Raw genomic sequence first — 57,671 nt, forward strand, 5'->3', positions numbered from 1 at the left:
GGAACGAGCGGCCCCGCTCGACGAGGGAAGGAGCCGGACAAGAGCGGCCGAGCCGCGACGCGCCGGCGTCGCCGGCAACTCGTGAGGAACGAGCGGCCCCGCTCGACGAGGGAAGGAGCCGGACAAGAGCGGCCGAGCCGCGACGCGCCGGCGTCGCCGGCAACTCGTGAGGAACGAGCGACCTCCCTCGACGAGGGAAGGAGCCGGATTCCAGCGGCCTCACCGCGACGCGTTAGCGTCGCCGGCAACTCGTGAGGTACGAGCGGCCCCGGTCGACGAGGGAAGGAGCCGGGTAAGAGCGGCCTCACCGCGACGCGCAGTGTCGCCAGGGGCAGGCCCGAACCGCGACGCGCAGCGTCGCCAGCAGTCCGTGATTGATCGGTTACGCTTTGCTTGCGATTGGCCGTCTCGCCCTCCTGATCTGGCTCGCTTCTGTAGCCTGAGTGCGAAATCGACGTGGAGGCAGCGCATGTTGAAGGAAACGGTCGACCCGGCCCACCCCGGGATCTCCTGGACCTGAACGCGCGCCCTTTGGAACCCTAGGGTGGCCGCTTTGCGTGGACTGCCGTGGTTTGCCAAGGTCTATCTGATCCTTGTCATCGGAGCCGCCTTCGTGCTGCTCGGATACAGCGTGGCGGCGGACGGTCGCCTGGATCGGCTCGACTGGTCCAACCTCATGGTGCTTGCCCTGCTGTTCCTGGTGTGCGAGTCGGTGCCCACCCTGCTGAGCGTCAGGCAGGCGGCGGTGTCGGTCAGCTTCTCCGCCGTGCTCGCCGCGGTGGTGCTGCTCGGTCCCGAGGGGGCGGCGCTGGTCGGCATGACGGCCATGTTCAGCGTGCGGCCCGGCCTGCCGCTGGTGAAGCGGCTGTTCAACAGCGCCCAGTTCGCCATCTGCGGCTACGTCGCGGGCCGGGTCTACGTGGCGCTCGGTGGCAGAGCCGAGGTGCCCACCATCGCCGGATTCGACGAGATCATCGTGCCGTTCGCGGGCGCGGCGGCCGTCTTCGTGCCCCTCAACTTCGTCCTGATCGCGTTGGTGCTGGCGGTCACGGGCCAGGCCGATCAGGTGCCGCTGCGGGGCGTGGCCCAGTTCATGGTCTCCTACTTCGGTTACGCCACCTTCGGCCTGCTGATCGCGGGGCTGTGGGCCACGGTCAACTCGATCTCCGCGGTGCTCGTGCTGCTCCCGCTCTTCGTGGCCCGCTGGGCCTTCGGCCAGTACCTCGCGCAGCAGCGCTCCTACGACGCCACGATCGCCGCACTCTGCCAGGCGGTGGAGACCAAGGACTACTACACGCGCGGCCACTGCACCCGCGTCTCCCTGGCCGCGGGAATGATCGCTGAGGAGATCGGCATGGGGTCCGAGCGGTTGCGCGCGATCCGCTACGCCGGGATGCTCCACGACGTGGGCAAGCTGGGCGTGCCGACCAAGGTGCTGCAGAAGGACGGCCCGCTCAGCGAGGAGGAGTTCGCGGCCATCCAACTCCATCCGATGCGCGGGCTGGAGATCGTGCGCGGCATCGACTTCCTGGACGAGGCGTTCGCCGGGATCATGCACCATCACGAGCGGCAGGACGGCAAGGGCTACCCGATGGGGCTGGCGGGGGACGAGATCCCGGAGTTCGCCAGGATCATCGCGGTGGCCGACGCCTTCGACTCGATGACCTCGGACCGTTCCTACCGCAACGCCCGTCCGCGCGAGGTGGCCATGACCGAGCTGCGCAAGGGCGCCGGCACCCAGTTCGACCCGGTGATGGTCGTGGCGTTCATCAAGGCGGTCGACCGTGACGGCTGGGAGCCGCCGCGCACCGTCGTCACGCCCCCGGCCGACGTGGCGGAGACCACCACGAAGGACCACGACGACCCGACCATGCCCATTCAGGTGGTGTCCGAGCGATGAACGGATCCGGCGCCAACCGGGCTTTCCAGGCGCTCGACTCGGGTCAGCTGCTGCTGATCTGCGCGGCGGGCCTGCTGGCGGTGGCCGGGGTGGCCCACACGGCCGCGACCGGGCTGCTCGATCCCCAGATCGCCGTCGCCTTCGGCGCGTTGATCGCGGCGGGGGAACTGGCCAGGCTGACCATGCCCGGCAACAGGGAGGTGGCGCCGATCGGCGCGGCGGCCGCGCTCGGTTACACGCTTCTGCTGGACATGGGTGGTGTTCCCGCCCGACACTCGGCGCTCCAGGTCGTCGCGGTGCTCTCGGTCGGCATGGTCGCCGGGGCGCTGCCGCACCTCGCGGTGGGCCGCCCACCCCGCCTGGACGCGATGGCGCGCAGGCTGCTCACCGGCGCCCTGCTCGCACTGGCCTACCGGCCGCTGGCAGGCCCGCTGTTCGACCTGGCCAGGGGCGATGAGAGCGGCTGGTGGCCCGCGCTCGGAGTGATGGCCCTGTTCATCCTGCTCATGGTGGTGGCGGACGTGCTGCTGGCCGCCGCGCTCCGGGCCGAGCAGGTGCGTGCCGCCTTCAAGGTGGCCGTTCACGACGAGCTGTGGATGGCCGCGCCGTTGGGGGTCGCCGTCGCGGCCTCGGGCATCCTGCTCGCGCTCGCCTCGCACAGCATGGACATGGCCGCGCTGCTGGTCTTCGCGGCGCCGCTGCTGGTCACCCAGGTCGCCTTCCGCAAGTACGCCGGGATCAGGGCCACCTATCTGCAGACCGTACGAGCGTTGTCGCGGGTCACCGAGGTCGGCGGCTATGTCGAGCCGGGGCATTCCCGCCGGGTGAGCCGCCTGGCGGTGGCGGTCGGGCGGGAGCTCGGCACGGCCGAGCCCGAGTTGCTGGAGCTCGAATACGCCGCGCTCATGCACGACATCGGTCAGCTGTCGCTGCGCGACCCGATTCCCGGCGGTGCCACGGTTCTCACCGACCCCGAGCAGGCGCGGCGCATCGCCGAGCTGGGCGCGGAGGTGATCAAGCAGACCGGGGTGCTGGACCGGGTGGCCGAGATCGTCCGTCGTCAGTGTGACACCTGTGCCGAGACGCCGCCCACGGCCAGTCGCATCATCAAGGCGGCCAACGCCTACGACGATCTCGTGGGTGGTTCCAGTGACCGCGATCGGGCAGGCGCCGCGCTGGAGCGTCTCCGGCTCGGCGCGGGCAAGGAGTACGATCCGACGGTCGTCGAGGCGATGGCCAGAGTGATCGACAGGCTGGCCCCGATTCATCGGCTTTAGGGTTCCCCTACAGTTGAACGCCGGTTCCCTGCGGTTTCCGCCCGCTCACATCTGCGGGGTTCCTACGGTCTGCCTGGAGCTGCTGGAACGGCCGGAGTCCGTCGACGGAAAGTACGACACAGGACTGGTATCTCGCATGCGAGCGTGATCAGCTCTGTCTGGCACAGTTGAAGAACGTTGAACGATGGGAGTTTCCGGTGGCTGAGATCCGCGCTGAGATGGTGGCGAATGTCTGGAAGGTCCTCGTGGCCGAGGGGGACACCGTAGAGGACGGCGACACCCTGCTCATTCTTGAGTCGATGAAGATGGAGATCCCGGTCCTCACCGAGGACGACGGCGTGATCGCCAAGTTGCAGGTCGCCGAGGGCGACGTCATCCAGGAGGGCGACCTGATCGCCGTCATCGAGTAGTTCCGCTCCCGGGAGTGAGGCGCGCGAGGAAGCGCTCGCGGTCGACGACGACGCGCTCGATGGTTCCGCTCGCGACGACGGACTTCCGATCGCGGGCGGTGAAGCCGAAGACCAGGCGGCGGCCGTCGACCTCGGTGAGTTCGACGGCGACCTCGATGTGCGTGCCGATCGGGCTGGCCGCCAGGTGCTCCAGAGAGACCCGTGTGCCCACGGAGGTCTGGCCGGGGGCCAGAGCTCCAGCGACCGCCTGGAGGGTCGCCTGTTCCGCGAGGGCCAGCACGCGGGGGGTGGCCAGCACGGGGACGTCCCCGCTGCCGACCTTCGTCGCGGTGTCCTCCTTCTCCACCATGGTGAGAAGCCGTGCCTGCAGACCGGGAGCGAGCGTCATGCGCGCCAGCATAGGCTCTGGTCCCGTGACCCCGTACTGCGACCACTGCGGCCGCCCGGAGGGCGAGGCCGACCACGCCGGGTGCCAGGCCGCGCGCGTGATGGAGCCGCCCCGTTACTGTGCCCGCTGCCGCCGCCGGATGGTGGTGCAGGTGACCCCCGGTGGCTGGTCCGCGCGCTGCGCCGAGCACGGTGTGACAAGCGGCTGATGGTGAGCACCATGTGCCGGCTTTTTCACCCGAATGCGGTTCGGTGGAGATGGGTCGCTTTCGCCCCGACTTACGTCTTATCTGCGTAGTCTTGTAGGGTTTTACGGACTTTGCTGATGTGCTGTGGGTTGCCGTTGCGGTACCCGGGCCGGCTGTTTCGGGTATGACGCCCGAGTTGTCCCGGGCGCAAGGGCCTGCAAGGTGTACAAGTACGCCCAAAATTGCCGGGGTTTGTGCGATGCTACGGCACGCGTCTTGTTTGCGAGCCATACGGCATGCAGGGTTTCGTTACAGCGCCGTGATGGTGCCGCGATGCGAATCCGCTTTGTTGGAGAGCCCTGGCGTAGGAGTGGAGAGGGTTACGGGGGAGTAATGGTGGCCCAAGGCACGACGCTGGCGGGGCGGTATCGCCTGGATACCCGCATCGGCGCCGGTGGTATGGGCGAGGTGTGGAAGGGCGAGGACATGGTCCTGGCCCGCACCGTCGCCGTCAAGGTGCTGCTCCCGGGCCGTACCGACGATCCGGGCTTCCTGGTTCGCTTCCAGGGCGAGGCCAGGGCGATGGCGACGATCAACCATCCCGGGGTCGTCGACGTGTACGACTACGGGGTTCACGAGGTACCCGGCGCGGGGGCTACGGCGTACCTGGTGATGAAGTTCGTCGACGGCGAGCCGCTCGACCGCCTGCTCGGGCGGCTGCGACGCATCGCCCCCGGGGCCGCGATGGACCTCATCTCCCAGGCGGCCTCGGCGCTGCAGGCGGTCCACGACCAGGGCATCGTCCACCGGGACATCAAGCCGGGCAACCTGCTGGTGCGCTCGGACGGCACCCTGGTGCTCACCGACTTCGGCATCGCCAGATCCGACACCGCCAGCCGGCTGACGGACGCGGGCATGGTGCTCGGCACCGCCGCCTACTGCGCGCCGGAGCAGGCGGAGGGCGCACCCGTCACGCCCGCCGTGGACATCTACGCGCTGGGCGTGGTGGCGTACGAGTGCCTGGCCGGGCAGCGCCCGTTCGACGGTGACACGCCGGTCACCATCGCGCTCAAGCACATTCGCGAGGCGCCGCCGCCGCTGCCGCAGGATGTCCCGCCCGCGATCCGGGCGCTTGTGGAGCGCTCCCTCGCCAAGGATCCGGCCCGGCGCTTCCCCAGTGCCGCCGCCATGAGCGCCGCCGCCAGGCAGGCGGCCTTCGGCTCGGAGGGTGCCACCGCGCTGTCGCCGCAGGCAGGAAACGTCCCGGAGACCGGATGGCAGGTGCAGGCACCCCAGCAGGGTCCGCAGGGACAGACCGGCTGGCAGGGCCAGGGACCGGCCATGCCGCAGACGGGCGGCTGGCAGGACGCGGTGCAACACCCCACCACGTCGGCGCACGGGGTGGGACCGGCCACCGAGACGGTCTCGCAGCACCGCGGCCGTCGCGCCGCGCGGAAACAGGGGCGCAAGGGAGGGGTGATCGCGGCGTCGGTGGCGGCGGGCGCGATATGCGTCGGCCTCGTCACGGTGGCGATCAACGGGTTGGCGGACTCAGGCTCGGCCCCTGACCCCGACCTCATGGGAGGGCAGACGGTGCCCACCGTCAGCGCGTCGCCGACGCCGCCGAAGAAGGGACCCCGCAAGCCGCCGTCCCCCACTCCCACGGTGACCCGCCTGACCCCGAACGATCGGCCCACGCCGACGGCGACCCAGGAGGACAAGGAGCCGTCTCCCACCGCGGAGGCCACGAAGACGCGGACCCCCACTCCTACTCCCACCCCCACTCCCACCCCGACCCTGCTGCCGAAGAAGAGTGTTCCTGGCGTCATCGGGATGACGCCGGAGGCGGCGGCCGCGACGCTCAAGCAGGCGGGCTTCACGCCGAAGCTCTCCTACAGCGCCGACGTCGATCGTTCGGGGTGTGTCGAGGTGGTCGAGTCCCGCCCCGGCGCGGGAACGATGTGGAGCCCTTCCAAGCCGGTGGAGATCATCGCCGTCAACGTCGACTGCCCGCCCACGCCCACCCCGACGCCCACCCCGACCCCCAAGCTCTAGGCAGGCAAGGTAACGGCGGCTCTCCCGCAGGGACCTTCTTCCCCTTCGGGGGCGGGCGGTGCCTCGCCGCGTCGTCGGTCACCGCGGCACGCCGCGGCTCCCTCCTCCGCCTCGCGAGGCACCAGCCGGCCGATCCCCGTCACGGCGAGATCCGCCGGGCAGGGCCTAGATGCCCGTGGTCTGGCGAGGGTAGGCCACCGAGGGGTCGGTGGCGATGTTGACCATGTAGGGCACACCGGAGTCGAACGCGCGGCGCAGGGCCGGGCCGATCTGCGAGGGGTCGGTGACGAGCTCACCGCCACCGCCGAGGGCGGTCACCACCTGGTCGTAGCGGCACTGCGGCTGGAGGTCCGCGGCCACGTCGTAGCCGTAGAGCATCTGCATGGGGTGCTTCTCCAGGCCCCACATGCCGTTGTTGCCGCAGATCATCACGACCGGCAGGCGGTGCCGCACGAGCGTGTCGACGTCCATCAGCGAGAAGCCGGCCGCACCGTCGCCGAGCAGCAGCACCACCTGCGAGGAGGGACGGGCCACCCTGGCGGCGATGGCGTAACCCAGGCCCGTGCCCAGGCAGCCGTACGGGCCCGGGTCGAGCCAGTTTCCCGGCTGCTTCGGCTCGACGTACTTGCCCGCGTACGAGACGAAGTCACCGCCGTCGCCGATCACCACGGCGTCGTCGGCGAGGAGCTTGCCCAGCTCGCCGTAGATCCGCATCGGGTGGATCGGGTCGGCCGCGGACTCGAGCAGGGCGGCGTCGGCGGCGATGGCGGCCGAGGCCGCCTCGGAGAGCCGGGTCACCCAGGGCGCGTAGGCCTTGGGGGACACGCCCGCTTCGGCACAGGCCGTGCCAAGCCCCCAGAACAGCAGCGAGAGGTCACCGGCGGCGGTGCCCGCGGGCTCCATGTGCGTGGTCAGCTGCGACGGCGCGTCGGCCAGGTGCACGACCTTGGCGAGCGGGGTGCCGTCCTTGCCGCCGAACCAGCCGTAGCCGAGGCGGAAGTCGATCGGGGTGCCGGCCACGATCACCAGGTCGGCCTGGGAGAACGCCGTTCCCCTGGCCCGGGTGACCAGCAGTTCGTGACCGGCGGGCAGGATGCCGCGGCCCTGGCCGTTGGGGATGACCGGCAGGCGGTATTCCTCGGCGAAGCTCCTGGCGACCTCCTCGGCGCGGTCCATCCACACGTCGGAGCCGAGCACCAGCACCGGGCGCTGGGCCTCGGCGATCAGGCGGGCGATCGCGGCCAGCGCGTCGGGGTCGGGCTCCAGCGGCGACGGGGTCAGCGTCTCGGGGGCCTCTTCGAGCGCAGGCGCGGCCGAGAAGAGGTGGTCCATGTGGAAGTCGAGGAAGACGGGACCGCGGTGCGGGGCGAGGGCGGTGCGGAAGGCCATCTCCACGTCCTGCGCGATGGAGTCGGCGCCCGAGCCGGTGAAGGCCAGCTTGGTGATCGGTGCGAACAGCGGCGGGTGGTCGATCTCCTGCAGCGCGCCCGAACCCCACCGGGACTGGGGGGCCCGGCCTCCCATGACCACGACGGGCGAGCCGTTGAAGTGCGCGGTGGCCACTCCGCTGACGCCGTTGGTGATGCCGGGTCCCGCGGTGAGCACGGCCAGCCCGGGTTTACGGGTGAGCCGCGCGGTCGCCTCGGCGGCGAAGACCGCGCTCTGCTCGTGGCGGACGTCCAGGATGGGCATCCCCTCGTGGACCGCGCCGTCGTAGAGCGGGAAGACATGTCCACCGGACAGGGTGAACATGGTCTCGATGCCGTATGCCTTGGAGATGGCGACCGCGATGTCACCTGCGTGCTTCGGAGACTCCATATCGCGCAACCTACCAGTCAGTCACTTAGCCGAACAGGGATTGTTCTCCCTGCCCAGATCCCCTCGCCTAATGCGGGCAGCACATATGGCATCCGGCTGGAGATAAGGGACCGGCATTCGTCGGCGGGAGGCTCAGAGCGTGTCGGAGAGCGCCTTGATGGGCATCTTCAGGTCCGCCAGCAGGCCGAGGTCGGCCTCGGCCGCGCGGCCCAGGGTGGTCAGGTAGTTCCCCACGATGATCGCGTTGATGCCGCCGAGCATGCCGTCGCGGGTGCCCAGGTCGCCCAGGGTCAGCTCGCGACCGCCCGCGTAGCGCAGGATCGTGCGGGGCAGCGCGAGCCTGAAGGTGGCGATCGTCCGGAGCGCCTCGGACCCCTCCAGCAGCGGGAAGGACTCGAAGGGCGTGCCGGGGCGCGGGTTGAGGAAGTTCAGCGGGACCTCGTCGGGCGCCAGCTCGCCCAGTTGCCCGGCGAACTCGGCCCGCTGCTCCCGCGTCTCGCCCATGCCCACGATGCCGCCGCAGCACAGTTCCATGCCGGCCTCGCGCACCATCAGGCAGGTGTCCCAGCGCTCCTCCCAGGTGTGGGTGGTGACGACCTTCCCGAAGTGCGACCTCGCGGTCTCCAGGTTGTGGTTGTAGCGGTGCACGCCCATCTCGGCCAGCTCGTCGACCTGTGCCTGGGTGAGCATGCCCAGCGAGCACGCGACGTTGATGTCGACCGCCTCGCGGATCGCCTTCACGCCCTGGCGGACCTGGTCCATCAGGCGCTGGTCGGGTCCCCGTACGGCGGCCACGATGCAGAACTCGGTCGCCCCGGTCGCGGCGGTCTCCCTGGCGGCCTCGACCAGAGAGGGGATGTCCAGCCAGAGGGAGCGGACCGGGGAGGAGAACTGCCCCGACTGCGAGCAGAAGTGGCAGTCCTCGGGGCAGCCGCCGGTCTTGAGGGAGACGATCCCCTCGACCTCCACCTCGGGACCACACCACTTCATCCGCACCTCGTGGGCCAGGGCCAGCAGCTCGGCCAGGCGGTCGTCCGGCAACTCCAGGCAGCGCAGGGCCTGCGCGGCGTCGAGACCACGGCCTTCCGCCAGCACCTGCGTCCTGGCGATCTCGAGGATGTCGCTCATCAAATACCTCCAGCGTGGAGATCCCGGGTGCGGCCCCGGGAAGGGGCGGGATTCCCGGCTTCCACCGGGGAGGACGTCGAGCGGTTCGGATCCGCGGTCGTGGCTACGGGGAAAGCCTAAGGGTGGTACGGAAGGCGGCGGGGTCGAAACCACCGCCCAGCGCCGGTCCCAGCCCGGAGTGGGCGGCGCGGGCGAAGGCGTCGCGCTCCAGCAGCCCGGCGCCCTCGGGAAGGGCGCCCGCCAGCGGCCGGGCGGCCAGCATCTCCAGATCCGCGACGTTGCTCCGCTCGGCGAGACCGGGCGCGACCGGCCAGGAGCCGATCACCACCCCGGCCGGCTCCAGCCCTCGGTGGGCCATCGCCTCCAGTGTCAGCGCGGTGTGGTTGAGCGTGCCCAGCCCGGCCCTGGTCACCAGGAGCACCGGCGCCGAGAGCGTCCTGGCCAGGTCGGCCAGGGTCGCGCCCTCCTCGTCGAAGCGGACGAGGAGCCCGCCCGCCCCCTCGACGATCACCAGTCGGTGTGAGTCGGCCAGCTCGCCGACCCGGTCCGCCACCCGGGCGAGGGAGACCGGCGGCAGACCGGCCAGGCGCGCCGCCGCCGCGGGGGACAGCGCGGCGGGGTACCTGGCCGACTCGAAGGTCGTCCGTACCCCGGACAGCCGGATGACGTCGTCCACGTCGCCGGGTTCGGTGTCCGACACCCCGGTCTGCGCGGGTTTCACCACGGCCACGGAGGAGCCCCGCTCCCTGGCGAGCGAGGCCACCGCCGCGGTGACGACGGTCTTTCCCACCCCGGTGTCGGTCCCGGTGACCACGAGAATGCTCATCCGTCCCAGCTTAGGTGGGTCAGGGGCGGCGCAGGCGGGTGACGAACTTGTAGCGGTCGCCCCGGTACAGGGACTGGGCCCACTCGACCGGGTTGCCGTCCGCGTCGAAGGCGTGCCTGGTGAGCAGGAGCAGCGGCAGGCCCGCGTCGACGCCGAGCACCTGCGCGTCGTACGGGGTGGCCAGCACGGTCTCGATGATCTCCTCGGCGTCGGTCAGTCGCACGTTGTACGCGTTGTACAGCGTCTCGTACAGCGAGGAGTGCATCTCCAGCTCCCGTCGCAGGCGGGGGAAACGCCGGGCCGACAGGTGGGTGGTGTCGATCGACATCGGCTCGCCGCTGGCCAGGCGTAGCCGGTGGATGCGCAGCACGCGGCCGCCGGCGTTGATGGCCAGGCGGCGGGCCAGCTGCTCGTCGGCGGTGACGTAGCTGATGTCAAGGATCTTGGTGTCGGGTTCGAGGCCGACGGTCCGCAGATCCCCGGTGTAGGAGGTCAGCTGGAGGACCTGAGCGACCTTGGGCTGTGCGACGAACGTCCCCTTGCCCTGGATGCGCACCAGGCGACCCTCGACCACGAGCTCGGACAGGGCCTGGCGCACCGTGGTGCGCGACGTCTCGAAGCGGACCGCGAGGGCTCGCTCGGGGGGCAGGGCGCTGCCTGCGGGCAGGCTCTTGGTGAGGGTGAGCAGGCTGCGCTTGACGTCGTAGTATTTCGGGATTCTCGGGGAGTCGTCGCTCACATGGTCACCTTCATCTCGGCCACGGCGGTGAGTGCACCCCTGATCACCGCTAGATCGTCGGAACTCAGATTGGCCCGTGCCGTCAACCGCAGGCAAGAGCGGCCGACCGGCACCGAGGGCGGCCGGAAGCATCCGGCGCGCACCCCGTGTTCCGCACAGATGAGGGCGGCCCGAAGTGCGATCTCGGGTGGGCCGAGCACGACGGGGACGACCGCACCCGCCGGATCGCCGCTCTCCAGGCCGAGATCGCGGGCCATAGCGGCCAGCTTCCTCGCCATGGTTCGCACGCGTCCGGGCAGTTCGGGCTGATGGTGAAGGATATCGACAGCGGCGAGTGCCGCGGCCACACTGCCGGGTGCCAGCCCGGTGTCGAAGATGAACGGCCGGCCCGTGTCCACAAGGGTTTGGATGACCTCGGACGCGCCCAGTACGGCTCCGCCCTGGGCCCCCAGGGACTTGGACAGTGTGATCGTTCTCACAATTCCCGGCTCGGCCGCCAGCCCCGCGGCGTGCACAGCGCCCTGTCCGCGCGGCCCGATGACCCCGATCGCGTGGGCCTCGTCGACGACCAGCAACGCCCCCTGCCGCACCGTCGCCGCGTGCAGTTCCGCGAGCGGGGCCAGATCGCCGTCCACGGAGAAGACCGCGTCCGTGACCACGATCGCGTGCTCCTCGTCCCGGCAGGCCAGTGCCCTCTCCACGGCGGCGACGTCCCGGTGCGGGGTGACCACGACCCGCGAGCGCGACAGCCGGCAGGCGTCCACTATCGACGCGTGGTTGCCCGCCTCGGAGACCACCAGGGCGCCCCTGCCCAGAGCCGCGACGGCGGCCAGGTTGGCCAGGTAGCCGGAGGAGAACACCAGGGCGCCCTCCGCGCCGGTGAAGGCGCACAGTCGTGCCTCCAGGCGCGCGTGCAGGGCCGTGGAGCCGGTGACCAGGCGGGAACCCGTGGAGCCGGTACCCCAGGTGCGTGTCGCCGTCACGGCCGCCTCGGCCAGCCGCTCGTCCCTGGCCAGGCCGAGGTAGTCGTTGGAGGCCAGATCGACGAGGCCGTCGTCGTCCGGTGTGCGGGCGCGCAGGGTCCGCCGCAGCCCCGCGGCGTCCCTCGTGGCCGCCGCCGTACGGAACCGGGCCAGCGGATCAGGGATCTGCTCCATAAGCGGCATCTTTTCAGCAGGACTCACCCGATTCGCGTTCGGGCCTGGAAAGAACGCATGATGCACGAGTGCCGACTCTAAGCGACCTGGCGGTTCGTCACACCGCGCTCGACGATGCGGACCTTGAGTGGATGCACTCGCTGGTCTCCGACTGGCAGCTCCTCGCGGACCTGTCCTTTGCCGACCTGATCTTGTGGATCCCGCTGAAGGACGGCTCCGGCTGGGTCGCGATCGCGCAGATGCGGCCCACCACCGGGCCGACCGTCTATCACGACGACATCGTGGGCATGATCGCGGCGAAGGGCGAACGGCCGCTGCTGGAGACCGCCTGGAACGAGCGGCGTATCTGCCGCGAGGGCGATCCGGACTGGTCGAGCGGGGTGCCGGTGCGCGAGGAGACCATTCCCGTGCGGCGGGCCGACCACTTCCTGGGCGTCATCCAGCGCTCGACGAACCTGTCCTCCGCGCGGACCCCCTCCAGGCTGGAGCTGACGTACCTGCAGAGCGCCTCCGACCTGGCCCAGATGGTGGCCGAGGGCCGCTTCCCGTTCTCCGGTGCGGAGCCGATCCTGGTCCGCTCCCCGCGGGTGGGCGACGGGCTGCTCCGGCTCGACCGGGCGGGCCGTGTCACGTACGCCTCGCCGAACGCGCTGTCGGCCTACCGGCGGCTGGGCCTCACCGCCGACCTGGTCGGTGCGGAGCTGGGCCGTACGACCGCCACGCTCTGTTATTCCGACGAGCCCATCAACGAGAACCTGATGATCGTCGCGAGCGGGCGAGAGCCCAGGGAGACGGAGGTGGAGTCGGGGGGCACCGTGGTGCAGCTGCGGGCGATCCCGCTGATCGTCGGTGGCGGAAGGATCGGCGCTCTGGTGCTCATCAGGGATGTGACCGAGCTGCGCCGCCGCGAGCGAGAGCTGATGACCAAGGACGCCACCATCAGGGAGATCCACCACCGGGTGAAGAACAACCTGCAGACGGTGGCCGCGCTGCTGCGGCTCCAGGCCAGGCGGCTGCGGCTGCCGGAGGGCAGGGAGGCGCTGGAGGAGGCGGTACGCAGGGTCGGGTCGATCGCGATCGTGCACGAGACGCTCTCCCACACGCCCGAGGAGCAGGTGGACTTCGACGACATCGCCGACAGGGTGATCGCGATGACGGGAGAGGTCGCGGCCCCGGAGACCCAGGTCGTGCCGCGCCGGGTGGGGAGCTTCGGGGTGCTGCGCTCGGAGATCGCGACGCCGCTGGCGATGGTCCTCACGGAGTTGCTGCAGAACGCGGTCCAGCACGGGCTGGCGCAGCGTCAGGGTAAGCTCCAGGTGATCGTGTCGCGCGGGGCCGAGCGGTTGGACGTGATCGTGTCCGACAACGGCAGCGGGCTGCCGGAGGACTTCGACCTGGACCAGACCACCAGTCTGGGATTGCAGATCGTACGGACCCTGGTGGTGGGCGAGTTGTCCGGGCGGCTGGCCATCGAACCGCGACAGGGCGGCGGCACCGAGGTGAGCCTGAGCATCCCCCTCCCCGCGGCCTGAGCGGCGGGGCAGGGAAACCGCGTCAGATCGAACCTCACAGCGAGGCCGTATCGTCGACCGGACCAAGGAGCGGAACATCCTTACCGCAACGCGTGGCGTCGCCGTTGACGCAACGCGAAACGGAACAAACGAAGAGGTAGGAAACCAGGTCAGAGCGCTTCACCACAACGCCACACCGGTGACCGGTCAGATGCCACCTTGGGGACGTGCCCATGCCCTACCCCAAGGGACTACCCGCGAGGCCGCGTCGGCGACTTGACTGAGGAGTGCCTGTGAGGCCGCGCCGGGGACTGGACTGAGGAGTGAAGGAGCGAAGCGGATGAACGACGAGGGAAGAAGCCGGGTCTGAGCGGCCGAACCGCGACGCGCCAGCGTCGCCATCGGCACGCGGCCGAACCGCGGCGCGTTAGCGTCGCAGTTAAACGCAATCAAACGCTACTGCGGGCGCGGGCTCGGGCCGTACGGCGCTTGAAGGCGCGTCGCTCGTCCTCGCTCAGGCCGCCCCAGACACCGGCGTCCTGCCCGGACTCCAGCGCCCACTTCAGGCATGCTTCACTGATGGTGCAAGTACGGCAGACCTGCTTCGCTTCTTCGATCTGCATCAGGGCGGGGCCGGTGTTGCCGATCGGGAAGAACAGCTCGGGGTCCACGTCACGGCAGGCAGCTCGGTGGCGCCAGTCCATGCGTCCACTCCTTAGTAAAGAGGAGCCCTTACGCGCTCCAACGGCTCACTTTGTGAAGAGTTTCACTAACCAGCGCGAACAACTCCCCGATCCGTGGTTCGGCTCGGGGCGCGTCCGCTTGATCGCCGATGGCCTGGGAGCGGGGTGCCGCTCAAAGGTCCTACGTTCCGACGTCAATATTGAGATTGTCAGCCACGCTCAGTACACGCAAGAGGTTTGGAAGAAGGTTTTGCCTGAAATGGATGTCGGATGCGTCACACAATGACGGGATGTAACGGGTTAGACCAAGACTCGTAACGCGTTAGGGATAGAGCGGAACGTTATCCTCTCAACCTCCCCCAGGTAGTCCCCGTCCAGCTGAAACGCCACGGGCCGCCCGGCACTCAGCGTGAACTCTCGCTCGTCGTGGAGCTGCACCAGATGACGGCCGGTGGGCAGAGTGTCGCGGGCGCCGATGATCTGAGGTATCAGCTGGAGCATGCTCGGCAGGCCCAGGCGCCGCAGGCCCAGCAGGTCAAGGCCGGTCTCGAAGCTCGCCCACGGGGTCGGTGAGACCGGCCGCGGGCCGATGTACGTCCAAGGTGAGGTGTTGGAGACGACGGCCATGTAGACGCCGCCGGTCGGCGGCACCTCCGGCCCCTCGACGGTCATCGCGGGGTGACGCTTGTCCGTCGACAGGTAGTGGTGTAACGCGGTGTTCACATAGCGCGCGGGCGTGGCCTTGCGGCCGGTGCCTCGCATCCCCTCGACCGCCCTGACCACCTCGGCGTCGTACCCCAGGCCACTACAGAACGTGAAATATCTAGTCTGGTCATCCCAGATCGCCTGACCGAGGCCGACGATCCGCTGCCGGCCGTCACGGATCGCCTCCAGGATCGCCCCCACCGCCTCGACCGGGCTGTTCGGCAGGCCGAGGGCCCTGACGAAGACGTTGGCGCTGCCGCCGGGAATGGCCAGCAGTGCCGGCCGGTCGACCGAACTGCCCTCGTCGCCGCCCTTTCCGTCCACCGGGTCGAGCAACCCGTTCACTGCCTCGTTGATGGTGCCGTCACCGCCCAGTACGGCCAGCACGTCGTAACCGGAGGCGTGGGCCTTGCGGGAGAGCTGTGTCGCGTGTCCCCGGTAGCCGGTCTCCTCGACGGTCAGGTTCATCGTCGCGCTCAGCGCCCTGATGAGCACATCCCTGGTCCGCTGGTTGGTCGTCGTCGCCTTCGGATTCACCAGGAGCATCGCGCGCATAATCTCAGCGTATCCGCCGGAACCCGAACTTCCGTCGAAACCCGATCTTCCGTCAAGACCTGAGCCGAGACGGCAAAGAACGGTGTGGCGCCCCCCGGCGATAGGGTTGACACCGTGTCGAACCGTCCGATGACCCTCACCGTCGCCGCCGCCGTCATGGCGGTGGAAGGTGCCACCGCTCTGCTCCTCGGCGGCTACGTCGGCGTGGAGACCGTGATCGGCCGGCCGTCCGACCTGATGACCTCGATCGCCGTCGCGGTGTCCGGGATCATCATCGGCGCGGCCCTGCTCTGGGTCGGATGGGGCATGATCCTCGCCGAGCGGTGGGCCCGGAGTCCGGGCGTGCTGACGCAGATCTTCGCCATCCCGATCTCGGTCACGCTGATCCAGTCCGACCAACTGGTGATCGGCATCTCGCTGATCACCCTGGTGGTGATCGGACTGGTCACGCTACTGTCTCCGCCGACGACGCACGCCCTCTACGGGGACCAGGACTAGGCACGTGCCCACCGGGGCCGGTCAGACGGGGCCTCGCCGCGTTGTCACAGGTCACCGCGGCACACCGCGGTTCCCTCCGCCGCCTTATACGAGGCACCACCTGACCGATCCTCGCAGGCAGGCCCTAGTCGTCCACGGTCAGGCCCTCGCGGAGCTGGGCGAGTGTCCTGGCGAGCAGCCGGGACACGTGCATCTGCGAGATGCCGAGCTCGGTGGCGATCTGGGACTGTGTCATGTTGCCGAAGAAACGCAGCAGCAGGATTCGCTTCTCGCGCGGAGGCAGCCGCTCCAGCAGGGGCTTGAGCGACTCGCGGTACTCGACGCCCTCCAGGGAGTCGTCCACGATGCCGAGGGAGTCGGCCACCGCCGGCGCGTCGTCGTCGCCGGAGTCGGGCGCGTCGAGGGAGACCGTGGAGTAGGCGTTGGCCGACTCCAGCCCTTCGAGCACCTCCTCCTCGCTCATCTTCAGGAACGTGGCCAGCTCGGCCACGGTCGGCGCGCGTCCCTCCCGCTGGGAGAGCTCGCTGATCGCCTTGGTGAGCGAGAGCTTCAGCTCCTGCAGCCGGCGCGGCACACGGACCGCCCAGCCCTTGTCACGGAAGTGACGTTTGATCTCGCCGACGATCGTCGGGGTGGCGTAGGTGGAGAACTCCACGCCGCGGCCGAGATCGAAACGGTCGATCGACTTGATCAGACCGATGGTCGCGACCTGTGTGAGGTCGTCCAGCCACTCGCCCCGGTTGCGGAACCGGCGGGCGAGATATTCGACGAGGGGCAGGTGGAGCTCGACGAGCTCGTCACGGATGCGCTGGCGCCGGGGGTCGTCGGAGGTCAACTCCACCAGCTCTGCGAAGAGCAGGCGCGCACGCACCCGGTCGGGCACCGCGTGGTCGCTGGCGGCCATGGCACGAGTCCTTTCCGTCACGCCGGCCTCGCCGCGCCTCGGCGCTTGCGGAGGACGATCGCCATACGGTCGGGGGAGTCGGTTACGGCATCCACATCATCAGCCAGGGCGGTGAGCACCATCCACGCGAAATCGTCGCGCTTCGGGGGGGTGCTTCCCACCGTGCTGACCTCGACCCGCACCTTCATCAACTGCCCGGTGAGTTCGAACTCGGCGGTCAGATCGGTGCCGGGGACGGCCTGGGTCAGCAGCATCGCACACGCCTCATCGACCGCGATCCGTAGATCCTCGATCTCGTCCAGCGTGAAGTCCAGCCGTACGGCAAGTGCGGCTGTCGCCGTACGCAGCACGGACAGATAAGCACTCGTTGCCGGCAGCCGGACGCTCACCACGTCACGGATCCCGCCCATGCCGACCGCGGGCGCCTCGGTGTGTTCGGTCACGTTCCTCCTCGCAGAGTCGCTGACTGCAACCTACAGCCCTGAGACGGTGGTTGGCCCATTTGGACTCGCGATCGGGGCGATTTGACTGTATTGATTACGAAGCTAGCGCGTGTCGTGTAGATGGCGACGCCGGCGCGTCGCGGTTCGGGCCTGCCTATGGCGACGCTGGCGCGTCGCGGTGAGGCCGCTCTTGTCCGGCTCCTTCCCTCGTCGAGGGAGGTCGTTCGTTCCTCACGAGTTGCCGGCGACGCTGCGCGTCGCGGTTCGGCCGCTGGGATCCGGCTCCTTCCCTCGTCGATCGGGGCCGCTCGTTCCTCACGGCCCCGCTCTCCTCAGTCCAGTCCCCGGCGCGGCCTCACGGCCACGCTCTCCTCAGTCCAGTCGCCGGCGCGGCCTCACGGGTAGTCCCTCAGGGGAGGGCATGGGGCACGTCCCAAGGATGCTGCTTGGGGCGGGTTGACGGCACGTCTGCGCGGAGGTTCCTGGGGCTCTCCGGTCCGGATCAAGGGGGGTCCGGGAACTCCTTGATCCGGATTGCCGGCGCTTCCTCATGAGTTGCCGGTGATGCTGGCGCGTCGCGGTGAGGCCGCTGGGATCCGGCTCCTTCCCTCGTCGAGCGGGGTCGCTCGTTCCTCGCGAGTTGCCGGCGACGTCGGCGCGTCGCGGTGAGGCCGCTGGGATCCGGCTCCTTCCCTCGTCGAGGGAGGTCGCTCGTTCCTCGCAACCTCCCTCTCCTCAGTCCAGTCCCCGGCGCGGCCTCACGGCCCGTTCTCCTCGGTCCAGTCGTCGGCGCTTCCTCACGGGTTGGTCGTGAGGATTTTAGGCGGCCTTGGTCTCCCAGAAGATCTTGGAGATCTCGTCGATCTTGCCCAGCAGCTCGTCGGCCTTGGCGACGTCGACGGTGCCCTTGCCGCCGGCCGCGCCCGCGAGCTTGGTGGCCTCCCAGAACAGCTGGTGCAGCTGCGGGTAGGTCTCCAGGTGCGGGGGCTTGAAGTAGTCGGTCCACAGCACCCACAGGTGGTGCTTGACCAGCTCGGCCCGCTCCTCCTTGATGGAGAGCGCACGGGAGCGGAACACCGGGTCCTCGTTTCCGGCGTACTTCTCCATGATGGCCTTGACGGACTCGGCCTCAATGCGGGCCTGGGCCGGGTCGTAAACGCCGCAGGGCAGGTCGCAGTGCGCCGACGCGATGTGCCTGGGGCGCAGAAGTCGTGCGAGCATCGGAAATCCTTCCTTGATGCCATGTTCAGAATGGTCCGGTTAACGACCTTACTCGTCTCCGAATGCCCGTGTGGGAGGGGGTTACGCTCGATGAGAGTACGTGTCGCAGGGGACTCGATGCTGCCCGCGCTGCGGTCCGGTGACTGGCTCTGGGTACGGCGCGGAGCGGTGGTGAGGCCCGGGGATCTGGTCGTCGCCCGGCTGCCCTCCGACCCCGCCGTGCTCATCGTCAAACGTGCGGTCTGGGAGGCGGACGGCGGCTGGTGGCTGGAGAGCGACAACCAGCGCGCTTCAGGCAGGCGCGACAGCTGGGACTTCGGCGCGCTGCCTCCGTCGTCGATCGTCGGCCGGGTGGTGCTGCGCTACTGGCCGACCTTCTGGCGGGCCCGGTAGGCGGCGACGTTGGCACGGCTGGCGCACCGCTCCGAGCAGTACCGGCGCGACCGGTTGGAGGAGGTGTCGAGGTAGGCCCTGCGGCAGGGCGGCGCCTGGCAGAGGCCGAGCCGGTCGACGCCGAGATCGGTGATCATGGTGGCGAGTCCCATCACCGCTCCCACGGCGTACTGGTCGGCCATCCGGCCACCCTCGGTGAGGTGCAGATGCCAGCGCTCGCCGTCGTGCCCGGAGATCTGTGGCTGGACCGGGTGGTGGATCAGTAGCGAGTTGAGCCGGTCGACCACCGCCTCCTCGTCGCCCGCCTCGGCGGTCTCGAACACGACCATCAGCTCTTCGCGCAGGTCGCGCAGGGCTTCCAGGTCGCTTCTGGTGATGCGGCAGCCGGGCCGGTAGCGACCGCCCTCTTCCAGGAGCGCGCGCAGCCCTTCGAGACCGGTCAGTCGGTCGGGGCTGTTGATCAGTAGTACGGCCAGCTCCGCGTAGGAGGTCAGGTCCATCTGGGGATCCGTCAATGTAAGAGGTGGCATGGACTTCGAGTATTACACGGTGTGGTGAGGTTAACACCGGGACGACGAAAGTATGAGGTACCTGCCCGTGGTGACAGTCTCAACATGTGGCACAATCGAGCGACGGGTGACCCCCGAACCCTCCAGGCGACCGTGCTCAGTGAAGTAGGCCCCGAGCGGCTACAGAAGCCGGGGACAGGCTTCCCGCGGCCGTCTCAGAAGGAACTATCCGTCTGCCTGACTGAACTACAGGGGTCGCTGTGGCCACCATGCCATCTTCCATCTCTCTCGAAGCTCTCGAAGCCCTGGATCTGGATCCGGCCTTCGCCCTGCACCGCGGGGGCAAGCTGGAGGTCCGCTCCACGGTCCCGGTCCGCAACGCCGACGACCTGGCACTCGCCTACACACCTGGCGTGGCCAGAGTCTGCAGCGCGATCGCCGAGAAGCCCGAGCTCGCCAAGGACTACACCTGGATCTCCAACGTGGTCGCCGTCGTCTCCGACGGCACCGCGGTGCTCGGTCTCGGAGACATCGGGCCTGCCGCCGCCATGCCGGTCATGGAGGGCAAGGCCCTGCTGTTCAAGCAGTTCGCGAATGTCGACGCGGTGCCCATCTGCCTGGACTGCACCGACGTGGACGAACTGGTCGAGACGGTCGTCCGGCTCGCCCCCTCCTTCGGGGGGATCAACCTTGAGGACATCAGCGCCCCCCGCTGTTTCGAGGTCGAGGCGCGTCTCCGCGAGATCCTCGACATCCCCGTCTTCCACGACGACCAGCACGGCACCGCGATCGTCGCGCTGGCCGCGCTGAAGAACGCGGCGCGGCTGACCGGTCGCTCGCTGGGCGATCTGCGGGCCGTGGTCGCCGGTGCCGGTGCCTCCGGGATCGCGGTCAGCCGGATCCTGCTCAACGCGGGCATCGGTGACATCGCGGTGGCCGACTCCAAGGGCGTCATCCACCAGGGCCGCGACGGGCTCAACCCGGTGAAGGAGGCCCTGGCGCGCGACAGCAACAGGGCGGGCCTGCACGGTTCCACCGAGCAGGCGCTGGCCGGGGCCGACGTGTTCATCGGGCTGTCCGGCTCGACGGTCTCGGAGGAGGCCATCGCGTCGATGGCCTCCGGTTCGATCGTCTTCGCGCTGTCCAACCCGACGCCCGAGGTGCGGCCGGAGGTCGCGCGCAAGTACGCGCAGGTGGTCGCGACCGGCCGTTCCGACTTCCCCAACCAGATCAACAACGTGCTGGCCTTCCCCGGCGTCTTCCGCGGGGCGCTCGACGTCCGCGCCACCACGATCACCGAGAACATGAAGGTCGCCGCCGCCGAGGCGCTGGCCGGGGTGGTCGGGGACGACGATCTGTCGGCCGACTACGTGATCCCCAGCCCGTTCGACGAGCGCGTCGCCCCGGCGGTCGTCGCCGCCGTCTCCGAGCAGGCCCGTGCCGACGGGGTCGCCCGTCTCTAGATCGCGACAGCCCAGGCGGCGCGGCAGGCGAACTCGCCATCCGGCCGAAGTACGATCACGCCCACCAGGCGCACGACCGAACGCCCCTCGCCCGACCGGCGGGGGGCGTTCCTGGTCTCCAGGGACGCCGGTATCCGTCGCGCGTCGCGTTACGGAAAGTACCTGTGCTCACAGGGCCGGTACGCGTGTACGAGTGGATCACGCACGCTGTCGGCCTGCCCGGCCTTGGAAAGGGAGCGGCGCTGCCGCCAGGACTCGCTCTCACGGCCCTGCGGCGGAGGCCGGGGTCTTCATCGCGGGGGAAAACGGGGCGAGGAGCCTGCACCGGTGAGAATCCGGTGGGAATGGCCGAAGGGGCCCGGCTGGTGCCGGACCCCTTCGGGTGAAGCTGGTGGAGCAGGTGAGCCTTGAGGTTTGGACGCTCAGGCTCGGGTGATCTCAAGCAGCTACTACTACTTGTAGATCGAGCCGGACCACACGTTGGCGGCCTTGCTGTAGACCGTCTGGGTCTCACCGTCGAAGTACGGCGAGGTGATCAGGTCGTAGCGGCCGTTGTTGTCCTGGTCACCGAAGAGGCTGGTGACACCGTTGACGTAGCCGAGACGCTTGGCGTTGCTGTACTTGGCGAGCCAGGGGCCACCGTCGGCGCCGGGGGTGAAGGAGCTCTTCAGGCCGATGTGCTCCTCGACCTTGTGAGCGGCCGACACGTAGGTCTTGCCGGAGGTCTTGCCGTAGGTCCACTTCGGCGTAACGCCGGTGTAGGCCTTGTTGCCGTCGGGGTGCGCGTCGGCCGGGTAGCCGAACACGAACACCGTCTGCTGCGGCTTCTGGTTCCAGGTGAAGCCCTGGCCACCGACGTTGTCGCCCAGGCGGCCGACGTCCTTGATGAAGCCGTCGACGATGAAGTAGGTCTCGACCCAGTACTTGGTCTGAGCGGTCGCCTTGACCCACTTCTTCAGGAAGAAGCGCTGCTTGGTCCAGCCGATGACCTGGCCGTCCTTCTTGACCTCGAGCAGCTCGCCGAGGAACTTGCCCTCGGCCTTGTCAGCCTGGAGCTGCTTGTACTCCTCGAGGCTGATGTCGACGACCTGGCTCAGGCCAAGGAACTTCGCGTTGTTGTCGTAGTTGTCAGGCGCGGCCGCGTAGACCGACTTGGTGACCTCGGCGCCGACCAGCTTGACGCCGCCCTTGCCCTCGTCGGTCAGGTACGGCTTCACGGTCTCGACCGAGTTGACCTCGGCCGGCTTGGCAACCGTCTCGACCTTGGGGTCGACAGCCTTGGACTTGAACGGGCCGTTCTCACCGTACTTCTCAACGCCGGCGGTGTACTCGTCGGCGGTGATGGCCTTCTCCTGGACGAACTTGGCACCCTCGTGAGCGGCGTACTCCTTGCCGGTCACCTGGGTGGCCTTGCCGCCACCGATCTGCACACCGTTGTAGACGGTCACGAACGCGTAGTCGCGGTCGCGGTCGTTGTAGACGGAGTAGTCGTAGTGGGTGAAGGCGGTCTTACCGACGTAGATGCCGTACGGGGTCTTGCCCTGGTAGTAGCCGGGGACGAAGACCCAGTTGTCCATGACGCTGGCGTTCTTGCTGTCGTCGTAGACGCAGTGACCGGCGGTCGCGACCAGGTTGCGGTACTTGCCCTGGATCGAGGTGGCCGAGCACCACTTCAGGTCGCCCTCGGAGTCGACGAAGAACACCTTGCCGATGGTCTTGGGCAGGTTGATGTTCTTGACCTTGGCGGCGGTCTTCTTCTCTTCGCCGATCGGGGCAACAACACCGGGCTTGCCGTCGGGGGTGTAGCCGCCGCTGGCGTTCAGCTTCGCCGTGGCCTTGGTCTCCCAGGTGTAGGGAGTCGCCTTGGCCAGGTTGTTGGTGTGCTCGTTGGCGCCGAGCCAGAACTTCGCGACCGCGAGCGCCGAGGGGGCGTCCTTGGCCATGGTGTCGTAGGCCCAGTCCGGAGCAGCGTTGGCGGTGCCGGCCAGACCAGCGGCCAGCAGACCGGTGGCCAGAATGGCGCCACCGGCGGGGAGGAGGATGCGCTTCAAGGGAACTCCTTGGTCTGATGTGGAACGCTTCTTGCGTCCCATGCGTCAGTAAAGGGAATGCCAGAAACATACAGCGCCGATCTTGAACACCGGAAGCCGCTTTGAGGATCAAAGAGGTCCTTGATCGCGTCGATGCTGTTTTGTGATGTTTAGGCACCCCTGAAGCTGTTGTTGAAGTTGGGGGTTGAGCGCCATGTTTACGCAGATAGACATGGGGTTGTTGTGAAAGTTGCCGATGTGGCGTGAGTGGAGCGGTACGTTCGGTTACCGGTTGAATGTGACTCAGATCACATCAAGTTGATGGCACCGATTCCGCGAGAGACACGTCTAACGGGCCGGCGATTCGGGATGCGGGGGTCCGGAGGGTCGAGCGGCACGCGGGGCGGATGCCAGGAACGCACGAGAGCCTCTCGCAGAGGCTTGATCCTTTTGCTGCCGGGCTCCCCGCCGGGGTGGGGAAAGAAAGCCCCTGCGGGAGGCTCCTTCCCTTCTGGTGGCTCACGTGGCGTCGCGCGGCTGAGGCGGCTCGCGGGCCAGGTGTATCGCCCCGCGAGGTTGGGAACACGGCCGGCGGGTGGCTTGCCTGCGAGCGCCGTGTGCCCTCGGCGGTGGTTGCAGGCGTGCGGCCATTGGCTGTAGCCGACTTTTGAGCGGTTCTTGCGGCCGGCTTGGCGGCCGAGGACCTTGTGGCCGCAGCGATGTCCCCTGAGGAGGTGCCGCTGCGGGGGCGGCGAGCACCAGTACGGCGCCGGCGCCGGCCACGCCGAGCAGAACAACGACACCGAGGAAGCCGAGCGCCACACCGGCCCAGGCTCCGCGCGCCGGCCGCTCGCGCTTTCCCCAGAACAGGCCCAGCGCCAGGATGAACAGCGGCTCCGTGGCGATCAGTACCCCGGCAAGTCCGGAAGACACCGTGCGCTCGCCCACCGCGATGAGCGTGACCGGCGCCGCCACCTCCACCATGGCCGGCAACAGCAGCAGACGCCATCGCTCGCGCAGGAGCCGGGGCAGGCCGCGCCGCCACGCCGGCGGCAGCAGGACCAGCGCCCCCAGCGCGACGCGTCCCGTCACCACGCTCACCGGCCCCATGCCCTCCAGCGCCACGTTGATCAGGAGGTACGGCACCCCCCCACAGCACAGATGTCGTGAGGAACAGCAGCAGGCCACGGCGGCTCATCGGTAACTCCACGGCGTCGAAGGGAGGCGATCGCGGGATCTCCGGCCTCGGGCGTCGCCGAGCTCCTTGCCGGAACGGACAGTCGGGCCGAGGGCCGGATCCTCATCGGCCGGTTGCCGAGCTTCCCTGCCTGCGGCGCCACAACGTCGAAGGGCCCGGCATGTGCCGGGCCCTTCGGTATCTATGTGAAGCCGGTGTTCGCTTCCACGACCCCGGTGGGAATGGCCGAAGGGGCCCGGCTGGTGCCGGACCCCTTCGGGTGAAGCTGGTGGAGCAGGTGAGCCTTGAGGTTTGGACGCTCAGGCTCGGGTGATCTCAAGCAGCTACTACTACTTGTAGATCGAGCCGGACCACACGTTGGCGGCCTTGCTGTAGACCGTCTGGGTCTCACCGTCGAAGTACGGCGAGGTGATCAGGTCGTAGCGGCCGTTGTTGTCCTGGTCACCGAAGAGGCTGGTGACACCGTTGACGTAGCCGAGACGCTTGGCGTTGCTGTACTTGGCGAGCCAGGGGCCACCGTCGGCGCCGGGGGTGAAGGAGCTCTTCAGGCCGATGTGCTCCTCGACCTTGTGAGCGGCCGACACGTAGGTCTTGCCGGAGGTCTTGCCGTAGGTCCACTTCGGCGTAACGCCGGTGTAGGCCTTGTTGCCGTCGGGGTGCGCGTCGGCCGGGTAGCCGAACACGAACACCGTCTGCTGCGGCTTCTGGTTCCAGGTGAAGCCCTGGCCACCGACGTTGTCGCCCAGGCGGCCGACGTCCTTGATGAAGCCGTCGACGATGAAGTAGGTCTCGACCCAGTACTTGGTCTGAGCGGTCGCCTTGACCCACTTCTTCAGGAAGAAGCGCTGCTTGGTCCAGCCGATGACCTGGCCGTCCTTCTTGACCTCGAGCAGCTCGCCGAGGAACTTGCCCTCGGCCTTGTCAGCCTGGAGCTGCTTGTACTCCTCGAGGCTGATGTCGACGACCTGGCTCAGGCCAAGGAACTTCGCGTTGTTGTCGTAGTTGTCAGGCGCGGCCGCGTAGACCGACTTGGTGACCTCGGCGCCGACCAGCTTGACGCCGCCCTTGCCCTCGTCGGTCAGGTACGGCTTCACGGTCTCGACCGAGTTGACCTCGGCCGGCTTGGCAACCGTCTCGACCTTGGGGTCGACAGCCTTGGACTTGAACGGGCCGTTCTCACCGTACTTCTCAACGCCGGCGGTGTACTCGTCGGCGGTGATGGCCTTCTCCTGGACGAACTTGGCACCCTCGTGAGCGGCGTACTCCTTGCCGGTCACCTGGGTGGCCTTGCCGCCACCGATCTGCACACCGTTGTAGACGGTCACGAACGCGTAGTCGCGGTCGCGGTCGTTGTAGACGGAGTAGTCGTAGTGGGTGAAGGCGGTCTTACCGACGTAGATGCCGTACGGGGTCTTGCCCTGGTAGTAGCCGGGGACGAAGACCCAGTTGTCCATGACGCTGGCGTTCTTGCTGTCGTCGTAGACGCAGTGACCGGCGGTCGCGACCAGGTTGCGGTACTTGCCCTGGATCGAGGTGGCCGAGCACCACTTCAGGTCGCCCTCGGAGTCGACGAAGAACACCTTGCCGATGGTCTTGGGCAGGTTGATGTTCTTGACCTTGGCGGCGGTCTTCTTCTCTTCGCCGATCGGGGCAACAACACCGGGCTTGCCGTCGGGGGTGTAGCCGCCGCTGGCGTTCAGCTTCGCCGTGGCCTTGGTCTCCCAGGTGTAGGGAGTCGCCTTGGCCAGGTTGTTGGTGTGCTCGTTGGCGCCGAGCCAGAACTTCGCGACCGCGAGCGCCGAGGGGGCGTCCTTGGCCATGGTGTCGTAGGCCCAGTCCGGAGCAGCGTTGGCGGTGCCGGCCAGACCAGCGGCCAGCAGACCGGTGGCCAGAATGGCGCCACCGGCGGGGAGGAGGATGCGCTTCAAGGGAACTCCTTGGTCTGATGTGGAACGCTTCTTGCGTCCCATGCGTCAGTAAAGGGAATGCCAGAAACATACAGCGCCGATCTTGAACACCGGAAGCCGCTTTGACAGGGAAGAGGCGGGTCTGGAGCGTCGAGACCATTTCGTGATGTTTAAGTGGCTTTGCTGTCGATGCTGTAACCAAAACTTGCTCAAGGTGTTTGCGCAGCTAGACATGATGTTGGGATGAAAGTGACAAGTGTGGCGTGAGTGCCCGCTTACCATGAGCAACCATCGCTATGTGATGCAGATCACATCAAGTTGATGGCACCGATTCCGTCGCGGACACGTCTAACGCCCCCCTCAAGGTCCGATCCGGCTTTCGCGCCACCTCGCGGCCCGGCTTCCGGCTCCCCGAACCGGGCCCTTCCCGCCCCGGAAACGGGGGCGGGACCCGGCGCGTGGCGCCGGGTCCCGCTGGTGGTTCAGGAACTTCGAAGGTGCGCGAGCTACTTGTAGAGCTCGCCGTTCGGACCGACGATCCTGCCGGACCACACGTTGGCGGCCTTGCGGTAGATCTCGGCGGTCTCACCGTCGAAGTACGGCGAGGTGATCAGGTCGTAGCGGTCGTTCTGGTCCTGGTCGCCGAAGAGGCTGGTGACACCGTTGACGTAGCCGAGACGCCTGGCGCTGCTGTACTGCGTCAACCACGGGCCGCCGTCGGCGCCCGGAGTGAAGGCGCCCTTGAGGCCGACGTGCTCCTCGACCTTCTCCGCCGCGGAGACGTACTCCTTGCCCGACGTCTTGCCGTACAGGTACTTGGGGGTCACGCCGCTGTAGGGCCTGTCGCCGTCGGGGTGCGGAGCGGCGGGGTAGCCGAAGACGTAGACGGGCTTTCCGGTCTTCTGGTTCCAGGTGAAGCCCTGGCCGCCGACGTTGTCACCCAGGCGACCGACATCCTTGGAGAGCAGGATGTAGTAGTGCGAGCCGCGCGACCACTTGGGACCGCTGAACCCCGCGTACTCGGCCTTGGTGACCTGCTTGACGCCGTTGAAGGCGACTCCGTTGTAGACGGTGACGAAGGCGTAGTCCTTGTCGTAGTCCTCGTAGTTGGCGAAGTCGTAGTGCGTCCACGCCGACTTGCCGACGTAGATGCCCCACGGGGTCTTGCCCTGGTAGTAGCCGGGGACGAAGACCCACTTGTCGAGGGTGTCGCTGTTGCTGCCGGGGTCGTAGACGCAGTGGCCGGCCGTGGCGACCAGGTTGCGGTACTTGCCCTGGATCGAGGTGGCCGAGCACCACCGGTACTGCCCGTTGACGACGAAGAACACCTTGCCGATGGTCTTGGGCAGGTTGACGTTCTTGGCGAGCGACGGGGTGGGCTTCTGGGAACCGGTCGGGCCGACGCTGCCGGGACTGCCGTCGGGGGAGAAACCGCCGCCGACCTTCATCTTCGGGGCACCGGGGTCCGCGTTGTAGACGGTCGCCTTCTTGAGGGCGGCGAAGTTCGAGGCCGCCCAGAAGTTGATGACCGAGACCGCCGAGGAGTTGTTCCCGGCCATCGGGTCGGTCGCCCAGCCGGGGGCGGCCTGGGCGGTGCCCGCCAGGGGGCCGACCAGGGTGGTGGCCAGCAGGGCGGTGGCGGCTGCGGCGCCACCGAGGGGAAGAAGAGAGTGCTTCAAAAGACGAGCTCCTTGCGCTGCAACGTTCCCGGACGTCCGGGAACTGCGGGACGACAAGCTACGAACCTATGCAGGGATCGCCGGGCCAAACGTCGTCTAAGCCTCTCTTAAGCCTCTCTTAAGGCGGCTTTATGTTCGGGGTGCCTGCTGGGTGGCCGCCCAGTGATAGGCGGCGTAGGTCGCCGCGATGAAGTACGGGGAGGAGATCCTGTCGTACCTGCGGTCGGTGTCGGTGTCCCAGGCGAAGCTGTTGACGCCGTTGAGGTAACCGAGCGCGGTCCTGTTGTCGTAGAAGATCAGCCAGGGGCCACCGCTCGCACCGTTGGTGAATCCGCAGGTCAGAGCAATACCCTGCTCGACCAGGCGAGCGGGGGCCCGCACCTTCTCGGTGCGCCCGTCGCACGACTTGAGCCGCTGGCCGTCGTAGGGCCTGCTGCCGTCGGGGTGCGGGGCGGCGGGGTAGCCGAAGGCGAGGGTGAACAGACCGGTGCCCCGGTTGGTCGCCAGGCCCTGCCCGCCGACGTTGTCCTCCAGGCTTCCGACACCCTCCATCTCGTAGGTGCCGGCGGTCTTACCCGCCTTCCACCTGAAGCCGTCGTGCACGGTGACGAACGCGTAGTCGTAGTCGTAGTCACCCCTGCCGACGAAGTCCTCGTGCAGGTTGAGCGAGTGGCCGACATAGATCCCGTACGGGGTGTTGCCCTTGTCGTAGCCGGGGATGAAGATCCAGTACTCGGCCTGACTGCCCGTCTTGGCGTCGTAGGCGCAGTGTCCGGCCGTCGCGACCAGGTTGTGGTTGGCCGCCGCCACCGAGGAGGCGGAACACCAGTAGTCCTTGTTGCCGATCCGGAAGAACACCTTGCCGACGGTCAGCGGGGAGCCGCCGGAACCCGGAGCCCGCTTCTTCGGGAGGGTGGGCCTGACCAGCGGCGCGGCCCCCCCGGGCTTGGCGGCGCTCTTCCCGCCGCCGGCCGCGGTGGTGGTGGTCTCCTCGGTCATGGCCGTCGTGCCGCCCGCCTCCCCGGCGGCGGCGGCCGTGGCGCTTCCGGCCGTGGCGCTTCCGGTGGCGGTGTTTCCGGCGGTGGGGGACGGCGAGGTGGTGGTGGTGCCGGATTTCCCCCCGGGTGTCGCGGGCACCCCGGGTGTCGCGGGCACGTTGTCCATGGCCTGCTTGAGCCTGGCCGGGCTCCAGTACTCCGCGATCCGCCGCATGTCGGCGACGCTCTTGGTCAGCGGGATCGAGGTGATGCCGCTGGGCACCGTGTTCAGCGGACCCGCCGCGGCGCTCCCGGCGAACGCCGACGTCATGGTCACACAGGCGGCGATCAGCGCCCCAAGTGTGGCCGTGAGCCGCCGTACGCGGGAGGACATGAGGGGGATTCCTTTCGGAGGGCCGGAGTTTCGGAGGGCTACCAGGGATGCAAGGGGTGATTTTTCCAGATCAACTTGGTTTTGGGCAGTTCGCTGGACCGATCCGCTCATGCTCCGTTATCTGGTCAGTGTGCCCGAGGGTGTATAAGCACCCCGTGAAGCTGCGGAAAGGGCCCGGTGTGCACCGGGCCCTTCCTGCTTCACACAGCCTGCGTCCTAGGCCGGGAGCTTCCCGGTCCAGAGGTTGGCCGCGTGCTTGTAGATGCCGTACGTCTCACCGTTGAAGTACGGGGTGGTGACGCGGTCGTAGCGGCCGTTCTTGTCGCTGTCGACGGTCAGGCTCACCACACCGTTGAGGTAGCCGGTCCGCTTGCTGTTCTTGTACTGCAACAGGAAGGGGCCGCCGCTGGCACCGGGAGTGAAGGCGCACTTGATCGCCTGGTGCTCCTCGGCCTTGTAGGCCGCGACGACGGGCGCGGCGACGGTCGTGCCGTAGCACCACTTCTGGGTGTGACCAGAGTACGGCTTGTCGCCGTCCAGGTGGGCCGAGGTCGGGTAGCCGAACGTGAAGACCTTCTTGCCCAGCTTCTGGTTCCAGGCGAAGCCCTGGCCGCCGACGTTGTCGCCGAGGCGTCCCGCGTCAGCGAGGAGCACCACGAAGAATCTCGTGTAGTAGTAGAGCTCCTTCACGCTGGTCTTGACCCATTTCTTCACGAAGAACCGGGTCTTGTACCAGGCGATCTCGTTGCCGTTGACGTCCTTGGTGGCTTCAAGCTTGCCGAGGAAGTTGCCCTCGGCCTTCTGCTTGACCAGCTCCCGGTACTCCTCCTGGCTGATGGCCACCTTGCCCTTGTCGTCGCTGAAGCGCTCGAACTTGGCATGGTTGTCCAGGCCGTTGGGGGCGGCCTTGTAGGCGCTCTCGACGACCTCGACCGCCGTCAGCTTGACGCCTCCCCGGCCGTCCTTGACGTACTCCTCGATGTACTTCTCGGCGTCGGCGGGCTTGGCGACGGTCTCGACCTTGGGGTCGGCCGACTTCTTCCAGTAGGGCCCGCTCTCGCCGTACTTCTCGATCCCCGCCTCGTACTCGGTCTTGGAGATCTCCTTGTCCTCGGTGTACTTGTGCCCCTTGGTGGCCGCGTACGTGGGCGCGGTCACCTCCTTGACACCGGTCTGCTTGATGCCGTTGTAGACGTTGACGAAGGCGTAGTCGTAGTCGTAGTCCTCGTAGACCGTGAAGTCGTCGTGGGTGTTGACCTTGGCGCCGACGTAGATGCCCCAGGGAGCCTTGCCCTGGTAGTAGCCCGGAATGAAGACGAAGTTACTGAACGGCTTGTTCGTGTCGGTGTCGTAGACGCAGTGGCCGGCGGTGGCGACCAGGTTGCGGTACTTCGACTGCACGGAGCTGCCGGAGCACCAGCGCTCCTGACCCTTGTTGTCGACGAAGAAGACCTTGCCGACGGTGATCGGGAGGTTCACGTTCCGCGACTTGCCGGCGGACTTGCCGCCCTCGCCGGTGGGGGCGACGACGCCGGGCTTGCCGTCGGCGGCCGCCCTGGCGGCGCCGGTCTTGTTCAGCTTCGCCGAGACGGTGGAGTCGGAGAGGTAGGTCTTCGCCGACTTCAGCTTCGAGGCGGTCCAGTAGCCCGCGATGGCCTTCGCGTTACCGGAGGGGGTGAGCGCCGTCGACTTGATGTCGGGGTCGGCGGTGCTCGCCTGGGCGGTGGCGGGGAGGGAGGCGCCGATCATCGCGGCTGCCGCGAGGGCACCGCCGAGGGGAAGGATCAGGCGCTTGGCTCGGGGGTTCAATGAAGCTCCTTCTTTGTCATGGATCACTCGGGACGCGATCCACGCATGCGTAAAGAGACAAGAGGTGACCGTACTCGGCAAAGATGGGGTAAAGGGCTACAAAACGGGCAAGAGTCTGGACCGATATGATTTCGTTACCAAATTCATGGAACCGGAAATCTGTTCCACCCGTCTGATCTTCCCTTGCTTGATCGAGAGATCTCGTACGGCTCATTTGGGCGTGTGAACTGCGGAAACGCCGAGACTGGTCGTTGTCCTGACGGTGGGTGTCCCTCGTCTCCGGAACGTTCCGGGGAGGAGGGGCCGTGGCCGCCGATACGAGCAGGGGCCCGATCCTGAGACCGGGCCCCTCGTCGTTCCTCACGAGTTGCCGGCGACGCTAACGCGTCGCGGTGAGGCCGCTCTTGTCCGGCTCCTTCCCTCGTCGAGCAGGGCCGTTCGTTCCTCACGACCCCGCTCTCCTCAGTCCAGTCCCCGGCGCGGCCTCACGGCCCCGCTCTCCTCAGTCCAGTCGCCGGCGCGGCCTCACGAACTGCTGGCGACGCTGCGCGTCGTGCGGGTCAGTCGGTCCAGCGGTTGGCCGCGGCCTTGTAGACCTTGTAGGTGTCGCTGTTGAAGTACGGCGAGGAGATCTTGTCGTACCGGTCGTTCTTGTCGGTGTCCCAGGCGATGCTGTTGACGCCGACCAGGTAGCCGGTCCGGCTGGAGCTCTTGTACTTGTAGAGCCACGGGCCGCCGCTCGCGCCCGCGGTGAAGGCGCACTTGAAGCCGATGTGCTCCTGGACGTTGTACTTCGGCGCGGCCGGCATGGCGCCGGTCTTGCCGTAGCACCACTTCATCGTGCGGCCGGAGAAGGGCTTGTCGCCGTCGGGGTGCAGTCCGGCCGGGTAGCCGAAGGCGAAGACCGTGTTCTTGATCTTCTGGTTCCAGGCGAAGCCCTGGCCGCCGACGTTGTCGCCGAGCCGCCCGACCTTCTTGATGATCGGGTGCCACTTGCCGTCCTTGTCCTTCTCCCAGTTCACCTTGAACCCGGAGTGGACGTTGACGAAGGCGTAGTCGTAGTCGTAGTCCTCCTTCACCACGAAGTCGTCGTGCGCGTTGAACCACTTGGCCGCGTAGATGCCGTAGGGGTTCTTGCCGTCCCACGCCTGGTCGCCGTCCCAGTAGGACGGGATGAAGATCCAGTTGTCGTAGAACTGGTTGGTCTTCACGTCGTAGACGCAGTGCGCGGAGGTGGCGACCACGTTGCGGTACTTGCCCTGGACGGAACTGCCGGAGCAGTACTTCCAGCTCTTCGGGTCCGCCGGGTTGGCGCCGGGCAGAGTGAAGAAGACGCGGCCGACGGTGTTGGGCAGGTTGACGTGCTTGCTCTTGGAGGACTTGGCGCCCTCCTCGCCGATCGGCGGGACCGCTCCACCGGGGCCGTCGGGGCCTGCGGCACCGGAGGCCTTGCCGCCCTTGATGCTCAGATCGAGGTCGCCGGTGGCGTCCGTGGCCTTGCGCATGCGCTCGGGCGACCAGAAGGAGGTGGCCTCCGTGGCCGTCTCAGAGGCCGGGGAACTGACCACATCGTTGGGGGCTTGAGCGGCGTTGGCGCCTGTGGTGGCGCCGATCACTCCGGCGATCATGAGAACGCCGGTGAGGGGGATCGTGAGGCGCCGTGCTCGGGAATTCATGAAGCTCCTTTCGTGCTCGGCGTGGAGACGGGACCTCTCCTCGCCGGGAAAACGATCGGAACGTTACTGACTGAATCGAGCGCTCGGCGAGGAATTGACGGGAAAAAGCATTGAATGGTTCCAGGCGATGCGATCTCGTTATTTAAATAGCGATTTGTTATGATTTAACAAATGGGCATTTTCGCAGGTCATTGCGGGTGTTGGGGGCCTCTGTGGGCATCTGTGGCACCATTGGTAACAACGATTGCCGAAGGTTTCTCGGGTAACTCCGGCACCCCCGGCCTATTAAACCGAATTATGTTCTGGTTGGATGTCGGCATGAGTGGAGATCCCCGTACCCCATGCCTTGTCGGCGTCGCCCAGCACACGGTCCGCGTCCAGCCGGGGCCTGAGCCGTTGGATCTGTGGGAACTCGTCGCCCGTGAGGCCGCCGCCGACGCCGGGGCCCCAGGTCTGCTGAACGCCCTCGACTCGATCCAGGTCGTCTACACCGAGTCCTGGCAGTACGACGACCCGACGGCCAGGCTCGCCGAGCGGCTCGGCGCCGCTCCCCGCCACCGGGCCTACTCCAAGGTGAGCGGTACGGCACCGCAACTGCTCCTCGGAGAGGCGGCCTCGATGATCGCCAGGGGTGAGCTGGACGCCGCCCTGGTCGCCGGAGCCGAGGCGCTGGCCACGCGCAGGGCCCTGCGCAGGGCGGGGGAGCGCGTGGCGTGGAGCCATCCGGCGAATCCCAAGCCGCCCTACGGCTGGGAGCGGCCCCCGCACCCGGCCGAGCTGGCTCACGAGCTGTTCCTGCCCGTCCATACCTACGCGATCATGGAAACGGCCCGGCGGGCGGCGGCGGGCGAGTCCATCGAGGAGGAGCGGGCGGCACGAGGGCTGATGATGGCCCCGATGACCGAGATCGCCGCGGCCAATCCGCACGCCTGGTACCAGGAGGTCGGAAAGCCCTCGGAACTGGTCACCCCGGCCGCGGACAACCGCATCGTCGGCTGGCCCTACACCAGGCGCACCGTCGCGGTCATGGAGGTGGACCAGGCCGCCGCCGCGATCCTGGTCAGCGACGGGCTCGCCGACCGGCTCGGCATCCCCCGAGACAGGCGCGTCTACCTGCGAGGATGGTCCTACGCCGAGGACACCTGGGAGGTGGCGGCCCGTCCCGTGCTCGGCTCCTCGCCGGCCATGGCAGCCGCAGCGCGGGCGGCCTTCGCGCGGGCGGGGACCGGTCTCGACGAGATGTCCGCGCTGGACCTCTACAGCTGTTTCGCGATCGCGCTCCGCGCCGCCTGCGCGGCAGGAGGGCTCGACCCGCTCGACCCGCGAGGGCTGACCGTCACGGGTGGCCTGCCGTACGCGGGGGGTCCGGCCAGTGACTACGTCCTGCACTCCACGGCGGCGATGGCCGAGCGCCTGCGGGCCGCGCCGGGCCACGGGCTGGTCACCGGGGTCGGCATGCACCTGACCAAGCACACCTATGCGGTCTGGTCCACCGAGCCCGGCGGTGCCCTGGGCGACGCCGCGCCGGTGTACGTCGCGGAACCGGTGCCGATCGTGGACTCCTACGAAGGACCCGCGACCGTCGCCGGATACACGGTCGCGCACGGCAGGGACGGAGCGGCCGAACGAGGCATCCTGATCGCCGACCTTCCCGGTGGCGGCCGGGCACACGCCCACGTCCACCGGCCCGACCTGATCGCCGAGGCCGAGTCGCGGGAACTGGTCGGCGCCGAGGTGCGCCTGGCCCCCGAGGGGCCGGTGAACGTCGCGACCTGGTGACGGCCTCCCCGGCGGGTATCGACTCTGATCCGTGCTGGTATCGAGATCGCCCGGATCCGAAGATGGAGTCGCACCATACCTTCTCGCGGGAGGCGGCCCAGGACGTGGCCGGTGGCCGATACGACATCATCGAGGCGAGGTCCCCGCGGGGACCTCGGCGCTGGATCGGTGCCGCGGTGCTGGCGGCGCTCCTGGTGGTGCCGGTGCTGGTCCTGCTGGCCCGCCGGGAGCCCGGCGCGGTCCCGCCGCTCCCGCCGCCGGTGCCCACCCGGTCGGTGGCCGGCGCCAAGGAGGTCTCCAACGTGCTCTACCCCCGCCCCCGTCGCAGGGGCGGCAGGGAGATCCTCAACGTGGTCTTCCCCGACGGCTCGGCGGCGGAGGTCGACTACCCGGCGGACCTGGGCCTGGCCAGGCTGGGGGTCCGGCCCGCGATGACGGGCAGGCTCGACGGGGAGGCCGACACGTACCGGCAGCTGACCGTGCCGCCGGGAGGGCCGGCCGGGGTGGCGATGGGCAGGCCGATGATCCGGAAGCTGGCCGGGCAGGTCACGCTCTGGCACCCGATGAGCCCCGCCGAGGGGGAGGTGCTGCTGTTCGCGTTCGACCCCTGGTTCGTGGCGCTGCGCGACCTCAAGGACGGCATGCCCTTCGAGCAGCGCATGCTCTGGGCGCGCAACCTGCGCGGCAGGGTGACCAGGGGCGGCTACCTCGTGCTCGACGCCCGGGCTCCGGTGCGGCTGGCCGGGGCGGGGGAGACCTTCCGCGGCGAGCAGGTGGGGCCGCAGCTGTGGTTCGGCGGAGCCAGGGAGACACTGCTCGTGCTGGCGCCGGTGCCCGGCTGCGACGTCGCGGCGATCGAGCTCTCCGTGATCGAGCAGCGACGCCGCTTCTCCGCCGAGACCTGTCAGGACGACGTGTACGTGGCGGCCTCGGGGGAGCGGCGGCACGTGGAAAGGACGGTCGCTGAAATAGTGATCAGGCGGACAGCGTAAGGTGCGGCCATGTTCGCTGTAACCGCCACAAAGATCGATCCCGACAATCCGCTCGCCGGTCTCACCCTCGGTGAGCGCCCGGAACCCCAGGTCCCCGAGGGGTGGACCACCGTCACGGTGAGAGCGGTCTCGCTCAACCACCACGACCTTTTCACCCTGAAAGGCGTGGGCATCCGCGCGGAGCAGCTCCCGATGGTGCTCGGCACCGACGCGGCGGGGTACGACGAGGACGGTAACGAGGTCATCGTGCACTCGGTGATCGGTAGCGGTGCCGACGAGACGCTCGACCCGAAGCGTTCCCTGCTGTCGGAGAAGTACGACGGCACCTTCGCCGAGCGGGTCGTCGTGCCCAGGCGCAACCTCGTGCCCAAGCCCGCCGCGCTCAGCTTCGAGGAGGCCGCCTGCCTGCCGACGGCCTGGTTGACCGCCTACCGCATGCTGTTCGACAAGGCCGGGCTGGAGCCGGGCTCGACGGTGCTGGTCCAGGGCGCGGGCGGTGGCGTGGCCACCGCGCTGATCCTGCTGGGCCGGGCCGGGGGATACCGGATCTGGGCGACCAGCCGCTCGGAGAAGAAGCGGGCGCGGGCCCTGGAGCTGGGCGCCGACCAGGTGTTCGAGGACGGTGCCCGGCTGCCCGAGCGGGTCGACGCGGTGATGGAGACCGTCGGCCAGGCGACCTGGGCGCATTCGCTGAAGGCGCTGCGCCCCGGTGGACGGATCGTGATCTCAGGCGCGACCAGTGGAGTGGTCCCGCCGGCCGAGCTGAACCGCATCTTCTTCCTCCAGCTCTCGGTGATCGGCTCCACCATGGGCACCCGTGACCAGCTGGGCAGGCTCGCCCGCTTCATGGAGCAGACGGGTACCCGCCCGCTGATCGACCGGGTCCTCCCGCTGACCGAGGCCCGCGAGGGCATCGCGGCCATGCACGAGGGCGAGCTCTTCGGGAAGGTCGTCTTCACGCTGCCGGGGTGAACGCGGTCCGCGGCGGAGCGGAGCACGGCCGGGCACCGATGTGTTCCCGGTCCCCGCGTAAGTAATGGGTTACTTTTCTGCCTCCCGGGTGATAGAACACGGGTGAGCGATGTATCGCCCGGGAGGCCCGGAATGACCGACTCAACCGCGCACCGCGCCCCCGACGCGCGCGCCCCCCTCACCGCGTCCGCCGGCTGCCCGCCGGCTCCTCCGCGTACGGCGGTCCCGGCACGCGTGGCGGCCCGGTGGTGAGCGCCGTCCCGGCTCTCCCCGAGGCGGGGGACGGCGAGCACGCGCGCCGCGATCCCGAACCGTTCGGCCCCGGTGACCTGCTCTGGGACGGGATGGGTGACCAGCGGTTGATGTTCCTGCTCGGCGGCGGTCTCATCATGCAGGTCATGCACCCGGCGATCGGTGCCGCGGTCGGCCGGCAGTCGGTCTACCGGTCCGACCCGTGGGGACGGCTCACCCGCTCGCTCAACTCGTTGCAGACCTGGGTGTACGGAGGGCCGCAGGCCATCGAGGAGGGCAAGCGCCTGCGTGAGATGCACAAGGACATCAGCGGTGTCGACGCGCAGGGCAGGAGCTACCACGCGCTGAGCGCGGGACCGTACGCCTGGGTGCACCTGACCGCCTTCGAGCGCGCCGTCACCATGGCGAGGTACTTCGGCGAGCGGCCGTACACCCCGCAGGAGGAGCACCGCCTGTACGAGGAGATCATCCGCCTGGGACGGATCCTGCGGGTCCCCGAGCGGATGTTCCCCGCCACGGTCGACGACTACTGGACCTACTTCCACGACATGGTCGACAACACGCTGGAGAACCATCCGACGGCGCACGACGTGCTGGAGACCACGCTCACCGTGGGGGCACCGCCGCTGCTCCGCGGGCCGTTGCGGGCACTGTGGCGCCCGCTCGGTCCGACCTCGGGCCGGCTCAACCACTTCGTCACGGTCGGCACGCTGCCGGACGCCGTCCGCCGGAAGCTGGAACTGCCGTGGACCGCCAGGGACGAGGCGCGGCTGCGCCGTCTCGGCAGGGCGGTCGCCGTGACGATGCCACGCCTGCCCGAGCGGGCCAGATATCTGCCGATCGCCTATCACGCCAGGCGGGCGGCACGCGCACAGGAACGGCTCACCCGCGCCATGCGCGTCGCCTGAGGAAAGGCCGCCGCTCCGGGTGCCGCCGGTCCGCGCGTCGCGTGGCGGGGGCGCGGACCGGCGCGCGTCGGCGGGGGAGGACGGGTGGTTACCGGAGCGCTTCGCGGATGCGGCGGGCCGCGTCGTACAGGGCGTCCTGCGCAGTGGCCAGGGTCTCCTCGGTGACCTGCGCGTTCGACGCGTCCCTGTGGACCTCCTCGGCGAACTCGGCCAGCATCTGCCCGAGCCGGGCGTCGCCGGCGTGTGACCCCTCGCCGGTGAAGCCGGCGGCCCAGATCCGCTTCCAGTCGTCCTTCCACTCGTGCTTCTGGCGCTGCCATTCCGTCTTCTGCTCGCGCCAGGCCCTGCGCTGGTCGTGCTTGGCCTGCTTCTCCTCGTACCTGGAGCCCTGGCGCACGTCACGTGCCATCTGGGTGAGCTCCTCGCGCAGCGACTTCACGGTGTCGCGCACGTCCTCCTTGACCTCGCGGGCGATGTCGCGGACCGAGTCGGAGATCTCCTGCTCCAGGTCGGCGAGCTCGTCGAGGCGGTCGTTGAGCTCGGCGCGGCCCCGGTCGCTGATCGTGAAGACCTTCTTGCCGTTCACGACCTCGTGGGTGACCAGCCCCTCCTCCTCCAGACGGGCCAGGCGCGGGTAGATCGTGCCGGGCGAGGGGGAGTAGACACCGAGGAAGCGATCCTGGAGCAGCCGGATCACCTCGTAACCGTGGCGGGGGCTCTCCTCCAGCAGCTTCAGGAGATAGAGCCGGAGCCTTCCATGACCGAAAACCGGGCTCATGCTTGGGCTCCCTTCAGCAGGGTGACATCGGCGGAGACGGTGTGCGCCGTCAGGGAGGCCATGCCGCCGCCGATCCGGCCGGTCAGCGACCTCGCGCCGGTCTGGGTGGAGTGGTGGAGTTCGGAGAAGGCGGTGTCGAGCCTGCCCGAGGTGGAGCGGATCTTGACATCGGCGTCCACGGCGTGCGGGAGCCTGAGCACGATGTCGCCGGTGACGCTGTTCAGCGTCACATGACCGGTCGGCGGGAGCTCCAGGTCGGCGGTGATCCGGCCGGAGACGGTGGTGACGCTGAGACGCCGGGGGGTGCCCTGTGCCACGGTCAGCTCGCCGGAGACGCTCTTGAACGACAGGTCGCCGACCAGGTCGCGGCTCTCCACGTCGCCGGAGACGGTGTCGGCGTTGATCTCCCCGCTCACCCCGTCGAGCACGATGTCACCCGAGACGCCCCTGACCGAGGTGCGGTCCTCGAACCCGGAGACGACCGCGGAGGCGGAGACCACCCCCACGTTGATCGGGCAGCCCTTGGGCGCGGTCAGCGTCAGCGCCGCCCGGCGTCGCCCCGGGCGCAGCCAGCCCAGCAGGCCGTCCCAGGTCAGGTCCTTGTAGGTGACGGTGAGCGTGCCGTCGTCGTCGTGAGTGACGAGCAGCGGTGTGGTGTCCACCTCGGTGACCTCAAGCGTGGCGGGGCCGTCGCCGGCCAGCACCGCCAGCCTGCCCGCCACGATGCGCACGTTCAGCTTTCTCACGGAGTCGAAGGTGAGCTGCTCTGGTTTCTCGATCGTCCACTGCCGCATGTTCGTGACCTCCTTGTGCATGACACGATATGTCGCGTCAGCCGGGAGGTCAAGATATATCGCGTTATTTCAATCATCCTCGTCGTCCAGCCGGGCCAGCCAGGTGGCCAGCCGTTCCACCGGAGTCTCGAAGTCCGGGTTCAGGTCGACGAACTCGCGCAGCCGCTCGGCCAGCCACCCGATGGTGACCTCCTCCTGGCCACGACGCTCGACGAGCTCCTCGATGCCCCGATCGGTGAAGTACATCGTTCTCCTCGTGGTGACACTTGCCATAACGGGGAAGTCCCCCGCAGAGGTTCCTGCGGGGGACTTCCGTGGTGACGCCTGCACTGCGGACCGCCGGTCGGCGGTCCCTTCTTCTAGACGAAGACCTCGCCCAGCATCTGCTGCAGCTCGGCCTCGTGGGCCGAGTGCGAGCCGGTCGCCGGGGAGGAGTTGGCCTTGCGGGAGACCCGCTTGATCGCACGGCCGCCGAAGACGCCCGGGTTCTCGGCCATCTTGAGCGCCAGGAACGGCCACGGACCCATGTTGAGCGGCTCGTCCTGCGCCCACACCAGCTCGACGTCGGCGGAGTAACGGCTCAGCTCGACCTCCAGCGGGTTGCCGGGGAACGGGTAGAGCCGCTCAAGACGGACGATCGCCACGTCGTTGCGGCCCTGCTTGTCGCGGGCCGCCGCCAGGTCGTAGTAGAGCTTGCCGGAGACCAGCACGACCTTGCGGACGCCGGCCGGGGCGACGGTGGTGTCGCCGAGCACCGGCTGGAACGACCCCGAGGTGAACTCGCTGACCGACGAGATCGCCGCCTTGTGCCGCAGCAGCGACTTGGGCGTGAACACCACCAGCGGGCGGTGCCGGTTCGACAGCGTCTGCCAGCGCAACAGGTGGAAGTAGTTGGCCGGCACCGTGGGCTGCGCGACGGTCATGTTGTCCTGGGCGCACATCTGCAGGAAGCGCTCGATGCGAGCCGAGGAGTGGTCGGGGCCCTGTCCCTCGTAGCCGTGCGGCAGCAGCAGGGTGACGCCGGAGCGCTGGCCCCACTTCTGCTCGCCCGAGGTGAGGTACTCGTCGATGATCGACTGAGCGCCGTTGACGAAGTCGCCGAACTGCGCCTCCCAGGCGACCAGGGCCTCGGGCCGCTCCACGCTGTAGCCGTACTCGAAGCCGAGCGCGGCGTACTCGCTCAGCAGGGAGTCGTAGACGTAGAACTTCGTGGTGCCCTGGTTGAACGCCTTGAGCGGGGTGTGCTCCTCGCCCGTGACCCGGTCGACCAGCACGGCGTGCCGCTGGGTGAACGTGCCGCGCCGGGAGTCCTGGCCGACGAGGCGGACCGGGTGACCGTCGATCAGCAGCGATCCGAACGCCAGGGTCTCGCCCATGCCCCAGTCGATGCGCTCCTCGGTGACCATCTGCCCGCGACGCTGCAGCACCGGCAGCAGGCGCGGGTGGACGGTGAAGCCCTCGGGCATGTTGAGCTGGGTCTCCACGATCCGCTTGACGGTCTCCTCGGAGATGGCCGTCTTGACGTCCTCGTGGGACCAGGGGATGGTCTCCATGTCGATCGGGCGGGAGAACTCGTCCGTCGACGCGTTGGCCGCCGCGCGGGTCTCGGTGAAGGCGTTCTCCAGCTTGGCCTGGTAGTCGCGGAGCGCGCCCTCGGCCTCCTCGACCGTGATGTCGCCCCGGCCGATCAGCGCCTCGGTGTAGAGCTTGCGGGTGGAGCGCTTGGCGTCGATCAGGTCGTACATCAGCGGCTGGGTGAAGCCCGGGTTGTCCATCTCGTTGTGGCCGCGACGCCGGTAGCAGATCAGGTCGATCACGACGTCCTTGCGGAACACCTGGCGGTACTCGAAGGCCAGGCGGCCGACCCGGACCACGGCCTCGGGGTCGTCGCCGTTGACATGGAAGATCGGGGCCTGGATCATCCGGGCCACGTCGGTGGCGTACACGCTGGAACGCGAGCTGGCCGGGCTGGTGGTGAAGCCGACCTGGTTGTTGACCACGATGTGCACGGTGCCGCCGGTGCGGTAGCCGCGCAGCTGCGACAGGTTGAGGGTCTCGGCCACCACGCCCTGGCCCGCGAAGGCCGCGTCGCCGTGGACGAGCACGGGCAGGACGGTGAAGCCCTCCTCGCCGCGCTCCAGGAGGTCCTGCTTGGCGCGGACCACGCCCTCCAGGACCGGGTCGACCGTCTCCAGGTGGGAGGGGTTGGCCACGACCGAGGTCCTGAGCTTGGAACCGTCGGGCGAGACGAAGTCGCCGCTGGCACCCAGGTGGTACTTCACGTCACCGGAGCCGTGGGCGCTGCGCGGGTCGATGTTGCCCTCGAACTCGCCGAAGATCTGCCCGTACGACTTGCCGACGATGTTGGCCAGCACGTTGAGGCGACCGCGGTGGGCCATGCCGACCACGGCCTCGTCGAGCCGCTCCTCGGCCGCGGCGCTCAGCACCGAGTCGAGCAGCGGGATCAGCGACTCGCCGCCCTCCAGCGAGAAGCGCTTCTGCCCCACGAACTTCGTCTGCAGGAACGTCTCGAACGCCTCGGCGGTGTTCAGCCGCTCCAGGACACGCAGCTGCTCGGTGCGGTCGGGCTTGGCGTGCGGCCGCTCGACGCGCGCCTGGATCCAGGCCCGCTCCTCGGGGTTCTGCATGTGCATGTACTCCACGCCGATGGTTCGGCAGTAGGAGTCACGCAGCACGCCGAGAATGTCGCGCAGCTTCATCAGGGGCCGGCCGCCGAAGCCGCCGGTGGCGAACTCGCGCTCCAGGTCCCAGAGGGTCAGACCGTGCGACTTGATGTCGAGGTCGGGGTGCTTGCGCTGCTTGTACTCCAGCGGGTCGGTGTCCGCCATCAGGTGGCCGCGGACCCGGAAGGCGTGGATCAGCTCTATGACACGCGCGGACTTCGCCACGTCGTCGTCGTGCGTGGTGGAGATGTCCTGGACCCAGCGGATCGGCTCGTACGGGATCCGGAGGGCCTCGAAGATCTCGTCGTAGAAGCCGTCCTCGCCCAGCAGCAGCCGGTGGACCTGCCGCAGGAAGTCGCCGGACTGGGCGCCCTGGATGATCCGGTGGTCGTAGGTGCTGGTGATCGTCATGACCTTGCTCACCGCGAGGCGGGAGAGCGTGTCGGGGGAGGCGCCCTGGTACTCCGCGGGGTACTCCATCGCGCCGACGCCGATGATCGTGCCCTGCCCCGGCATCAGGCGCGGCACCGAGTGCACGGTGCCGATGGTGCCCGGGTTGGTCAGCGAGATCGTGGTGCCGGCGAAGTCGTCGACCCCCAGCTTGCCCGCCCTGGCCTTGCGCACCACGTCCTCGTAGGCGACCCAGAACTGGCGGAAGTCCATCTGCTCGGTCGCCTTGATCGACGGGACCAGGAGCTGACGGGTGCCGTCGCTCTTGGCGACGTCGATGGCCAGGCCCAGGTTGACGTGCTCGGGCTTGACCAGCGCCGGCTTGCCGTCGACCTCGGCGTAGGAGTGGTTCATCTCCGGCAGGACCTTGAGGGCCTTGATCACCGCGTAGCCGATGAGATGCGTGAACGACACCTTGCCGCCGCGACCGCGCGACAGGTGGTTGTTGATCACGATCCGGTTGTCGATCAGCAGCTTCGCCGGGACCGCGCGCACGCTGGTCGCCGTCGGGACCACAAGGCTGGCCTCCATGTTGGCGGCAGTCCTCGCGGCCGCGCCGCGTAGTCGAACTTCCTCGGCACCGGCGGGCAACTGCGTCTCCTGCTTGGATCGGTCCGCCGGGGCGGCCTTGGCCGCCGCCGGCGCTGGGGTCGTCGTCACGGGGGCCGGGGCGGCCGGAGCCGCGGCGGCCCGGGCTGGGGCAGCCGGGGTCGAGGAAGCGGTGGATGTCGGAGGGGCGGACGCGGCGGTCGCCGCACCCGGGGGAGCGACTCTGCCGGCCCCTGCATCAGGGCTGTAGTCGGCAAAGAAGCTCCACCAGGCCCGGTCGACCGACTCGGGGTCCTGGAGGTATTTCTGGTACAGCTCGTCGACCAGCCACTCGTTCTGGCCAAAGGCTGCCAGCGGGTTTGTCCGCGACGACTCAGACGACACGGCGGAAATCGCCCTCTTCCGCAGATCGGCGTTGATGATAGAGAACCTGTCCAAGGCTACTCGCCTCGGCCCGGACCTGCGCCACTCTGGCCACAGCTTCCTTGTCGATCCTCTCAGAACTGTTTAAAACGGTCACCTCCTGGGTAGCCGTTTTGCCCGCCGAGTCCCTGGTCAGCCGGATCCGGCGGGCTTCGTCAATCCAATCCGACCAGTCGGAACTCTGTCTGTATCTCCGGAGTAACATCTTCGAGCAGGCCGGCCAGCTCGTCTCCGGCGGCCCGCAACTCCTCGATGGACAGGGGTGCGAGTCGCTCCAGCAGGAACAGCGCGTCCGTCGTCTCCTCGGTGATCCGGGTGCGGACGCACTGCCGCCAGTTCCACCGGCGGCAGGTGACCCCCCTGTCGTCACGCCAGACGACCTCGCCGATCTCCGGGTGGTCGATCGCCGGCTCGCCTCTCTCGACGACCTCGAACGGCTCGTCGCCGGCCGCGCGCACCAGCCTTGCCGTCCCCTCGTAGCGGGTCAGGTCCTCTCCGCCGATCGGCAGGCCGTGCCTGATGCTGATCGCGTTGTAGGCGTCGACCACCCGGTTGATCTCCGGCGGCGGCATCCGTCTGACCAGGGCGTCCACCGAGGGCCGGGTCCGCTGGGGCTTGGCGCCGAATGCCCGGTATGTTTCCCGCCACGCCTCGACCCTCGCGTCGTCGACCGCCACCGCCTTCTCGGCCGCCTCCGCCAGCCAGGCCCGCGACCTGTCGTCCGTCGGCCCGTTGCGCAGCCCGTACACCCCTATCACCAGCACCGCGAAGTCCGGCCTGAGCGCGCTGACGGCGGGGTCCACCCAGATGTCCTCGATCACGGCCCCAGTTTAGGTGGCGTGCGCGGCGATGTGGGGAAGGACGGGGTGGCCGTCCACTGGACGGCCACCCCGCGCCGATCATCCGCAGAGGGTGCCGTTGAGGAGCAGGCGTTCCGGCTTGGGGTTGGGGCCCGGGGCGTCGGCGCCGATGAAGCCGAAGGTGACCGAGTCACCGGGTCGGATGGTCTTGTTCCAGCTGAGGTTCCTGGCGGTCACGGTCGCGCCGTCCTGGGAGATGTCGGCGCTCCAGTGCCGCCGGACGGTCTGGCCGCCGAGGAAGGACCACTTCAGGGTCCAGCCGTCGATGGCCTTCTTGCCGGTGTTGGTGACGGTGACCTGGGTGTTGAACCCCTCGGGCCACTGGCCGTGGTTGGTGTAGGTCACCTTGCACACCCCGGCGGCGGCAGGGGTGTCCAGGTAGGAGGCGATCCAGGCGAGCGGGGAGTTCCAGTTGATGGTCAGCTCGTTGGTGGACCACGACTCGATGTCGTCGATGTAGCAGAACTGGGGCGCGCAACCCCTGAGCTTGGCCTGGGCCACCGGGTCCTGGATGCTGGAGTTCGGGCCGCCCGCCAGGGTGCCGCGCGGCGGGTTGGGCAGGGACGGGTCGAGCTGGTGGGCGTACCAGCGGCTGTGCTGGTTCTTGGCGGCGACCTCGCCGTAGCCGGTCACGTACGACTGGTTGAGGGCGTTGCGCCCGAAGAGGTAGTCCAGCCCCTCCAGTACCCCGTCGCGATACTTCGCCTCGCCGCTGAGGTCGTGGGCGACGGCCATCACGACCATGTTGTTGAGCACCAGGTTGTTGGAGCCCCAGTCGTAGGTCGACGGGTTGTACGGGACTCCGTAGGGGTGGGCCTTCTGAACGGCGAGATACCTGTCGGCGCCCTCCAGCACCGATTGGCGCACCCGTGCCCGGTCGGGGAGCGCGTTGGGCACCGCGGCCAGCTGCAGGCGGCCGAGCTGGGCGGTGTTGCCCCAGTCGAAGCCGCGCTCGCGCCAGATGTCGCCGGTGTGGTGCGGCGAGGCGAGCACGTAGTCCTTGAACTCCTTCTCGGCGGTGGTGAGATAGAGCTCGGCGGCGGCCCAGTAGAACTCGTCGGTCACGTTGTTGTCGTCGTAGGTGCCGCCGCCCACCCCGTCGGAGGGGTCGGCGTACCGTGCGGGGTCGGCCTTGGCCGCGGCCCAGGCCTTCCTGGCGGCGGCGAGGTTGCGCGCGGCGAACGCGGCGTCGTACGGGGCGAAGAGCCGGGCCGCCTGGGCCGCGGTGGCGGCCAGGTTGAGGGTGGCGGCGGTGGAGACCGGGTGCAGCTCGCGCCGCTGCGCGTCGAGGTGGGGCAGGAGCGGCAGGCCCGTCCACGCGGCGTCGTGGATCTTGTGGTGGACCATCCCCGCGTGTGGCCTGCCGTCCGGGACCTGCATGCTGAGCAGGAACTCCTGCTCCCAGCGGGCCTCGTCGAGGATGTCGGGGACCCCGTTGCCGCTCTCGGGGATGTTGAGATCACCGTCGGAGTGGATGCCGTCGGCCTTGGCGCGCTCGAAGGCGGACATCAGCTGGTGGACGGAGATACCGCCGTTGACGACGTACTTGCCGTGGTCGCCCGCGTCGTACCAGCCCCCCTTGACGTTCAGCGTGTAGTCGCAGACGCCCGGCTGGCAGGGCACCTCGACGTCCCCCTGGTTGGGGGCCACGCCCGCGTGCCCGGCGGGCCTGCCGTAGCCGGGGCGGAGGGTGTCGAGGATCGGGATGCCGCTGCGCTGGGTGTAGTAGAACTTCAGCGCGTCACCCCTGAGCTCGTCGTAGACGTCGGCGCCGATGTCGAACGGGCGGCTGGTCTCGCCGTCGGCCTCCAGCGTGTAGCCGGTGCCGGGGGTGGTGGTCGAGCCGAAGTCGATCGAGTGCGTGTTCTGGCCGGAGCTTCCGTCGACGCCGCGCGGGACGGTGTCGCCCTGGGCGACGACCTGCCCGCCGCGCCGGAGCTTCCAGCCCACCGGCTCCGTCTCCTCGGTGACGAGCGTGGCCCTCTTCGGCCCGGCGGGCAGGTAGCCGACCATGTTCACCCGGACGCGGGGTCCGGTGTCCGGCCGGTAGACGTCGGGTTCGGCTCCGCCTTTCAGGGAGACGTTGTCCACGCAGAACCTCCACGGGGTGGCGCTGCCCCCGAGCTGGAACGCCACCTGCGCGCCTGGCAGGTCCACCGGTGAGGTGAAGGTGTAGCGGTAGTCGTTGCCCGACACGCTCAGCTCGGGGTTGGCCGACAGGTACTGGGTGTAGGGGTCGACCGGGAGCTGGACGAGGGCCCTGGCGACGCGGCCGGGCGTCGCGACGCCGAAGAAGGAGAACTCGTAGGTCTCGTCCTTGACCAGGGGGATGTCGTTCTGGCCGACGATGACGTCCCACGGGTTGGCGGTGCCACCGGGGATGTCCGCGCAGAGCCGTCCGTCCTCGATCTCCAGCGCGGTGTTGCCGGTGCTCCACCAGGGGGCGGTGCCGGTGTCGAAGGTGCCGTTGACGATCTGTTCGGGGCCGTCCGCGGCGGCGGGCAGTGGGGTCAGGGTCACCAGGGCGGCGGCCGTGGCGAGAGCGAGCCAGGCAGGTGGTCTGATCACGGGGGGTCCTTTACGCGGGGGATGCGCCTCGCGGTGGGAGCGTTGGGCGGGAGCGTCTTTATGGGAGCGCTCCCACCATGAGGATGTGCCGATGTTTCCAGCGCGTTTCGCCCACAGTCAATCAACCCCCTCCGGGGCCGCCCGCTGACCGGGTGAATGACCGATTTGCCCGATGAAACTTTCAGAGCCTCCGGGGGCCGTGTCAGGGAGCGGTCCAGTCGATCTCCGGCCCCCGGGGCACGATCCCGCTCGGGTTGACGTTCGTCTGCGTCATGAAGTAATGCCGTTTGATCTGGTCGAAGTCGGTCGTGTCGCGGAACGCGGGAATGGCGTACAGCTCGCGGGCGTAGGCCCACAGGGCCGGGTAGTCGACGAGCCGTCGCACCGAGCATTTGAAGTGCGAGTTGTAGACCGCGTCGAACCTGGCGAGCGTGGGGTAGAGCCGCACGTCGCTCTCGGTGAGCACGTCGCCGTGCAGGCGGCGCCGGCCGGTCAGGCGCTCCTCCAGCAGGTCGAGCGTGGCGAACACGCCGGTGACCGCCTCGTCGTACGCCTCCTGGGAGCGGGCGAACCCGGCCCGGTAGACGCCGTTGTTGAGGCCGTGGAAGATCACTTCGTTCAGCGCGTCGATCTCCTCGCGCAGTTCCTCGGGGTAGAGGTCGGGTGCGTCCTCGGCGTGCCACGGCGCGAAGGCCGTCTCCAGGGTGAGGGTGATCTGCGGGTAGTCGTTGGTGACCAGGCGCTCGGCGGCGATGTCCCAGACGCAGGGCACCGTGTAGCGGCCCTGGTAGCCGGGATCGGTCGCCAGGTAGAGCTCGGAGAGGTACTCCACTCCCGTCACCGGATCACCTCCGGGTATCCGCCAGCCCTTCTCGTCCCTGATCGGATCGACGATCGTCACCCCGACCACCTCCCGCAGGCCCAGCAGCTCGCGGACGATGAGCGAGCGGTGCGCCCACGGGCAGGCGTAGGAGGCGTAGATCTGGTAGCGGCCGGGCTCCGGCGGATGCTCGCCGCCCGCCTCGATCCGTGTCGTGAACCGGTTCTGCTGCCTGACGAAGCGGCCGTCGCCGGAGATCTCCTTTTCCAGCTTCATGGTATGACGGTACGGGATCCCGAACAGAACATGGTTCGGTTGAAGAGGTCGGCGAAGCCGGGCCTCCTGGAGAGTTTCATGCAAAACCAGTAGGAAATATTGACTTAGTCCGGAGTGGTGCGTAGCTTGTCCGGTATGAGCTGCTATCTGACCCGTTTCGACCAGAAAGCACCGGTGGCCTCATGAGCATCGTGACCGTGGTGGGAAACCCGCGACCCGGGTCGCGCACTCACGGAGTGGCCATCTCGGCGGCGGAGGCGGTGGCCCGGCGGATCGGGGATCAGGAGGCTCCCGAGGTCGTCGATCTGGCGGTCCTGGCTCCGCTGCTGTTCGCCCCGGAGACGGCGCCGGAGGTGAAGGCCGCGCTGGAGCTCCTCGCGGGTGCCGATGTGCTGGTGGTGGCGAGCCCGACCTACAAGGCCACCTACACCGGCCTGCTCAAGGCGTTCCTCGACCGGCTGCCGGGTGGCGCCCTCGCCTCGGCCGTCGCGCTCCCGCTGCTGGTGATGGGAGACGCCAGGCACTCCCTGGCGGTGGAGGTCCACTTCCGGCCGCTGCTGCTGGAGCTGGGCGCCGTCGTTCCCACGCCGGGCCTCGCACTGCTGGAGTCGCAGCTCGCCGACCTCGACGCGGTCCTCGGCCCCTGGGCCGACCGGGTCGGCCCGCAGGTGGCGGCGGCGCTCGGGCAGCGGACTCCCGCGTGACGCCGGGAAGAGATGGCGACATTAATGGGTTCTGAGAAGTGTCTTTTGTTCCTCGAAGGGGGAAAAGTGACCAAGTGGAGCATCTTGGCGGTACCCCACCCGTCCCTGGGAGAGGTGTCATGACCGAGACCCTGTCCGGCCGAGCGGTCGACGCGGAGCGGTTCCGGCAGGCGCTGGCCGTTCACGCGGCCGGGGTCGTCGTCGTCACGGCGCAGTTCGAGGGCGTACCGGTCGGTCTCACGGCCACCTCATTCGCATCCGTCAGCCTTGCGCCCCCGCTGGTCTCCTTCTACGTGGACCAGTCGTCGAGCACCTGGCCCTGGCTCCGGCAGGCCGATCACTTCGCGGTGAACGTCCTGGCCAGCGATCAGGCCGAGCTGGCCGCGCGCTTCGCGAGGAAAGGCGTCGACCGCTTCGCCGCACCCACCTCCTGGGCCCCGGGGCACCTGGGCGCCCCGCTGCTGGACGGTGTCTCGGCTCACCTGGTCTGTGCCCCCCACTCCACCGTCGACATCGGTGATCACATCCTGGTCGTCGGACTCGTCACCGAGACGAGCCTCGAACCCGGCGGTCGCCCGCTCCTGTACCACCAGGGTCGTTTTGGGCGTTTCACCCCTCACTCCTGATTGTTGAGGGGAATTTCCGTTTGGTCGGGCAAGGGGATGTCCCGTGATGGAGCGTTCCCTTCCGTGAGCTCCGACCTTCGGTGCCCCGATGAATTCCATGGCCGATTTCCGGATGGGTGAACGCGACGCGGAGGCGCGGGTGCACAGCGGGTGATCGGTGCGCGGGCCCGAGCGGAGAATCTGCTTATTTCGTCAAAAGTGTTAAATACCGGATATCTCTAATCGGCGGCTTCGCGTGCCCCGGTCGCCGTACGGCCGGCCTGCCACGGGGCTCGCCCGCGTGATGCCTGGCAGTGCCTCCTCGGGGCCTCCTCGGGGCTTTCTCAGGCGAGGCGGACGGTGCCCCGGCCGGTGGTCAGGGGGAGATCCAGGGCGGTACGGATGCCCGGTGGGGCGGCGCAGAGGGCGGCCACGGAGTTCACGGCATGGGCGGCGGCGCCGGCCAGCCCGTGGGAGATCTCGCTGACGGTGAGCATCAGCTGGGGCATGCCCTCGATGTGGACGCTGAAGCCGGGGTCGGCCCAGCGTGCCACCCGGGTGGCGTCGGCCTTGTAGACGCATTCCACGGTCATCAGGGGACGGCCGCGGACAAGCCCGCTGAACATCCAGCGGGAGGCGCACACGGTGCCCGCCCTGACCAGTCCCGCGGCGATCTCGAACTCCTCTGAGGCGAGCTCGAACTCGTCGCTCTCCTCGACCTCGTCGAGGGTCACGCCGAGGTTGTCGGCGACGAACTGGACGCTCTCGGCGAACAGCGAGCGCTGGAAGGCGCGGAAGGGACGCACTCCGGCGGTGTAGTCCTTGGCCGAGCGGGTGAAGCCGAACAGATCCACCACGATCTGCCGGGAGGGGTGCCCCCGGAAGTCGGACGACTCCCGGACGTAGATGTGGTCGACCCTGCTGGACAGGCCGGTCAGCGTGAGCGGCAGCATGTCGCTCATGAAGCCGGGGTTGACGCCGGTGCCGTGCAGGGACGTCCCTCCCGCCAGGCAGGCGGCCTCCAGGCGGTCCACCACCGCCGGGCCGTAGCACTTGGGGTAGACGAACCCGGTGGTGGTGATGACGTTCTTGCCGCTGGCGAGCAGCGCGCAGATGGTCTCCACGTCGTTCGGATGACCCCCGCCGAAGTAGAAGGTCGGCAGCGGCATGTGCAGCACGCAGTCGGCCTCCAGGGCGAGAATCTCCTCGACGTCGTCGGTGCAGAGGACGCCGGCCTCGGGGAGTCCCACGAGGAGCCCCGCGTCCCGTCCCACCTTGTCCGGGTCGTAGACCAGCACCCCGACCAGTTCGAACTCCGGCCGGGTGATGACGCTGCGCAGGGAGTATCTGCCGACTGCGCCGGTGGCCCATTGGACCACGCGCAGGGGCGGCGATAAGGACATATGGGCCTCCAGCCCGAATTGTTGGGCGGGGCCCTGTTGGGAAAATGAGGGGTGTCATCATTGACCCTCGCCCGTATGGGGCAGAAACTTTAGCAGAAATTAACACGCTCGCTTACTATGCGCAATGATCTCCTATTTTTTGGTTACCGCTCTGGGGGATTTTGGTGCCTTTATCCGGAAGGTGTTCGGTCGCTTCCGGGAGTGCCGCCGGTCGCGCCGGGGGGCCGGGGCATCCGCGATGGCACCGCCGGGGCCAAGCAAGCTATTGTTCAAGAGACCAGAATTATGTTCTCGTAGGAGGGTTGCGGATGTCAGAGCTGCGGTTTGACGGCAGGGTCGCGGTCATCACCGGTGCCGGACACGGTCTCGGCCGTTCGCACGCGCTGTCGCTCGCCGAGCGCGGTGCCAAGGTGGTCGTCAATGACCTGGGCGGGGCGTTGGACGGAACGGGGGCCTCCACCGGACCCGCCGCCGAGGTGGTCGAGCTGATCAGGAAGAACGGCGGTGAGGCGGCCGCCAGCACCGACAACGTCGCGACCCCCGAGGGGGCCAGGGCGATCGTCCAGACCGCGATCGACGCCTTCGGGCGGCTGGACATCGTCGTCAACAACGCCGGCATCCTGCGGGACAAGTCCTTCGGCAAGATGAGCGTCGAGGAGTTCGACCAGGTTCTCGCCGTCCACGTCCGCGGTTCGTTCCTGGTCAGCCGGGAGGCGTTCCCGTACCTCAAGGAGCAGGGGTACGGCCGGATCGTCAACACCTCCTCGCCCGCCGGGCTGTTCGGCAACTTCGGCCAGGCCAACTACTCCACGGCCAAGATGGGCCTGGTCGGCCTCACCAAGACGCTCGGCATCGAGGGGGCCAGGGCCGGGATCAAGGCCAACGCGATCGCGCCGATCGCCTGGACCCGGATGACCGAGGAACTCCTCCCCGCCGAGTTCGAGGCCAAGTTCACCGCGGAGCGGGTCAGCGCCCTGGTGACCTTCCTGGCGCACGAGGCCTGTGAGACCAGCGGCGAGGTCTTCAGCGTCGGCGGTGGCCGGATCGCCCGGGTGTTCGTGGCCGAGGGGCCCGGCTGGCGGCAGGACGACCACACGGTGGAGGACATCCGCGACAACTGGCAGGCGATCCTCGCCGAGCAGCCGTACCTGACCCCGACCACCCTCGGCCGGCAGGCGACCGCCTCCATGAAGGCCATGCTCTGACGCCGCAGGCCGCGTTCCGGCGGTCCTGAGGCTCAAGGGGCGCTCCCACGCCGGGGGCGCCCCTTCTGCTGTCCGCACCGGGGGCAGGGCCAGGACTTTTGCTGATTCCTGCAAAAGTCGACGGACTGTTAGTTAAAAGCTCTTCACAAACCTAGCCAAAGGGGGTTAGCTTCTGCACATCCCACTCCGGGCGAGGAGGTGCTGTGAGTCGGGTCACCGTTCGGCCGGAGAGCACGCGCCACCACGACCGCCGCGTGCGGGGCGCGCTCGCGCGCCGAGCCCGACCGGCTCATCGAGCCGCACCTGGCGGAGCGGGCGGGGCCTGCGGCGACCACGTCCTCTCGGCCCGACGACGAACCAGTGAGGCCCCATGTCCGAAGCCACCCCCCTGCTGCGCATGCGGGGGATCGTCAAGCAGTTCCCCGGCGTGCGTGCCCTGGACGGTGTCGACCTGGAGGTGCTGCCCGGTGAGGTGCACTGCCTGCTCGGCCAGAACGGTGCCGGGAAGTCCACCCTGATCAAGACCCTGGCGGGCGCTCATCAGCCCGATGAGGGCACGATCACGTTGAACGGTGCGGACGTGCGGCTGTCGAGCCCGATCGCCGCGATCAGGCTCGGCATCTCCACGATCTACCAGGAGCTCGATCTGGTGGACGGGCTGAGTGTGGCGGAGAACGTCTTCCTCGGACACGAGCCGGCCCGGCTGGGGTTCGTCGGACGGGGAAGGGCGGCGCGGGCGACGCGGGAACTGCTGGCCCGGCTGGGGCACGGTGAGATCCACCCGTCGACGGAGGTGGGACGGCTGTCGCCGGCGGCCAAGCAGGTGGTGAGCATGGCGCGGGCGCTGTCGCACGACACCCGGCTGATCATCATGGACGAGCCGTCGGCGGCACTGGCCCATGACGAGGTGGGCAACCTGTTCCGGATCATCCGGGAGCTGACCGCTCAGGGGGTCGCGGTGGTCTACATCTCGCACCGGCTGGAGGAGATCCGCGAGATCGGGGACCGGGTGACGGTGCTCAAGGACGGTCGTACGGTCGCGGTGGGGTTGCCGGCCAAGCAGACTCCGACCTCGCGGGTGGTGGCGTTGATGACCGGCCGCGAGGTCGAGTACGTCTTCCCACCGCGCCGCGCGGAACGCGTCGCGGGGGCCGAGGTGCTGCGGGTCGAAAAGCTCACCGTGCCCGGCGTCTTCACCGACGTGTCGTTCTCGGTGCGGGCGGGAGAGATCGTGGGGCTGGCCGGACTGGTCGGCTCGGGCCGCTCGGAGATCATCGAGGCGGTGTACGGGGCGCGGAGGTTCTCGGGGCAGGTGCTCCTGGAAGGGCGGCCGGTACGCGGGGGCGGTACGACGGGCACGGTCCGCCTGGGGATGGGGCTGGCCCCCGAGGAGCGCAAGGCGCAGGCCCTGCTGCTGGACCAGAGCGTGTCGCGCAACATCAGCCTGGCCAGCCTGGGCCGCTACTCGCGGCTGGGATGGATGGACCGCCGCCGCGAGGCCGCGGACGCGCGGGAGATGGTGCGGGCCCTGGACATCCGGCCGGCCGATCCCGAGCGGCCGGTCAAGACGCTTTCCGGCGGCAACCAGCAGAAGGCGGTGCTGGCGCGGTGGCTGCTCAACGACCGCAAGCTGCTGCTGCTGGACGAGCCGACGCGGGGGGTGGACGTGGGGGCTCGGGCGGAGCTGTACGCGCTGGTGCGGCGGCTGGCCGATGAGGGGATCGGGGTGTTGCTGGTCTCCAGCGAGGTGCCCGAGGTGCTGGGGCTGGCCGATCGGGTGCTGGTCCTGCGGGAGGGCCGGGTCATCCGTGAGGCCGGTGCCGGTGAGCTGGACGAGCACGCCGTCCTCGACATGATCATGGAAGGGAGTGCCCTGTGACATCCCTCTCGACCGGGAGCACCGGGACTGGTGAAAGGAACCGACAGGTCCTCATGAACGTCATCTCTCGTCGCTTCGAGAACACCCTGGTGGGGCTCCGGTGAAGTCGTCCTCGGACGAGCGCGTCGAGGCGTCGGTCCGTAAACCCGTCGTGGTGAGCCCGCTGGCCCGTCTCGGGGAGACGCGCCACCTCGGGCTGGTGGTCGCGCTGGTACTGCTGGCGGTGGTGGGCCTGGTCACGGTGCCCGACACCTTCGCGACCACCTCCAACCTGGTGAGCATCCTGTCGCTGGCCGCGACCATCGGGGTGATCACGGTCGGCATGACCTTCGTGATCATCGGTGGGGGCATCGACCTGTCGGTGGGCGCGGTGATGGCACTGGCGTCGGTGTGGGCGACCACGCTGGCCACCCAGTCCTACGGCCCGCTCGTGATGATCGTGTGCGCGGTGCTGGTCGGTACCGGGGCGGGCCTGGTCAACGGGCTGCTGATCTCCTACGGGCGGATGGTGCCGTTCATCGCGACGCTGGCGATGCTGGTGGCCGCCAGGGGGCTGGCACAGCGGATGTCCGACCGGCGCACCCAGTTGGTGCAGCAGGGCAACGAGATGATCGTGGAGCTGTCGACGACCAGGGTGCTGGGCATCCCGGTGCTGGTCTACATCTTCGCGCTGGTGGTGCTGGCCGGGTGGGTGGTGCTGAACCGGACCACGTTCGGCCGGCGCACCTACGCGGTGGGCGGCAACCCCGAGGCGGCCCGGCTGGCGGGCATCGACGTGCGCCGCCACACCGTGTTGCTGTACGCGCTGTCGGGGCTGTGCTGCGGGATCGCGGCGGTTCTGATCATGGCCAGGACCACGACGGGCTCCTCCACGCACGGAGACCTGTACGAGCTGGACGCGATCGCGGCGGTCATCATCGGCGGCACGCTGCTGACCGGGGGACGCGGGTCGATCATCGGATCGATCCTGGGTCTGCTGATCTTCACTGTGATCACGAACCTGTTCATTCTCAACGGGCTCAACACCAGCGACCAGCTGGTGGCCAAGGGCCTGATCATCGTGGTGGCCGTGCTGCTCCAGCGGCGCGCCCTCACCTCACGGACCTAGGCCCTGTCTGGTGGATCTTCCGCACCCCGAGGTCAGGCGGCGTCTCGCCACGTTGCCGCCGGTCACCGCGGCACGCCGCGGCTCCCTCCGCCGCCTCGCGAGAGGCCGGCCGGTCCTCGCCGCGGCAAGATCCGCCAGACAGGGCCTGGACCCGCGTCCCGCGGACCGGTCAGGGGTCCGCGGGGCGCGTCACGCCTCCCCCCAAGTTTCCCCCCAAGAAGGAGCAGGGTCATGACAGAGAACGTCGCTCGCAGGGGTTTCCTGCTCGGCGGTGCGGTCATCGGTGCGGGTGCGCTGGTGACGGCGTGCACCGGCAACGAGGTGGCCGCACCGGCCGGCGCGGCAAGCACGGCGCCGGCGCCGGCGGCCGCGACCGGCGGTAACGAGGCGCCCGGCGACAAGGTGGTCATCGGCTTCTCGGCGCCCGCGGCCGATCACGGCTGGATCGCCGCGATCGCCAAGAACGCCGAGGCCACGGCCAAGCAGTACTCCGACATCGAGTTCAAGCCGGTCGAGCCGACCAACGACATCAACGCGCAGATCTCCGCGGTGGAGTCGCTGATCGCGGCGAAGGTCGCCGCCCTGGTGATCCTGCCGAACGACGGCCAGCAGCTCAACCAGATCGCCCGACAGGCCTCGGACGCGGGCATCCCGGTGATCAACCTGGACCGGGTCTTCCCCGACAAGCTGTCGTACCGCACCTGGATCGGCGGCGACAACTACGGCATGGGCGTCGCGGCCGGCCACTACATCGGCAAGAAGCTCAAGGACAAGGGGGTGGCCGACCCGGTGATCCTGGAGATCCAGGGCATCGCGACGCTGCCGCTGACCCAGGACCGCAGCAAGGGGTTCGAGGACGCGCTGAAGACGTATGGGTTCGCGGTGACGGCCAAGCAGGACGCGCAGTTCACCGTGGAGTCGGGGACCAAGGTCGCGGCGAACCTGATGCAGGCGCACAAGAAGATCGACGCGATCTGGAACCACGACGACGACCAGGGCATCGGCGTGCTGGCCGCGATCAAGGAGGCCGGGCGCAGCGAGTTCTTCATGGTCGGTGGCGCCGGGTCGGCCAACGCGATGCGCGACATCAAGGCGGGAACGGGGGTGCTGGAGGCGACGGTGACCTACAGCCCCACAATGGCCTCCTCGGCGATCAAGCTGGCCCGCCTGATCGCTCAGGGCAAGGGGATGAGCGATCTGGTGGAGAACCAGGTGCCCCAGTCGATCACCCTGGCCTCGGAGACGATCACCAAGGAGAACGTGGACGCCTACCTGCCGCTGGGATTCGAGTCCTGATGGCTCAGGCGGACGAGGCCGCGCCCGGACCGACGCCGACACCGGGGCCGACGTCGGGAACGGCAGGGGGGGAACGCCCGAGGCTGGGCATCGGCATGGTCGGCTACGCGTTCATGGGCCGGGTGCACTCCCAGGCCTGGCGTAGCGCGCCGGCCTTCTTCGACCTGCCGGCCCGGCCGGTGATGGCGGCGCTGTGCGGCCGCTCGGCCGAGGGCACGGCGCGGGCGGCCGAGCAGATGGGCTGGGCGGCGGTCGAGACCGACTGGCGCGAGCTGATCGCCCGTGAGGACGTCGACGTGGTCGACATCTGCACCCCCGGTGATTCGCACGCGCGGATCGCGATCGCCGCGCTGGAGGCCGGCAAGCACGTGCTGTGCGAGAAGCCGCTGGCCAACACGGTCGCCGAGGCCGAGGCCATGGCGGACGCGGCACGGGCGGCCGCGGCCCGCGGGGTCTACGCGATGGTGGCGTTCAACTACCGGCGGGTGCCCGCGATCGCGCTCGCCGCCCGCTGGGTGGCCGAGGGGCGGCTGGGCGAGATCCGGCACGTGCGGGCGCAGTACCTGCAGGACTGGATCGTCGATCCGGACTTCCCGCTGGTGTGGCGGCTGCGAAAGGAGCTCGCCGGGTCCGGGGCGCTGGGCGACATCGGCGCGCACATCATCGACACCGCGCAGTTCATCACCGGTCAGCACCTGACGCAGGTCTCGGCGCTGACCGAGACCTTCATCACCCGGCGCCCGCTGGCCGAGACCTCGGCCGGACTGTCGGCCGGCGTCGGCGGCGGTGCCGAGACGGGTGAGGTGGACGTCGATGACGCGGCGCTGTTCATCGGCAGGTTCAGCGGTGGCGCGCTGGCCTCGTTCGAGGCCACCCGGTTCGCCACCGGGCGTAAGAACGCGCTGCGCATCGAGATCAACGGCTCGGCCGCCAGCGTGGCGTTCGACTTCGAGGCCATGAACGAGCTCTGGTTTCACGACCACGCCCTGCCTGCCGAGGAGGCGGGGTTCCGCCGGGTGCTGGTCACCGAGCCGGGGCACCCGTACGCGGGGGCGTGGTGGCCGCCGGGTCACGGCCTTGGCTACGAGCACACCTTCACCCACGAGGTGAAGGACTTCGTACAGGCGATCGCCTCCGGCACCGCGCCGTCCCCGTCGTTCGACGACGGGTTGCGGGTCCAGCGCGTGCTGGCCGCGGTCGAGCGCAGCGCCGCCGACCAGAGCCGGCTGACAGCGGTACAGCAGATGTGAACGGGCCGGTCACCGGTGTGGCGCGCCCACGCGCCGAGCGCGCGGGCGCGCCACCCGGCGCACGCCCCGGTGAGAACAGGTCCATCAACCGTGTGGAGGACGTATGAGCAGGCCGATCACCTTGTTCACCGGCCAGTGGGCCGATCTGCCCTTCGAGGAGGTCTGCCGGCTGGCCTCGGGCTGGGGATACGACGGATTGGAGATCGCCTGCTGGGGCGATCACTTCGAGGTCGACAGGGCGCTGTCCGAGGACGGCTACATCGATCGCAAGCGGGAGATCCTGGCCAAGCACAACCTGGTCGTGCACGCCATCTCCAACCACCTGGTCGGCCAGGCCGTCTGCGACCATCCCATCGACGAGCGGCACAGGGCCATCCTGCCCGCCCGCGTCTGGGGTGACGGCGAGCCGGAACAGGTTCGCCGCAACGCCGCCGAGGAGATCAAGAACACGGCTCGGGCCGCGGCCAGACTCGGTGTGGACACCGTGGTCGGCTTCACCGGATCGTCCATCTGGCACACCGTGGCGATGTTCCCGCCGGTGCCGCCCGCGATGATCGAGGCCGGTTACGCCGATTTCGCCGCCCGGTGGAACCCGATCCTGGACGTCTTCGACGAGGTGGGGGTGCGTTTCGCCCACGAGGTGCATCCCAGCGAGATCGCCTATGACTACCACAGC

At 68.7% G+C, this 57,671-nt stretch carries 48 protein-coding genes (1 of these 48 cut by a window edge); 21 read left to right on the forward strand and 27 right to left on the reverse strand.

The features are described from left to right. Positions 1-553 precede the first annotated feature (553 nt). The 3 genes from ABT061_RS08780 (at position 554) to ABT061_RS08790 (ending at position 3,587) form a co-directional block, all read left to right on the forward strand. Positions 554-1,900 carry an HD-GYP domain-containing protein gene (locus ABT061_RS08780; protein ID WP_355623261.1) on the forward strand — a complete coding sequence of 449 codons (1,347 nt, stop codon included), beginning with the start codon at positions 554-556 and terminating at the stop codon, positions 1,898-1,900. Beyond that, positions 1,897-3,177, forward strand: coding sequence for an HD-GYP domain-containing protein (locus ABT061_RS08785; protein ID WP_350914260.1), 1,281 nt, complete (start codon positions 1,897-1,899; stop codon positions 3,175-3,177). The genes ABT061_RS08780 and ABT061_RS08785 overlap by 4 nt, the downstream gene beginning before the upstream one ends. A 197-nt stretch (positions 3,178-3,374) precedes the next feature. Further along, positions 3,375-3,587 (forward strand): biotin/lipoyl-binding carrier protein, encoded by a 213-nt coding sequence (locus ABT061_RS08790; RefSeq protein ID WP_157594786.1) that lies wholly within the window; start codon positions 3,375-3,377, stop codon positions 3,585-3,587. Here the strand turns inward: ABT061_RS08790 and ABT061_RS08795 are convergent. Further along, a complete protein-coding gene (locus ABT061_RS08795; RefSeq protein WP_350914262.1) occupies positions 3,577-3,975 on the reverse strand; it encodes a thioesterase family protein in 399 nt (132 codons plus the stop codon). The two genes, ABT061_RS08790 and ABT061_RS08795, sit on opposite strands and share 11 nt — an antisense overlap. Here ABT061_RS08795 and bsaP point away from each other — a divergent pair. Both bsaP and ABT061_RS08805 read left to right on the forward strand, forming a co-directional pair. Beyond that, entirely contained in the window at positions 3,974-4,183 is a 210-nt protein-coding gene (gene bsaP / locus ABT061_RS08800) for a biotin synthase auxiliary protein BsaP (RefSeq protein ID WP_350914264.1), read from the forward strand. The two genes, ABT061_RS08795 and bsaP, sit on opposite strands and share 2 nt — an antisense overlap. A gap of 372 nt (positions 4,184-4,555) precedes the next feature. After that, positions 4,556-6,217 (forward strand): serine/threonine-protein kinase, encoded by a 1,662-nt coding sequence (locus ABT061_RS08805; protein WP_350914266.1) that lies wholly within the window; start codon positions 4,556-4,558, stop codon positions 6,215-6,217. Positions 6,218-6,382: 165 nt separating this feature from the next. Here ABT061_RS08805 and ABT061_RS08810 read toward each other — a convergent pair whose 3' ends face one another. The 5 genes from ABT061_RS08810 to ABT061_RS08830 all read right to left on the reverse strand — a co-directional run bounded on the left by ABT061_RS08810 (position 6,383) and on the right by ABT061_RS08830 (position 11,885). Next, positions 6,383-8,035: an acetolactate synthase gene (locus ABT061_RS08810; protein WP_350914268.1), complete on the reverse strand. Its 1,653-nt coding sequence runs from the start codon at positions 8,033-8,035 to the stop codon at positions 6,383-6,385. A 132-nt stretch (positions 8,036-8,167) separates the two neighbouring features. After that, complete coding sequence (gene bioB / locus ABT061_RS08815; RefSeq protein WP_350914270.1) at positions 8,168-9,163, reverse strand: biotin synthase BioB; 996 nt, start codon at positions 9,161-9,163, stop codon at positions 8,168-8,170. A 103-nt stretch (positions 9,164-9,266) separates the two neighbouring features. Then, a complete protein-coding gene (bioD, locus tag ABT061_RS08820; RefSeq protein WP_350914274.1) occupies positions 9,267-9,989 on the reverse strand; it encodes a dethiobiotin synthase in 723 nt (240 codons plus the stop codon). 19 nt (positions 9,990-10,008) lie between these two features. Further along, a complete protein-coding gene (locus ABT061_RS08825; protein WP_030924850.1) occupies positions 10,009-10,728 on the reverse strand; it encodes a GntR family transcriptional regulator in 720 nt (239 codons plus the stop codon). Next, positions 10,725-11,885 (reverse strand): 8-amino-7-oxononanoate synthase, encoded by a 1,161-nt coding sequence (locus ABT061_RS08830; RefSeq protein ID WP_350914276.1) that lies wholly within the window; start codon positions 11,883-11,885, stop codon positions 10,725-10,727. The genes ABT061_RS08825 and ABT061_RS08830 overlap by 4 nt, the downstream gene beginning before the upstream one ends. Before the next feature lie 68 nt (positions 11,886-11,953). Between ABT061_RS08830 and ABT061_RS08835 the strand changes: the two genes are divergently transcribed. Next, positions 11,954-13,417, forward strand: a complete 1,464-nt coding sequence (locus tag ABT061_RS08835; protein WP_350914278.1) for a histidine kinase N-terminal domain-containing protein — start codon at positions 11,954-11,956, stop codon at positions 13,415-13,417. A 428-nt stretch (positions 13,418-13,845) separates the two neighbouring features. Here ABT061_RS08835 and ABT061_RS08840 read toward each other — a convergent pair whose 3' ends face one another. Then, complete coding sequence (locus ABT061_RS08840; RefSeq protein WP_030924840.1) at positions 13,846-14,100, reverse strand: WhiB family transcriptional regulator; 255 nt, start codon at positions 14,098-14,100, stop codon at positions 13,846-13,848. 279 nt (positions 14,101-14,379) lie between these two features. Continuing rightward, positions 14,380-15,339, reverse strand: a complete 960-nt coding sequence (locus tag ABT061_RS08845) for a diacylglycerol/lipid kinase family protein (RefSeq protein WP_350914280.1) — start codon at positions 15,337-15,339, stop codon at positions 14,380-14,382. 114 nt (positions 15,340-15,453) lie between these two features. Between ABT061_RS08845 and ABT061_RS08850 the strand changes: the two genes are divergently transcribed. Next, positions 15,454-15,837, forward strand: coding sequence for a hypothetical protein (locus ABT061_RS08850; RefSeq protein WP_350914283.1), 384 nt, complete (start codon positions 15,454-15,456; stop codon positions 15,835-15,837). Between the two features lie 124 nt (positions 15,838-15,961). Here ABT061_RS08850 and ABT061_RS08855 read toward each other — a convergent pair whose 3' ends face one another. The 3 genes from ABT061_RS08855 to sodN all read right to left on the reverse strand — a co-directional run bounded on the left by ABT061_RS08855 (position 15,962) and on the right by sodN (position 18,405). Then, a complete protein-coding gene (locus ABT061_RS08855) occupies positions 15,962-16,762 on the reverse strand; it encodes an RNA polymerase sigma factor SigF (RefSeq protein ID WP_030924834.1) in 801 nt (266 codons plus the stop codon). Further along, positions 16,759-17,184 carry an ATP-binding protein gene (locus ABT061_RS08860; RefSeq protein ID WP_030924831.1) on the reverse strand — a complete coding sequence of 142 codons (426 nt, stop codon included), beginning with the start codon at positions 17,182-17,184 and terminating at the stop codon, positions 16,759-16,761. Before ABT061_RS08860 ends, ABT061_RS08855 begins: the two co-directional genes overlap by 4 nt. 819 nt (positions 17,185-18,003) lie before the next feature. After that, the gene (sodN, locus tag ABT061_RS08865; RefSeq protein WP_350914286.1) at positions 18,004-18,405 is read right to left on the reverse strand and encodes a superoxide dismutase, Ni; all 402 of its coding nucleotides are present in this window, start codon (positions 18,403-18,405) and stop codon (positions 18,004-18,006) included. Between the two features lie 90 nt (positions 18,406-18,495). Between sodN and ABT061_RS08870 the strand changes: the two genes are divergently transcribed. Beyond that, positions 18,496-18,798, forward strand: a complete 303-nt coding sequence (locus ABT061_RS08870) for a S24 family peptidase (RefSeq protein ID WP_350914288.1) — start codon at positions 18,496-18,498, stop codon at positions 18,796-18,798. Here ABT061_RS08870 and ABT061_RS08875 read toward each other — a convergent pair. After that, positions 18,768-19,298 carry a CGNR zinc finger domain-containing protein gene (locus tag ABT061_RS08875; RefSeq protein ID WP_030924825.1) on the reverse strand — a complete coding sequence of 177 codons (531 nt, stop codon included), beginning with the start codon at positions 19,296-19,298 and terminating at the stop codon, positions 18,768-18,770. The genes ABT061_RS08870 and ABT061_RS08875 overlap by 31 nt on opposite strands. Before the next feature lie 278 nt (positions 19,299-19,576). Between ABT061_RS08875 and ABT061_RS08880 the strand changes: the two genes are divergently transcribed. Next, positions 19,577-20,770, forward strand: coding sequence for an NAD(P)-dependent malic enzyme (locus ABT061_RS08880; protein WP_350914290.1), 1,194 nt, complete (start codon positions 19,577-19,579; stop codon positions 20,768-20,770). A 452-nt stretch (positions 20,771-21,222) separates the two neighbouring features. Here ABT061_RS08880 and ABT061_RS08885 read toward each other — a convergent pair whose 3' ends face one another. From ABT061_RS08885 to ABT061_RS08920, 7 genes are all read right to left on the reverse strand, one after another. Further along, positions 21,223-22,821, reverse strand: coding sequence for a trypsin-like serine peptidase (locus tag ABT061_RS08885; protein WP_350914293.1), 1,599 nt, complete (start codon positions 22,819-22,821; stop codon positions 21,223-21,225). 498 nt (positions 22,822-23,319) lie between these two features. Further along, on the reverse strand, positions 23,320-23,946 hold the full coding sequence (locus ABT061_RS48360; RefSeq protein ID WP_502991395.1) for a DMT family transporter: 627 nt from the start codon (positions 23,944-23,946) through the stop codon (positions 23,320-23,322). Between the two features lie 381 nt (positions 23,947-24,327). Next, the gene (locus tag ABT061_RS08900; protein ID WP_350914293.1) at positions 24,328-25,926 is read right to left on the reverse strand and encodes a trypsin-like serine peptidase; all 1,599 of its coding nucleotides are present in this window, start codon (positions 25,924-25,926) and stop codon (positions 24,328-24,330) included. 485 nt (positions 25,927-26,411) lie between these two features. Next, complete coding sequence (locus ABT061_RS08905) at positions 26,412-27,584, reverse strand: trypsin-like serine peptidase (RefSeq protein WP_350914296.1); 1,173 nt, start codon at positions 27,582-27,584, stop codon at positions 26,412-26,414. Between the two features lie 129 nt (positions 27,585-27,713). After that, positions 27,714-28,955 carry a trypsin-like serine peptidase gene (locus tag ABT061_RS08910; protein ID WP_350914299.1) on the reverse strand — a complete coding sequence of 414 codons (1,242 nt, stop codon included), beginning with the start codon at positions 28,953-28,955 and terminating at the stop codon, positions 27,714-27,716. 216 nt (positions 28,956-29,171) lie between these two features. After that, positions 29,172-30,764, reverse strand: a complete 1,593-nt coding sequence (locus ABT061_RS08915) for a trypsin-like serine peptidase (RefSeq protein WP_350914302.1) — start codon at positions 30,762-30,764, stop codon at positions 29,172-29,174. A 560-nt stretch (positions 30,765-31,324) separates the two neighbouring features. Continuing rightward, the gene (locus ABT061_RS08920) at positions 31,325-32,440 is read right to left on the reverse strand and encodes a trypsin-like serine peptidase (protein ID WP_350914305.1); all 1,116 of its coding nucleotides are present in this window, start codon (positions 32,438-32,440) and stop codon (positions 31,325-31,327) included. Between the two features lie 318 nt (positions 32,441-32,758). Between ABT061_RS08920 and ABT061_RS08925 the strand changes: the two genes are divergently transcribed. The 4 genes from ABT061_RS08925 to ABT061_RS08940 all read left to right on the forward strand — a co-directional run bounded on the left by ABT061_RS08925 (position 32,759) and on the right by ABT061_RS08940 (position 37,343). Continuing rightward, a complete protein-coding gene (locus tag ABT061_RS08925) occupies positions 32,759-34,219 on the forward strand; it encodes a TLP1 C-terminal extension domain-containing protein (RefSeq protein WP_350914308.1) in 1,461 nt (486 codons plus the stop codon). Positions 34,220-34,281: 62 nt separating this feature from the next. Continuing rightward, positions 34,282-35,211, forward strand: a complete 930-nt coding sequence (locus ABT061_RS08930; protein ID WP_350914310.1) for a hypothetical protein — start codon at positions 34,282-34,284, stop codon at positions 35,209-35,211. Positions 35,212-35,220: 9 nt separating this feature from the next. Then, a complete protein-coding gene (locus tag ABT061_RS08935) occupies positions 35,221-36,183 on the forward strand; it encodes a zinc-binding dehydrogenase (protein ID WP_350914313.1) in 963 nt (320 codons plus the stop codon). Between the two features lie 248 nt (positions 36,184-36,431). Then, positions 36,432-37,343, forward strand: coding sequence for an oxygenase MpaB family protein (locus ABT061_RS08940; RefSeq protein WP_350914316.1), 912 nt, complete (start codon positions 36,432-36,434; stop codon positions 37,341-37,343). A gap of 88 nt (positions 37,344-37,431) precedes the next feature. Here ABT061_RS08940 and ABT061_RS08945 read toward each other — a convergent pair whose 3' ends face one another. From ABT061_RS08945 to ABT061_RS08975, 7 genes are all read right to left on the reverse strand, one after another. Next, positions 37,432-38,121, reverse strand: a complete 690-nt coding sequence (locus tag ABT061_RS08945; protein ID WP_350914319.1) for a PadR family transcriptional regulator — start codon at positions 38,119-38,121, stop codon at positions 37,432-37,434. Then, positions 38,118-38,915 carry a DUF4097 family beta strand repeat-containing protein gene (locus ABT061_RS08950; RefSeq protein WP_350914321.1) on the reverse strand — a complete coding sequence of 266 codons (798 nt, stop codon included), beginning with the start codon at positions 38,913-38,915 and terminating at the stop codon, positions 38,118-38,120. The genes ABT061_RS08945 and ABT061_RS08950 overlap by 4 nt, the downstream gene beginning before the upstream one ends. Before the next feature lie 69 nt (positions 38,916-38,984). Next, a complete protein-coding gene (locus ABT061_RS08955; RefSeq protein WP_169750152.1) occupies positions 38,985-39,161 on the reverse strand; it encodes a DUF6104 family protein in 177 nt (58 codons plus the stop codon). Between the two features lie 113 nt (positions 39,162-39,274). After that, on the reverse strand, positions 39,275-42,982 hold the full coding sequence (locus ABT061_RS08960) for a multifunctional oxoglutarate decarboxylase/oxoglutarate dehydrogenase thiamine pyrophosphate-binding subunit/dihydrolipoyllysine-residue succinyltransferase subunit (RefSeq protein ID WP_350914323.1): 3,708 nt from the start codon (positions 42,980-42,982) through the stop codon (positions 39,275-39,277). A gap of 194 nt (positions 42,983-43,176) precedes the next feature. Next, positions 43,177-43,842: a B3/B4 domain-containing protein gene (locus tag ABT061_RS08965; protein ID WP_350914325.1), complete on the reverse strand. Its 666-nt coding sequence runs from the start codon at positions 43,840-43,842 to the stop codon at positions 43,177-43,179. 78 nt (positions 43,843-43,920) lie between these two features. After that, a complete protein-coding gene (locus ABT061_RS08970) occupies positions 43,921-46,449 on the reverse strand; it encodes a glycoside hydrolase family 9 protein (RefSeq protein ID WP_350914327.1) in 2,529 nt (842 codons plus the stop codon). A 202-nt stretch (positions 46,450-46,651) separates the two neighbouring features. After that, positions 46,652-47,545, reverse strand: a complete 894-nt coding sequence (locus ABT061_RS08975) for a glutathione S-transferase family protein (RefSeq protein WP_350914329.1) — start codon at positions 47,543-47,545, stop codon at positions 46,652-46,654. A gap of 182 nt (positions 47,546-47,727) precedes the next feature. Between ABT061_RS08975 and ABT061_RS08980 the strand changes: the two genes are divergently transcribed. Both ABT061_RS08980 and ABT061_RS08985 read left to right on the forward strand, forming a co-directional pair. Further along, entirely contained in the window at positions 47,728-48,249 is a 522-nt protein-coding gene (locus ABT061_RS08980) for an NADPH-dependent FMN reductase (protein ID WP_350914331.1), read from the forward strand. A gap of 119 nt (positions 48,250-48,368) precedes the next feature. Further along, positions 48,369-48,875, forward strand: a complete 507-nt coding sequence (locus ABT061_RS08985; protein WP_350914333.1) for a flavin reductase family protein — start codon at positions 48,369-48,371, stop codon at positions 48,873-48,875. 323 nt (positions 48,876-49,198) lie between these two features. Here the strand turns inward: ABT061_RS08985 and ABT061_RS08990 are convergent, their stop codons facing one another. Continuing rightward, complete coding sequence (locus tag ABT061_RS08990) at positions 49,199-50,257, reverse strand: NAD(P)H-dependent amine dehydrogenase family protein (protein ID WP_350914335.1); 1,059 nt, start codon at positions 50,255-50,257, stop codon at positions 49,199-49,201. A gap of 308 nt (positions 50,258-50,565) precedes the next feature. Here ABT061_RS08990 and ABT061_RS08995 point away from each other — a divergent pair, with 308 nt between their 5' ends. The 6 genes from ABT061_RS08995 to ABT061_RS09020 all read left to right on the forward strand — a co-directional run. After that, complete coding sequence (locus tag ABT061_RS08995; RefSeq protein WP_350914337.1) at positions 50,566-51,462, forward strand: SDR family oxidoreductase; 897 nt, start codon at positions 50,566-50,568, stop codon at positions 51,460-51,462. Positions 51,463-51,832: 370 nt separating this feature from the next. Beyond that, entirely contained in the window at positions 51,833-53,341 is a 1,509-nt protein-coding gene (locus ABT061_RS09000) for a sugar ABC transporter ATP-binding protein (protein WP_350914339.1), read from the forward strand. A gap of 100 nt (positions 53,342-53,441) precedes the next feature. After that, the gene (locus ABT061_RS09005) at positions 53,442-54,449 is read left to right on the forward strand and encodes an ABC transporter permease (RefSeq protein ID WP_350914341.1); all 1,008 of its coding nucleotides are present in this window, start codon (positions 53,442-53,444) and stop codon (positions 54,447-54,449) included. Between the two features lie 231 nt (positions 54,450-54,680). After that, complete coding sequence (locus ABT061_RS09010) at positions 54,681-55,745, forward strand: ABC transporter substrate-binding protein (RefSeq protein ID WP_350914343.1); 1,065 nt, start codon at positions 54,681-54,683, stop codon at positions 55,743-55,745. Continuing rightward, entirely contained in the window at positions 55,745-56,995 is a 1,251-nt protein-coding gene (locus tag ABT061_RS09015; RefSeq protein ID WP_350914345.1) for a Gfo/Idh/MocA family protein, read from the forward strand. The genes ABT061_RS09010 and ABT061_RS09015 overlap by 1 nt, the downstream gene beginning before the upstream one ends. 103 nt (positions 56,996-57,098) lie before the next feature. Then, positions 57,099-57,671, forward strand: partial view of a sugar phosphate isomerase/epimerase family protein gene (locus tag ABT061_RS09020; protein WP_350914347.1) — the 5' portion only. The gene runs 435 nt beyond the window's last position; only the first 573 of its 1,008 coding nucleotides appear in the window; it begins with the start codon at positions 57,099-57,101; the stop codon falls past the right edge of the window.

This window comes from Streptosporangium sp. NPDC002544 (assembly GCF_040295965.1).
In the GTDB taxonomy this organism is placed as follows: Bacteria; Actinomycetota; Actinomycetes; order Streptosporangiales; family Streptosporangiaceae; genus Streptosporangium.

Coding starts and splice junctions, on each gene's coding strand:
- ABT061_RS08785 (WP_350914260.1), top strand. CDS start 1,897: ATGAACGGATCCGGCGCCAACCGGGCTTTCCAGGCGCTCGACTCGGGT.
- bsaP (WP_350914264.1), top strand. CDS start 3,974: ATGCGCGCCAGCATAGGCTCTGGTCCCGTGACCCCGTACTGCGACCAC.
- ABT061_RS08795 (WP_350914262.1), bottom strand. CDS start 3,975: ATGACGCTCGCTCCCGGTCTGCAGGCACGGCTTCTCACCATGGTGGAG.
- ABT061_RS08805 (WP_350914266.1), top strand. CDS start 4,556: ATGGTGGCCCAAGGCACGACGCTGGCGGGGCGGTATCGCCTGGATACC.
- ABT061_RS08810 (WP_350914268.1), bottom strand. CDS start 8,035: ATGGAGTCTCCGAAGCACGCAGGTGACATCGCGGTCGCCATCTCCAAG.
- bioB (WP_350914270.1), bottom strand. CDS start 9,163: ATGAGCGACATCCTCGAGATCGCCAGGACGCAGGTGCTGGCGGAAGGC.
- bioD (WP_350914274.1), bottom strand. CDS start 9,989: ATGAGCATTCTCGTGGTCACCGGGACCGACACCGGGGTGGGAAAGACC.
- ABT061_RS08830 (WP_350914276.1), bottom strand. CDS start 11,885: ATGGAGCAGATCCCTGATCCGCTGGCCCGGTTCCGTACGGCGGCGGCC.
- ABT061_RS08840 (WP_030924840.1), bottom strand. CDS start 14,100: ATGGACTGGCGCCACCGAGCTGCCTGCCGTGACGTGGACCCCGAGCTG.
- ABT061_RS08845 (WP_350914280.1), bottom strand. CDS start 15,339: ATGCGCGCGATGCTCCTGGTGAATCCGAAGGCGACGACGACCAACCAG.
- sodN (WP_350914286.1), bottom strand. CDS start 18,405: ATGCTCGCACGACTTCTGCGCCCCAGGCACATCGCGTCGGCGCACTGC.
- ABT061_RS08870 (WP_350914288.1), top strand. CDS start 18,496: ATGAGAGTACGTGTCGCAGGGGACTCGATGCTGCCCGCGCTGCGGTCC.
- ABT061_RS08875 (WP_030924825.1), bottom strand. CDS start 19,298: ATGGACCTGACCTCCTACGCGGAGCTGGCCGTACTACTGATCAACAGC.
- ABT061_RS08880 (WP_350914290.1), top strand. CDS start 19,577: ATGCCATCTTCCATCTCTCTCGAAGCTCTCGAAGCCCTGGATCTGGAT.
- ABT061_RS08910 (WP_350914299.1), bottom strand. CDS start 28,955: ATGTCCTCCCGCGTACGGCGGCTCACGGCCACACTTGGGGCGCTGATC.
- ABT061_RS08920 (WP_350914305.1), bottom strand. CDS start 32,440: ATGAATTCCCGAGCACGGCGCCTCACGATCCCCCTCACCGGCGTTCTC.
- ABT061_RS08925 (WP_350914308.1), top strand. CDS start 32,759: ATGAGTGGAGATCCCCGTACCCCATGCCTTGTCGGCGTCGCCCAGCAC.
- ABT061_RS08930 (WP_350914310.1), top strand. CDS start 34,282: ATGGAGTCGCACCATACCTTCTCGCGGGAGGCGGCCCAGGACGTGGCC.
- ABT061_RS08935 (WP_350914313.1), top strand. CDS start 35,221: ATGTTCGCTGTAACCGCCACAAAGATCGATCCCGACAATCCGCTCGCC.
- ABT061_RS08945 (WP_350914319.1), bottom strand. CDS start 38,121: ATGAGCCCGGTTTTCGGTCATGGAAGGCTCCGGCTCTATCTCCTGAAG.
- ABT061_RS08950 (WP_350914321.1), bottom strand. CDS start 38,915: ATGCGGCAGTGGACGATCGAGAAACCAGAGCAGCTCACCTTCGACTCC.
- ABT061_RS08955 (WP_169750152.1), bottom strand. CDS start 39,161: ATGTACTTCACCGATCGGGGCATCGAGGAGCTCGTCGAGCGTCGTGGC.
- ABT061_RS08975 (WP_350914329.1), bottom strand. CDS start 47,545: ATGAAGCTGGAAAAGGAGATCTCCGGCGACGGCCGCTTCGTCAGGCAG.
- ABT061_RS08980 (WP_350914331.1), top strand. CDS start 47,728: ATGAGCATCGTGACCGTGGTGGGAAACCCGCGACCCGGGTCGCGCACT.
- ABT061_RS08985 (WP_350914333.1), top strand. CDS start 48,369: ATGACCGAGACCCTGTCCGGCCGAGCGGTCGACGCGGAGCGGTTCCGG.
- ABT061_RS08990 (WP_350914335.1), bottom strand. CDS start 50,257: ATGTCCTTATCGCCGCCCCTGCGCGTGGTCCAATGGGCCACCGGCGCA.
- ABT061_RS08995 (WP_350914337.1), top strand. CDS start 50,566: ATGTCAGAGCTGCGGTTTGACGGCAGGGTCGCGGTCATCACCGGTGCC.
- ABT061_RS09000 (WP_350914339.1), top strand. CDS start 51,833: ATGTCCGAAGCCACCCCCCTGCTGCGCATGCGGGGGATCGTCAAGCAG.
- ABT061_RS09010 (WP_350914343.1), top strand. CDS start 54,681: ATGACAGAGAACGTCGCTCGCAGGGGTTTCCTGCTCGGCGGTGCGGTC.
- ABT061_RS09015 (WP_350914345.1), top strand. CDS start 55,745: ATGGCTCAGGCGGACGAGGCCGCGCCCGGACCGACGCCGACACCGGGG.